We start from the raw sequence: 57,671 nt of genomic DNA on the forward strand, positions 1-57,671 counted from the left end.
ATGAGCCAGTTTTTTTACGTTCACCCAGAAAACCCACAGGCTCGCTTGATTAATCAAGCAGTAGCAATCATTCGTAACGGCGGCGTTGTGGTTTACCCTACTGATTCAGGGTACGCACTTGGCTGTCAGTTGGAGAACAAACAGGCACTGGAACGAATCTGTCAGATTCGTCGTCTGGATGATAAGCATAACTTTACTTTACTGTGTCGTGATTTGTCGGAGCTTTCTCTCTATGCGCGAGTGGATAACTCTGCATTCCGACTGCTGAAAAATAACACACCAGGTCCTTACACCTTCATCTTCAAAGGTACTAAAGAAGTACCGCGTCGTTTGATGAATGCAAAACGTAAGACCATCGGTATCCGTGTTCCAGACAATCAAATTGCCTTGGACTTGTTGGAAGCATTAGGTGAGCCGATGATGTCTACATCGTTGATTCTACCTGGCAGTGACGTAACAGAATCTGATCCAGAGGATATTCGCGATAAACTAGAACATGCGGTTGATGTGATTCTTAATGGCGGTTACTTAGGTGAACAACCTACGACTGTAATTGACTTTAGCGAAGGTGAACCTGTTGTGGTTCGTTTGGGATCTGGTGACCCTGCACCATTCGAATAGTAGACGCACACCACCGTCAAACAAAATAGGAGGCATCGCGCCTCCTATTTTAGTTGTCATATCGAATATCTCATTGAACTTAACTGATTGAGGTTAAGCGAAATCGAAAATGTCGATACCATTTTGTTCTGCATAGTTGATGTATGCAGAGCTCACACCGTTTAGTGTCACTTCAACATTGTATTCATCACTTGAGAATACTGCCCAGCCACATTCATTGTAAGATAAAGTCAGATCATCCGCTGAATCCAAGAACGTATCTCGAATGCCATCGTTATCAGTGTCTCGGCCCATATCAAAGACAAGTTTGTCATGGAAAATATTAAAATCGACAATGTCGGCTTTAACATCAATATCGTTGGAAGACACTGGCTGATCAGGTACACCAATAGCCAGGCGGTTTGTAAGCACGAAGGTGTCGTCTCCACAGCCACCGCTCAGTACTGATTCACCATCACCAACAACGAGCGTGTCGTTACCCCAGCCACCACTCAAGTAGTTGTTGCCTGAATAATCAAAAATTGTGTCGTCGCCACAGCCACCAAAGAGTTTGTCGTTTCCTAATCCGCCGGATAGGAAATCGTTTCCAAAACCGCCAGAAACAAAGTCGTTACCTCGGCCACCAAGCAAGGTATCATCTCCCCAGCCACCGAAGACAATATCATTACCTCCGTATCCTACAAACTTATCATCACCACAGAAGCCGAAGAAAATATCGGTTGTTTCAGAGCCTTTTGTGCCTGTCATATCGTCATCTTGAGATGTCCCAAAAATCCAATTTAGGTCGAGATTTAGCATAGACATTGTTCTATTCCTTTTTGTCTGATTTATGCCAATCGCCGAGAGTGCAGAGCGAACCGAGTGAGTCAGAGTACACGATAGCATTAGTGTTATTTTTGATGTGAACTAATGACTTAAAGACAATTTTTGTCTTGTTACCCACGACCTTGCTTTGCTATGAGCGCTCATTGTCTGCGGTGATTGGTATTACTTAGCAGCAAACAGGGACGGCTTATTCTTCGTTGCTTTCTAGCAATACGAACAGTAAACACACCCCAAGTGGTTATTGTTGTAACCCTGACAATTTTATCAGGTACCGCGTGGTTAAAGTGGTTCAGGAAGACCGATATTAGTGGGATTCTCGTTGAGCAATGCCTGCTTTAAGTAGTAAAAAAGTTGCAGAATAGGACAAATATTTCGGTCATTTTTGAAGTGAATTTTGGTGTGGAGAATGGCGCCGATTTAGCTTACATTAACTAAGAAAGTTACGTATAATGTCCGACCGAAAAATCCCACTGAAATGGGTAAATAGCAAAATACAGACCAATCCTGGTCTAGACGTCTGTGAAGACGACACATAGGTAGATAAATGAGCGAAAAGTTACAAAAAGTATTAGCACGTGCTGGTCACGGTTCTCGTCGTGAGATTGAATCGTTAATTAAATCTGGTCGCGTTAGCGTGAACGGTGTAGTCGCTAAGCTTGGTGAAAGACTTGAAGACGAGAGCAGCGTAGTTCGTATCGATGGTCACATTGTCTCTGCAAAGATTCAAGAAGAAGTGATTTGTCGTGTACTTGCGTACTACAAACCTGAGGGTGAACTGTGTACTCGTCACGATCCAGAAGGTCGTCGTACTGTTTTTGATCGTCTGCCAAAAATTCGTGGCTCTCGTTGGATTTCAGTTGGTCGTCTGGATGCGAACACTTCTGGTCTTCTACTTTTCACAACGGATGGTGAACTGGCGAACCGCTTAATGCACCCAAGCCGCCAAGTTGAACGTGAATACCTAGTACGTGTGTTCGGTGAAGTAACTGAACAGAAAGTTCGTAATCTAGTAAAAGGTGTTGAACTGGAAGACGGTTTAGCTCGCTTTGAAGATGTTGTTTACGCGGGTGGTGAAGGCATGAACCACACGTTTTACGTTGTTATCAACGAAGGTCGTAACCGCGAAGTTCGTCGACTATGGGAATCGCAAGAGTGTACCGTTAGTCGTCTGAAACGTGTTCGTTACGGCGACATCTTCTTAGACAAGAAACTGCCTCGTGGCGGTTGGATGGAGCTTGACCTGAAAGAAGTAAACTACTTGCGGGAGCTTGTAGAGCTTCGTCCAGAGAAAGAAACCATGCTTGATCTGAACAAAGACAACACGTCACGCAAACGTGAGCGTGCACGCAGCCAAAAAATTCGTCGCGCAGTTAAGCGCCATGAAGAGCGTGTTAACACGCCAAAAGGTCGCAGCAACAACCCTTCTCGTCGTAAGCCGAAGAAGACTGCTGGTGACCAAGGCGCACGCAACAAGCATCGTTAATCGATAGCAAAACATCAGAAAGGCTTGCCAATTCGGCAAGCCTTTTTCTTATCTGTTACATAACAAAAGGATCTAAAGCCTATATAGAGCAGGGTGCTTTGTATAAACAAATATCTCAGCTAGACGAAAACAACAGATAAAAAAATACCAGCACTAGGCTGGTATCTTTGTTCATGATGAAGAAACGTTAATCGCGTTTCCAAAGCATATGGCAGAACTTATGTTCAGGGTCTCGGCTGATTAGCATACGAGCAAATACGTCATCAAGAACGTCATTTTCCTCATTTACTAGGCCGATACGAACCTCTGCATATACTTCTTTGTCGATCTCGAAGCCAACATGTTCAACCCAGTCATCACCGGTTTCAACAAGTTCTGCGGCACCACGATCTTCAAATTGCGCAGTAAACAGAATCACGTCAGCAGGCTCTAGGTTATCTGGAGCCATCTCAAGGAAAATGTCGTACGCTGCGTCGATGACGTCGTCGTAAGAAATCAAATCAGACATGCTTATGCTCGGCTCATGTATTTACGTTCAGCTGTGTTAATGATAACTCGGTCACCAGTTGCAATGTACTCAGGAACCTGGATGACAAGACCTGAAGCGAAGCGTGCTGGTTTAGTACGAGCAGATGCAGAAGCACCTTTGATTGAAGGGTCAGTTTCTTCAATCACTAGCTCAACAGAAGATGGTAGTTCAATACCCACTGCAGCACCGTTAACAAGGATAATGTGGATACCTTGTGTATCTTCGTTGATGAACAGCATGTCGTCTTCAACTTCATTGTGCTTGAATGTGTATTGTGAGTAGTCTTCGTTATCCATGAAGATGTGCTCATCGCCGTCAGCGTATGAGTACACAACTGCACGTTTGTTCATTTCTACCGTTTCAACAACGTCATCAGACTTGTAACGCTCATCTACACGTGCGCCCGTGTTTAGATCTGTACAACGCATTTTGTAGATTTTAGCGCCGCCACGACCGCCAGGAGTCGTTACTTCGATGTCTTTAACTAGAAGAGTTTTACCATTAGACTCGATTGCGAAGCCTTTTTTGATTTCACTTGCCTTTGGCATTGTATATTCCTATTCATACTTATTAAGCAAAACTCGGTGATTATAGCGCTAAGTTAGCCGCCTAGCATTAAAATTCATTGCAGAAATTTGTTGTTACTCCCATGACTAAACACCTGAATGGACTTGATTCAGTGAGTCGGCTAAGAGAACATATAGTCCAACTTCTTGAACCATCTGAGAACACGTTTTAAGTCATGTCTCTGCCTGTTATCGATCCTAAACAACCATTTCAACCAGAGTTTGCGCCTTTAATTAGGGAAGTCACCGCTTGTCTCAAAGGTGGACTGGGGCAAAACTTACACAGCGTTTATGTATACGGTAGTGTTGCTCGTAAAACAGCGATCGCAGGAAGGTCGAACTTAGACCTGGTTGTCGTTACTCAATCATCCTTTGAGCACAATCGCGCGACTTTGCTCAACACAATTAAGTGGCGTGCGCAGCAGAGTTACTCTCAAGTTAATGGTGTATCGGTCCGTACAGCCTTAGTGAGCGAAGTGGCTAATTTAGATAGTATTTTTACTTGGGGCTTTATGCTTAAGCATTGCTGTGTCTGTGTTTACGGTGATGATCTAGCAGAATGCTTCGGTGATTACGTCCCAAGTTGGGAAATTGCTAAGCACTGGAATATGGATGTGGAAGATTGGATTACGGTGTATCGCAAAAAAATCGTACAAGCGAAGACGATAGAAGAGCAGGTGGCCGCCCAGCGCGTGATTGCAAAAAAGTTACTAAGAGCGTCATACTCTTTGGTGATGTATCGAGATAAACGTTGGTTTGATGACCCTATACAATGTGGCAAGGTATTCTTAACTTATCATCCTGAAAAGCAGCTTGAGATCGAGCGGCTAGAAATTTTACTTTCTGGCCGGGGTATTCCCAAGCGTTCTGTTATCGGGCTAATTGATGCGTTTGGTGATTGGTTAGTCAAACAGTACCAGAAAACAGAGTTTCGTATCGGCTAAAACAACCCCATTTGTGGCGCTGAAAGCCTGTCAAAGTCCGTCCCAATGAAAGGGAGAATCGCATCCGCAACGGGTTTGAGTTGTTTATCAATGTAATGTTGATAATCAATCGGGCTATTGAGGTACTCATAAGGTTCAGGGCCGTTCACGGTAATAATGTATTCAATTCGCCCTTTGTTTTGATACTGTAATGGGCGGCCAAGCTTGGCATTTATCTCATCGGCTAAACGAGCTGCACGCACTTGTGGCGGGACGTTCTTCTGATACTCATGCAGTTTTCTTCGCAGTCGCTTTTGATACACCAACTGTTCATCAAATTCACCGTTGTTAGTTTTCTCAACCATCTCTCGGACATAGTCGCTTGGATCTTCACCATGGAAAATCATGCTATAGAGTGTATTTTGAAATTTCTGTGCTAACGAGGTCCAGTCAGTACGGGCACTTTCTAACCCTTTAAATACAATCCGTTCTTGCTCTCCTTCACCGATTAAACCCGCGTAGCGCTTTTTCGAGCCAGTTTCTGCGCCACGAATCGTTGGCATAAGGAATCTGCGATAATGGGTTTCATACTCGATTTCCAACATAGATGTTAGGTTGTACTCAGAACGCAGGTGTTCTTGCCACCAAGAGTTGATGTAATCAACTAATTGATTTCCAACAGCGTCAGCTTCTACTTGACTGTATGGTCGATTCAACGACACGAATGTGGAATCCGTATCGCCGTAAATCACTTGATATCCTTGCTCCTCAATCAGCACCTTAGTTTTCTTCATGATTTCATGTCCGCGCATGGTAATACTAGAAGCTAACCGAGTATCAAAGAAACGACATCCCGATGAGCCCAGTACGCCATAAAAGGAGTTCATGATGATTTTGATTGCCTGAGAAAAAGCTTTTTCATTGTTCTTCTTTGCCACATCACGTGCTGCCCAAAGCTTTTCAATCATTTCTGGTAAAAAGTGTTTCGTACGATGGAACTGCCCACCGCGAAAGCCAGGTACAGCCTGATTTTCTTCTTTTCCAATATCGAGCAATAACCCCTCAACTAAACCCATAGGATCAATCAAGAAAGAGCGAATAATCGATGGATATAGACTCTTAAAATCCAATACTAAAACAGAATCATATAGGTTAGGGATGGAGTCCATCACGTAACCGCCGGGGCTGGCAATCCAATTTTCAGGGTGTAGGTTCGGAGCAACGTAGCCTGCTCGGTGTATCTGAGGCATGTATAGGTTTGTGAATGCTGCAACCGAACCGCCGACACGATCCAGTTCGACACCAGTGAGACGAGAGCGCTCTATTGCAAAGTCGAGCAGGTGAGTGTGATTGAAAATCTTATTCACTAACACGCAGTCTTGTAAATTATATTTAGCCAGCGATGGTTTGTCGGAGCGGTACATACGATTGATCTCATCCATGCGGTCATGAACGTTGTGGATTTCTTTCCCTTCCCCTAAGAGTTCTTGAGATACAGACTCTAATGACCAAGACCGAAAGTGATAAGTCGCCGTTTTTAACGTATCGATACCGTCCATTACAACTCGCCCTGGAATGGAAATAAACCCTTGTTGGCTTTGAGATGAACTTCTGAAAAAGCTGGCTTGGTCTGCTCTACCAAGCATTAGCTTCATGTTGTGCCATTCTGCTCGTTTGTGTAGTAGACGAAAGTCAAAATCAATGACGTTCCAACCGACAATGACATCGGGGTCGAATTGTTTAAACCAAACGATGAGTGCTTCTAGAAGCGCTTTTTCATCCTTAACCCATTGTATCGGTGTCTCCGAAGGTTCTGGTTCTCCGATCATGATAACGCGGGAATCCATGACGCTGTCTAATCCGATTGAGTAAAGAATGCCTTTCTCAGAGCATTCTAGATCTAGCGAGACAACGTTTAACTTCGGCTCATATTGCCCCGAACGGCATTTTGCGCTCTGGACGCGTTGGTAGCCATTGGTGCGAGTCACATTGCCTGTAAACTCGATACTGCCTTTGATAAAACGCTCCATTAGGTAGCGATCGGCGAGGCGAATATCACTTTCATACGTAGTGATATCTTTTTGAGCGAATGTGTCTTTGAGTGCGAGAGCGTCTCTGGTTACATTGGTATAGCAGGCAGCAAGAGGCGTATGTTCAAACGTTTTGAGATCCAAAAGGCGGATGTCGACGAATATGTTTTTTTCTCGTGCGAGTGTCTTTGCTTGCTCTGAGTGTTTCTGAGCGATGAAAAATACTGGCTTCTCACCATTAATAAGTAACTGAGTAGGACCTGCTTCTGTCGAAAGCCACAACTCGATTTGAGTTTGACCTTTGATGTCTCGTGCCTGTCGAGTAAGCAGAAAGCCTTGTTGGATATTCAAATGTGAGAAACCTTAGAAAACTTGAAGAACGTTAGTTTAACACTAAGAACTGTAAAAATAACCAGTAAAGAAAGCGTCTCAAATTTTTGCTGGAATTAGTGATTACAAGTTAGTCTTTGGTGCAAGAGGGACAGTGTCATTTTAAGTTATAGCGTGTTTCTCTGGGCAATATGAAACCTAGTTACTTGATTTATTGTACTTAATGTTGTTAATTGTCTTTTCTTAGATTTCGGTTCTGCTCATCACGCTCTAAAATAATAGAGTGGTTTATGAATAAGTTCTTGCTAAAGTTTGCGTTTCAGCACATATTCATAGAAAGCAATTTTTTGTCGATTACGTTAGTATATAGGCAGTCATACTGATATCCACATTTAACAAATAATGGTTATGTGGGTGCAGAACCAATACAAAGTGTGGAGATACAAGTTTGATAAATGTTTTCCTTGTAGATGATCACGAGCTGGTTCGCACAGGGATACGACGTATTATTGAAGACGTCCGTGGAATGAACGTAGCAGGAGAAGCTGACAGCGGTGAAGATGCAGTAAAATGGTGTCGCAGTAATCATGCTGACGTCGTTTTAATGGACATGAACATGCCAGGAATTGGCGGCTTGGAAGCCACTAAAAAAATTCTTCGCGTGAATCCTGATGTGAAAATCATCGTACTTACCGTTCATACAGAAAACCCGTTTCCAACCAAGGTGATGCAGGCAGGTGCGTCTGGTTATTTAACCAAAGGTGCTGGCCCTGACGAAATGGTGAATGCGATTCGTGTAGTTAATAGTGGGCAGCGTTACATCTCGCCAGAGATTGCGCAGCAGATGGCATTGAGTCAATTTTCTCCAGCCTCTGAGAACCCTTTTAAAGACTTATCCGAACGTGAATTGCAGATCATGCTTATGATCACCAAAGGCCAAAAGGTAACGGATATTTCTGAGCAACTTAATTTAAGTCCAAAGACAGTCAACAGCTATCGCTACCGACTCTTTAGTAAATTGGACATTAATGGTGACGTTGAGTTAACTCACTTAGCGATTCGCCACGGAATGCTGGACACCGAGACCCTTTAGCGTGAATCCTCCTTTCGATTCGGCTTCCTTTCTCAAGACAGTAACTCATCAGCCCGGCGTTTACAGAATGTACAACGCCGAAGCTGTTGTAATCTACGTAGGTAAAGCCAAAGACCTTAAAAAGCGCCTTTCAAGCTACTTTCGAAAAAAAGTAGACAGTGAGAAAACTCGCGCGCTTGTCAGTAATATCGCCAAAATAGACGTCACGGTGACTCACACTGAGACAGAAGCGCTGATCTTAGAGCATAACTACATCAAGCAGTATTTGCCGAAATACAATGTGTTGCTGCGAGATGATAAGTCTTACCCTTATATCTTTATTAGCGGTCATAAGCACCCACGGCTTTCTATCCACCGTGGCGCCAAGAAGCGCAAAGGTGAATATTTTGGCCCCTACCCAGATTCTGGTGCAGTAAGAGAAACATTGCATTTGCTGCAAAAGATATTTCCTGTGCGCCAGTGTGAAGACACTGTCTATTCCAACCGAACGCGCCCATGTTTGATGTACCAAATTGGTCGTTGTGCAGGACCATGCGTTAATACCATCATTTCTGATGAAGAATATGCAGAGTTGGTTGGCTTTGTGCGCATGTTTTTGCAAGGCAAAGATCAGCAAGTACTCAAACAGTTGATTGAGAAAATGGAAGTTGCCAGTCAGCAATTGCGCTTTGAAGATGCCGCTAAATTTCGCGATCAAATCCAAGCGATTAGGCGTGTTCAAGAGCAGCAGTACGTCTCAGAAGACAGCATGGATGATATGGATGTACTCGGGTTTGCTCAGGAGAATGGTATCGCGTGTATCCATATCCTGATGATACGCCAAGGCAAAGTGCTTGGTAGCCGTAGCCATTTTCCGAAAATCCCACAAAATACAAGCCAGCAGGAAGTGTTCGATAGTTTTCTGACTCAATACTATTTGAGCCATAACGAAGCACGTACAATTCCTTCTCGTATTATTTTGAATCAAGAGTTGGCAGAAGATATTGCGCCAATACAGAAAGCGTTAAGTGAAGTGGCAGGCCGTAAGGTTCATTTTCATACGTCGCCAACTGGCTCTCGAGCAAGGTATCTCAAGCTTTCGAACACGAATGCACTAACGGCGATTACCACCAAAATCAATCACAAGATGACGATTAATCAGCGTTTTCATGCGCTTCGCGAAACATTGAAGTTGGAGTCTATAGCTCGAATGGAATGTTTTGATATCTCCCATACGATGGGGGAAAGCACGATTGCGTCATGTGTGGTGTTCAACAACGAAGGCCCCGTAAAGCAAGAGTATCGTCGCTACAACATTACTGGGATTACCGGTGGTGATGATTACGCAGCAATGGGACAAGCGTTGGAGCGCCGTTATTCGAAGCAATTGGACGTAGAGAAAATTCCCGACATCATCTTTATCGATGGCGGTAAAGGTCAGTTAAATCGTGCGCATGACATCATTTCGCAATATTGGGGGGATTGGCCAAAGCGTCCCATCATGATTGGTATTGCAAAAGGCGTTACTCGCAAACCAGGTTTAGAAACGCTGATTACAGTCGATGGGGACGAGTTTCATTTACCAAGCGATGCTCCTGCGCTGCATCTTATTCAACATATTCGTGATGAAAGCCATAACCATGCTATAGCGGGGCACCGTGCTAAGCGAGGTAAAACCAGACGTACGAGTGCACTCGAAGGGATTGAGGGAATCGGCCCTAAACGACGTCAGGCGTTACTCAAGTACATGGGTGGGTTACAAGAACTTAAACGTGCAAGTGTCGAAGAAATCGCCAAAGTACCGGGAATAAGTCACTCTTTAGCAGAAATTATTTTCCAAGCATTGAAACAATAAGGAAAATCGCGCAACATTAAGCCGCAATGTGTAAGAGAATAATAAAATGCGTTTGAATATCCCGAACATTCTGTCTCTTCTTAGACTGTTCCTAATCCCTGTTTTTGTGGTTGTCTTTTATCTACCTTATTCATGGGCACCGTTTGCAGCAGCAATGGTGTTTTGGGTAGCGGGTTTTACTGACTGGCTTGACGGCATGTTGGCCCGTAAACTTGGCCAAACTTCTCGTTTTGGCGCGTTTATTGATCCTGTCGCTGATAAAGTGCTAGTGGCAACGGCATTGATTCTAATCACGGAACATTATCATTCAATTTGGGTGACCATTCCTGCGGTAACGATGATTGCGCGAGAAATCATTATCTCAGCATTGCGAGAATGGATGGCTGAAATCGGTAAGCGAGCGAGTGTTGCGGTATCTTGGGTTGGCAAAGTAAAAACTGTTTCGCAAATGTTCGCCTTATGGGTGTTGATATGGCGTTACGATGAATGGATGGTTTGGCTAGGCTTTGCGGCCTTGTATGTGGCAACTTTCTTGACATATTGGTCAATGATTCAATATTTGGCTGCTGCGAAAGACGATCTGTTGAATGAAGAGCACCATTAAATTCTGATGTTAGAAAGCAGGCTTAATAGCCTGCTTTTTTGTATCTAAGACAATCTACAGCATTTTTTGCTTCTCTCGCTTTTCAATGCTTGTTAACGGCCATGCTTGCAATTTGTATCTGGGGCTTTTGCTTCGATAGAGTTCCATTTGTGATCTAAGTCTTGTTTTTGTCCTTGGAGAGTCTTAGAGAGGCGAGTCTTCTGATTATTAATACTTCAATGCACGCAACGCACGGCCAGCAGTGTAAGGCGTAGCCAAAGTTTTATGATAAACAAGTGTATTTAAGCGATTTTTAGTATTAAAACTAAGCAATCCATCGTCTTTCGCACAAATTCTAGTCAAACGATTTAAAAAAATAAAAATAGTGTTGACTCGATCGCTCGAATCCGTAGAATGCATCCCGTACCCAAGAGAGCACGGCTCGAAAGGGTGGTGAAAAGCTTAGCTTTATTCACAAATTAGGCGCCTTGGCAGAGTGGCTATGCAGCGGATTGCAAATCCGTGGACCTCGGTTCGACTCCGGGAGGCGCCTCCATTATTCTTTTGAGAGCGAATGGCTTTCGAGAAAAAATGCGACACTAGCTCAGTTGGTAGAGCGCAACCTTGCCAAGGTTGAGGTCACGAGTTCGAACCTCGTGTGTCGCTCCAAATTTTATTGATATGGCATTTAGCGGTATCAGATGGTGTTTTACTTTTCTGTAAAGGCATCACAAAGAATATTTGTGTGCCCTGGTGGTGGAATTGGTAGACACAAGGGATTTAAAATCCCTCGACGTTCGCGTTGTGCCGGTTCAAGTCCGGCCCGGGGCACCATCTCATATTAAATGCGACACTAGCTCAGTTGGTAGAGCGCAACCTTGCCAAGGTTGAGGTCACGAGTTCGAACCTCGTGTGTCGCTCCAGATTTAAGGCCTAACATGAAAATGTTAGGCCTTTTTCGTATTTTTTGAAAATCTCAAACTTCTTTTCTGTCACAGACTTCGTTAAGTAACGAACCCTTTGTCTCATTGACTCAAGTGATTGTTCATTCTGCCACTGCAAAACATCTTAGCCATTCCTACTAGTCTATGTTTAAACCATCACTTGTGGAGAATAACCACTCTTGCTCCAGGCAAAGCTGTGACGAGAATGCTATCTTTTTAAATGTTTCGGATATAGAAAGGAATGTTTTACGATTAAGCAGCACAACCTTACATCATCTGTTTAGATGAGGTGATGATATCTCAAGAATATTTGTTTAAATAACAGGTGTTTGAGAGAAGCAGAAAAGCATAGATCATGAATATGAACATGCGAGTTGCGATGGGGTATGTTTTGTTGTGATTTACATCACTGTTACTAATATGAAAAATCGTTGCCAGAAGATTTTATTTTGTGATAAATTCGCGCGCAATCTCGGAGCGTAATTAACAACGTTTGATCTCTGGGGGATACGCGTAGTGACCATTCAAGCTGATTGTGACACTGCGTAGGGTAGGTATCGGCAAAGCCTTTTGTCGATAGACGGGATACTAATGCTGTAAACGCGGCATATTAATGGGAAACCCAACATTGAAACCTTTGAATAAACACACACTAATCAGCTTCATACTGCCGAAATGTCCTGTTTTACAAAACGGGTGCATTACAGAACCTTGATTAATCCCTTTTACATATAAAGTCGCGAGTATCGTGGCGGATGATCTGTATTTGTCATTTATGCACTGACAAATGCGGAGGGGTATTCACACCTCCTGTAATTTCATTCTAATGATTATTAATACAGGATACAGAATTATTATAATTCAAGGGATTATGTAGTATGAGCACTGCCTTTGAAGTCGATAGCAATATCGCAAACATTTTTTCGTCTCAGGTTCCTATCGTTGAGGGAACGTATGACTTAACGCCAGATCAAGTATTGATTGATCAGGCTGAGCATGAATCTGAAGTACGTTCTTATCCACGTCGTTTGCCGATCGCAATTAAACAAGCCTTTGGGTGCTTGGTTGAAGATACGCGTGGACAGATCTTTCTAGACTGCCTTGCGGGGGCAGGCACTCTAGCTTTGGGGTATAACCATCCTGAAATAAACCAAGCGCTGAAAGAGCAATTAGATTCAGGACTGCCATATCAGACGCTAGATATTGCAACATCAGCAAAAACGACGTTTATTCAATCCGTTAAATCTTTTCTTCCTCAAGAGTTAAGTGAGAACAGCGTTATCCAATTTTGTGGCCCGTCTGGAGCTGATGCGGTTGAAGCTGCTATCAAGCTCGCGAAACAGACTACTGGTCGCAACACTATGTTTGCCTTCCGTGGCGCATACCATGGTATGACTAATGGTACGATGGGGATGATGGGTAACTTAGGTACGAAAGCTCGTCGAACTGGTTTGATGTCGGATGTGCACTTTATGCCTTTCCCATACAACCTGCGTTGTCCTTTTGGGCTTGGCGGTGATGAAGGTGCGAAAGCAAGCATTCGCTATATCGATCGTCTTTTAAACGATGATGAGTCAGGCATTATGAAGCCTGCCGCGATTATCGTGGAGCCAGTGCAAGGTGAGGGTGGTGTTGTTCCTGCGCCAGCATTCTGGCTACGAGAGTTACGTCGTATTTGTGATGAACACGGTATCTTACTGATCTTCGATGAGATCCAGTGTGGTGTTGGTAAAACTGGCTACAATTTCGCGTTCGAAGAGTCGGGCATTGTTCCAGATATTCTGTGTTTATCAAAAGCAATTGGTGGTGGCTTACCAATGTCGCTATTGGTTATCAACAAGCAACATGATACATGGAAGCCGGGCGAGCACACAGGTACATTTCGTGGTAACCAGCTAGCTATGGTCTCTGGTGCGAAAGCATTAGAAATTATCCAGCGTGATAACCTTGTTGAGCATGCCAATATTGCGGGTCAGTACCTGCGCTACGGCCTTGAAAGTATTCAAAAGCGTGTGAACTGTATCGCAGAGGTTCGTGGCAAAGGTTTGATGCTAGGCGTGGAGATTAAAAATCCAAACGGTGAGCTCAATAAATTTGGTGAACCTCAAGCGGATAGTGAACTCACACTTTCTATTCAACGCGCAGCACTCGAGCGTGGCTTGATCGTTGAGAAAGGTGGACGCGAAGGCGCAGTAATTCGTTTCCTTCCTCCTCTTATCATCTCGTTTGAACAAATCGACTTTGCTTTACGTGTATTTGAAGACGCGATTTTAGCGGCTGGCGGTAGTCACATCGAAACTCAGCCACAAGATGAATGGAAGAAGCATTTCATCCACACTGGAGAGATGGGCAGCAATGAATTTGCTTCGGTGATGAATCACACTACTACGGCAATGAAGTCAGTGTTTGAACAAGTGACTGCACCGTATTCAGGTATGGATCCAAAAGCATTGGAAGCAGCGATTCACGACGTTGATCTTGATAATGGAAATGCGCCTCTTAAATCCGTTATCGACGATGCTGCTGAGCTGGTCGCGAAAAACGCAATTTTTACTCAACATCCAGATTGTATTGCTCACCTACATACTCCACCGTTGATGCCAGCGATTGCGGCAGAGGCAATGATTGCGGCTTTGAACCAGTCTATGGACTCATGGGATCAAGCTTCATCAGCGACTTATGTTGAACAGAAAGTTGTGAACTGGCTATGCGATAAATATGAGTTAGGTGAAAAAGCGGACGGTATCTTCACGAGCGGCGGCACGCAAAGTAATCAAATGGGTTTGATGCTTGCGCGAGATTGGATTGCTGACAAACTCAGTGCACACTCAATTCAAAAGCTTGGCCTTCCTGAATACGCAGACAAGCTACGTATTGTATGTTCGAAAAAATCCCACTTCACGGTTCAAAAATCAGCGTCTTGGATGGGATTGGGTGAAAAAGCGGTCATGACCGTCGATGCTAATGCCGATGGAACGATGGATGTCACTAAATTAGACGAAGTTCTCAATCAGGCCAAAGCAGAAGGTTTGATCCCATTTGCCATTGTTGGCACCGCGGGTACAACGGATCACGGTGCTATTGATGACTTAGACTTTATCGCCGATATCGCAGCGAAACATGACATGTGGATGCACGTCGACGGTGCATACGGTGGAGCTCTGATTCTAAGTAGCCAAAAAGCGCGTCTGAAAGGTTGTGAGCGTGCACATTCCATCAGCGTAGACTTCCATAAGCTGTTTTACCAAACCATCAGTTGTGGTGCGCTATTGGTAAATGACAAGTCTAACTTTAAATTCCTGCTTCACCATGCAGACTATTTGAACCGCGAACACGACGAACTACCGAACTTGGTGGATAAGTCTATTGCGACAACTAAGCGTTTTGATGCGCTCAAAGTGTTTATGACGATGCAAAGCGTAGGGCCAAAAGCCCTAGGCGATATGTATGATCATTTGCTTGAACAGACGCTTGAAGTGGCGGACATGATTCGAGATAACAAACACTTTGAGTTGTTGGCTGAACCATCACTATCTACGGTTCTGTTCCGAGCGACACATGAATCAGCGGATCTTGATGAACTGAACAAAACGTTGCGCTTAGAAGCGTTAACACGCGGTATCGCGGTATTGGGTGAAACCATTGTCGACGATAAAACTGCATTGAAATTTACGATTTTGAACCCGTGTCTGACGACAGCGGACTTTGAATCTTTGCTCTCGAAAATCAATACGCTAGCGGCAGAGCTAGTTTAACAAAGGTAACGGAAAACTATGGCAATTCTACAGATTGGTGCAGGCGGCGTTGGCTGGGTAGTTGCACATAAAGCAGCACAAAACAACGACGTTCTGGGTGATATCACAATCGCATCACGTACCGTAGGTAAGTGTGAGAAAATCATCGAATCGATTCAGAAGAAAAACAATCTGAAAGATTCAACTAAGAAATTAGAAGCGCGAGCGGTAAACGCGGACGACGTAGATTCTTTAGTTGCTTTAATTAAAGAAGTACAACCTGACTTAGTGATCAACGCAGGTCCTCCTTGGGTGAACATGTCTATTATGGAAGCATGTTACCAAGCTAAAGTGTCATACCTTGATACATCTGTTGCGGTTGACTTGTGCTCTGAAGGCCAACAAGTACCTCAAGCTTACGATTGGCAGTGGGGTTACCGTGAGAAGTTTGAAGAAGCGGGCATTACAGGTATTCTTGGTGCTGGTTTCGATCCGGGCGTAGTATCGGTGTTTGCCGCATACGCAGTGAAACATCTGTTCGATGAAATCGATACTATCGACGTAATGGATGTAAACGCAGGCGACCACGGCAAGAAGTTCGCAACTAACTTTGATCCAGAAACGAACATGCTTGAGATTCAAGGCGATTCGTTCTACTGGGAAAACGGCGAGTGGAAACAAGTACCTTGTCACTCACGTATGCTTGAGTTTGAATTCCCGAATTGTGGTTCACACAAAGTGTACTCAATGGCGCACGACGAAGTTCGATCTATGCAAGAGTTCATCCCTGCGAAACGCATCGAATTCTGGATGGGCTTTGGTGACCGTTACCTAAACTACTTCAATGTGATGCGCGACATCGGTCTACTCAGCCCAGATCCACTAACGCTTCATGACGGTACGGTTGTTCAACCTTTGCACGTGCTAAAAGCACTACTACCAGATCCAACATCACTCGCGCCAGGCTACACTGGCCTAACGTGTATCGGTACTTGGGTTCAAGGTAAGAAAGATGGTAAAGAGCGCAGTGTATTTATTTACAACAACGCTGATCACGAAGTCGCATACGAAGATGTTGAACACCAAGCTATCTCATACACCACTGGCGTACCAGCGATCACTGCGGCTTTGCAGTTCTTCCGTGGCAAATGGGCAGACAAAGGCGTGTTCAACATGGAGCAGCTAGATCCAGACCCATTCCTAGAAACCATGCCATCTATTGGTCTAGATTGGCATGTTCAAGAACTGGAGCCAGGACAACCTGTTATCCATAAATTGAAGTAAGAATTTAGCGACTCTTATTTGTACGTTTAAGCCGATGCACTTGCGTCGGCTTTGTTCGATTTTATAGTGTCTTTGCTAAGGCGAAGGGACGTAAGGTATCAAAATGCAACAAAACGAACTAAAAACGCCATACTTCATGATCAATGAAGACAAGCTGATTGAGAACCTAGAGAAAGCAAAACAGCTAAAAGACATCTCTGGTGTGAAGCTTGTATTAGCACTGAAGTGCTTCTCAACATGGGGTGTATTCGACATCATCAAGCCTTACCTAGACGGAACAACAAGTTCTGGCCCGTTTGAAGTGAAGCTTGGCTACGAAACGTTCGGTGGTGAGACACACGCATACAGTGTGGGTTACAGCGAAGATGACGTTCGCGATGTGGCGGACATCTGTGACAAGATGATCTTTAACTCTCAGTCACAGCTAGCGGCTTATCGTCATATTGTCGAAGGCAAAGCATCGATTGGCTTGCGCCTAAACCCAGGTGTGAGCTATGCAGGGCAAGACTTAGCAAACCCAGCGCGTCAATTCTCTCGTCTTGGTGTTCAGGCTGATCACATCAAACCGGAAATTTTTGATGGTATTGATGGCGTAATGTTCCACATGAACTGTGAGAACAAAGACGTGGATGCGTTTATCGGCTTACTCGATGCTATTTCAGATCAGTTTGGCGAGTACCTAGATAAGCTGGACTGGGTAAGCATGGGCGGCGGCGTGTTCTTCACATGGCCGGGGTACGATATCGAGAAGTTGGGGTTAGCACTTAAAGCGTTCTCAGAGAAACACGGCGTACAAATGTATTTAGAGCCGGGTGAAGCGATAATTACTAAGACAACTGATCTCGTTGTAACAGTGGTTGATATTGTAGAGAACGTAAAGAAGACGGCGATTGTCGATTCAGCCACAGAAGCTCACCGCTTAGATACGTTGATCTACAATGAGCCAGCGTCAATTCTTGAAGCATCTGAAAATGGTGAACATGAGTATGTGATCGGCTCGTGCTCTTGTTTGGCTGGTGACCAGTTCTGCGTGGCGAACTTCGAACAGCCTCTAGAGATAGGACAGCGTCTGCATATTCTAGATAGTGCCGGTTACACCATGGTGAAACTGAACTGGTTTAACGGTCTACGTATGCCGTCGGTCTACTGTGAACGCTCGAATGGTGACATTCAAAAACTGAATGAATTTGACTACTCTGATTTCAAACGTTCACTGTCTCAGTGGTCAGTGAAATAAAACGTATTGAGTATTAGAACGACAAAGAGCAGCTGAATTGCTGCTCTTTTTATTGGGGAAGCGTTAAAGGTATGCAGTTAGCTTTCTACAATTACACGAGTGTCTTCACTCAGAGATTCTAACTCATTGGCTATGTCTTCAATTTCTAGCTCGCTAGGTAGTTTTATCGCCATTTTAGCGCTGAATAAGCTAGAGCTTACCCCTCCGCCTCCAGCAATGAATACACGCTGACAATCCATATCTAAAATTGAGATACCTTGATTATCGAGAACGTGAGTAATTTCATTCACAATACCCGCTCTATCGTTGGCATCTAAACGAAGTTGGAAGATAGTGTCTTCACGATATGAATGAGGTTCAGAGTCGACGAACCTAACAACAAGAGTCTGACAAGAAGAGAACGCCTGTTTAACGATGTCGGCATTTTCTCTTGGAAGCTCTACTTTGATGACACCTGCAACTTGGTCTTCGATAAAGTTTACTTTGCTGATCAGCCATTTCCCGCCGTTTTCGTGTGTGATTGCAGCGAGCTCTTTAATCGTGGCGGGTGACGCTTGTCCGACAAAATTAACAATAAATACGGTGTTCATAATGTCCCCTCCTGGAATCAAGGTTTGGACGCAGTACGAATAAACGTGCTACTTAAGTTATTGGAATAAATCCTTTTATTTAGTGTAGGTGCTAAGGGCGGGTAATGTTTGATGAAAGTCAATTTTTAACACTAATTCGTGATGCAAATAATTAAAACAATGTTCAGAGCACAAAAAAACAGCCATCGTAAGGCTGCTTTTTACCGAGTATCAACTTAGGATTAGAAGGTTACTTTTAACTCGACACCATAAAATTGACTGTCATAGTTTGCGCCTGCGTCCATGGCGAATTTTGCAACATCTTGGTTTCCAAACCAAGGTGATGAATTGAATTGTAGTTCTGCACTACCGCCCCATGCATCAGTTACCCAATAATGAATATGTCCAACAGGGTTTAAGAAGAAGAGCGAAACATCACCTGCGGTTTCAGAGCCCATAACTTCGCCGCCGTTTGCAATAATGTCTTGCTCAGCCGTTAACATCATTTCACCAACAACAGCACCAAAGAATGGTGTGATAAAAATATCCTGCCAAGATGGTACTTCTGCGAACGCCTCCACGCCATACTCCCAAAAGAACGTCGACATAGTTGCGGAGTACAAAAACGACTGAAATTCATTATAGCCAGCGTGACGTGCTGCCGTGTAGTAAACGCCGCCAAAATATGGGTGCATGATGTAGTTGAGGACATGTTCATCGCGATCCCAAACGGGGCCGTCAGAGACATTATCTTTCCACTTTTGCCCCAACTTACTCATGTCTCGGTCTTCTTCGTCCCATTTGGTGATACTTTCTGGAAGAAAAGTCATCATGCCTACGGTCGCGATACTGAGACCTAGAATGGTGTAGGTTTGACCCATCAGGTAATCCCAGTCTTTATCTTGAGGGATGATGAGATGTTTAGGCTGAAGCCCTGCGTCAAGGTTTAGCGAATCATCATTATTCTGTTCATACATAACACCGCGATTTTGAGCCTCGAAGGTGTACAGAGTCGTCGTTTCGCAGTAACCTGACAAGCAATCAGGTGTGTAAGAAAACTCTGTATGACGGCTTAGGTCATAGTGACTTGCGTGCGCAAGCGCTGACGAAGCCAAGCAAAGGCCTGTTAGAGTCGTCTTGAACATGGATGATTTTGACACAAAGGTCTCCGAGTTAATGGTGTATGTTCGGGCTCGTAATTATCCCTCAAAACATCAATCATTTAAACACTTGACCCTTATTTAGTCCCAACAAACCTCGGCGAGATTTGTCCAAATAAAAAGAAAAATAAGCGCTATAACGAAAATAGGATTGTGCTTACGTTCAGGAGTCAGTTGTGAAAATAGCAATGCTTAGTACTGGTGAGGAAGTCCTCCACGGTGATATTGTTGATACTAATGCGGCATGGTTGTCTAGCCTGTTTTATCAACATGGATTTGGCTTAACAAAGCGCTCAACGGTTGGTGATAGCCTATCGAGTTTGGTTGAAGAGTTTTTAATGCTCAGCTTTAACAACGATGTGGTTATTGTTAATGGTGGTTTAGGCCCTACAACGGATGACATGAGTGCTGCCGCCGCCGCGAGAGCCGCCGATTGTAAACTGGTGCTATTCCAAGAGTGGTTGCAGCATCTAGAAAGTTTGTATGCTCGACGTGGCATCCCTATGCCGGACAGTAATTTAAAGCAAGCAATGCTGCCAGAAACGGCAGAGATATTGGACAACCCGATAGGCACTGCTTGCGGTTTCAAAATGCTGATTAATGATGCCATTTTTTATTTCACACCGGGTGTACCAAGTGAATTTAAGCTCATGGCAGAGACGCAAATTCTTCCCGATCTGAGAAGAGTGTTTCCCGATGTTCAAGGTTCATGTTGTAGTCGAATCTACACGTTTGGTCTATCTGAATCCGGTATTTCAGATAAGCTAGATCAGCTAAAACTTCCTCAAGGCTATGAGCTAGGGTATCGCTCTTACTTGCCTTTTATTGAAGTGAAACTTTTTGGTCCTTCAGATCAGCTTGAACAGCGTTTGAAACTCGTACAGATAATTAATAAACACCTTGAGAGTAATACCGTTAGTATTGATTTACCTATGGTTGAAAATGTCGGCCAGTTGTTGGTCGATAAAGGACTAACAGTGTCGACCTCCGAAAAAAGTAGCGGAGGATACTTAACGTACTGGCTAAACGGTGATGAAAACGCTGAAAAGCAACTAGGGCATGGTTGGATACTACCGAGCCTGACTCAAGCGATGGCCAACAGCGGAGATCCATTAGCAGAAACGTTTGCTCTGGCTGGTGCTACGCGAGAGAAGTGTGGGACGGATTTATCACTCGTTACTGGCCATATTGAAGAGGGGTTTTTTTCCGTCGCTTTATCGACACCGTCAGGCGAGTGGGGAGCGTTATATAAACTCTCGAAAAAGTATCAGCGCAGTGATCAAGTTAAAGTGATCAGCACGGCAGCTCTAGACTTGTTGCGTCGCTACCTAGAACGTAAACCGATGTTTGCGCATTATGCATTTTTAGAGAAAGTTAAAGAGATGCACCTCCCGAGCAGTGCTTTATAACCAAAGCTCTATACAGTAGTCTGAGAGACAAAACACAGAGACAAAAAAGCCAAGGTGATTGCCTTGGCTTTTGCATTTTATACCGTCGAGTCAACGTTATGCGCGCTGCTTTTCTTTCATCGCGTAGTTAACGCCGCTAAGTGACAAATCTGATTTTGCTTTACAGATACAAGGTAATATTTCATCACTTTGTGTGTAAGCCATGGCAAAACCAACATACTCCACTTCACCAGACTCCAATTTGCAGCGACAGGCGCCGCAGTGCCCATCACGGCAGTTGTATTCTGGTAATAGGCCAGCTTGCTCCATTGTTTCCAAAATCGTATTGGAAGGGTTGGATTCAATGCTGATCAGTTTGTTGATTTTGAGTGTTGCCATTACAGCTCGAATCCTTCGAAGTCATCTGCGCGAACTTCATTGTCAATTTGACCCACAAGGTAAGAAGAGATTTCTGCTTCTTGAGGCGCAACTTGAACGTTATCTGAAGACAACCAAGCGTTAATCCATGGAATTGGGTTGGTTGTTGCTTCTGGATACGCTGCTGGTAGACCTACCGCTTGCATACGAATATTTGTGATGTATTCAACGTATTGGCTTAGGATGTCTTTGTTTAGACCGATCATAGAGCCATCTTTGAATAGATACTCTGCCCACTCTTTTTCTTGCTCAGCCGCTTCTTTGAATAGGTCAAAACAGTCCTGTTTTGCCTCTTCTGCGATTTGCATGAAAGTGAAGTCATCTTGACCGTTACGTAGCAGGTTGATCATGTGCTGCGTGCCGTTTAAGTGAAGTGCTTCGTCACGAGCGATCAGCTTGATGATTTTCGCGTTACCTTCCATTAGTTCGCGTTCTGCGAAAGCGAAAGAACATGCGAAACTGACGTAAAAACGAATAGCTTCTAATGCGTTAACAGACATCAAACAGATGTACAGCTTCTTCTTAAGATCGTACAGACTAACCTTAACCGTTTCACCGTTAAGGACATGCTCACCTTCACCGTAGCGATGGTAATCATTCGTCGCTTGAATCAAATCGTCGTAGTAGTGCGCGATGTCTTTTGCACGCTTCAGAATGTGCTCGTTCTCAACGATATCATCAAACACTACAGCAGGATCGTTCACGATGTTACGAATAATGTGTGTGTAAGAACGAGAGTGAATCGTTTCAGAGAAAGACCAAGTCTCAATCCAAGTCTCTAGTTCTGGTAGAGACACAAGCGGCAGCAGTGCCACGTTAGGGCTGCGGCCTTGGATAGAGTCAAGAAGCGTTTGGTACTTCAAGTTAGAGATGAAGATGTGCTTCTCGTGATCTGGCAGTTTGTTGTAATCGATACGGTCGCTAGATACGTCTACTTCTTCTGGACGCCAGAAGAAAGAAAGTTGTTTCTCGATAAGTTTTTCGAAAATCTCAAACTTTTGTTGGTCGTAACGTGCAACGTTTACTGATTGACCTAGGAACATAGGTTCCTTCAATTGGTCATTCTTTTTTTGGTTAAAAGTACTGTAAGCCATAATGCCTCAATTCCTTTTAAACCTCCCCGTAAGGGGGAGGTTATCGATAGTCTGTCTTTACGGGTTCGCTAGGTACGGGAAGATTAAATCTTACAACCGCCGCCAGCACAATCGTCATCTTGTGGTTGAACAGCGTCTTTCTGTTCATCTTTCGCGCCATCACGAGTGTTGTGGTAGTAAAGCGTTTTCACACCAAACTTATACGCTGTTAGCAGGTCTTGAAGTAGTTTCTTCATTGGAACCTTGCCAGTCTCGTAACGTGACGGGTCGTAGTTAGTATTAGCAGAGATAGCTTGGTCAACAAACTTCTGCATAATACCCACAAGGTGTAGATAACCGTCGTTCGAACCGATATTCCAAAGCAGTTCATAGCTGTCTTTAAGTTCTGTGAACTCTGGTACAACTTGCTTCAGGATACCGTCTTTCGAAGCTTTTACTGAAACGTAACCACGTGGTGGCTCAATACCGTTAGTTGCGTTTGAAATCTGAGAAGAAGTCTCAGAAGGCATTAGTGCAGTCAGTGTTGAGTTACGTAGGCCGTGCTCCATAATTTCTTTACGTAGGCTGTCCCAGTCGTAGTGCAGCGCTTCGTCACAAATTAGATCGATATCTTTCTTATACGTATCAATCGGCAGTAAGCCTTTCGCGTAGTTCGTCTCGTCGAATGAAGGACACTTACCTTGCTCTTTCGCCAGTGCTACAGATGCTTTCAATAGGTAGTACTGCATTGCTTCGAACGTACGGTGAGTTAGGCCGTTCGCGCTACCGTCAGAGTATTTCACGCCATTCTTCGCTAAGTAGTAAGCAAAGTTAATCACACCAACACCTAGCGTACGACGGTTCATAGTCGATTTGTATGCCGCTGGTAGAGGGTAATCTTGGTAATCAAGCAGTGCATCTAACGCACGAACAACAAGATCGGATAGCTCTTCGAAATCATCTAGAGACTTGATAGCACCTAAGTTGAATGCAGAAAGCGTACACAGTGCGATCTCGCCTGAGTCATCTTCAACGTTAGTTAATGGTTTCGTTGGCAGTGCGATTTCTAAACATAGGTTCGACTGACGAACTGGAGCGACTTCAGAATCAAATGGGCTGTGAGTATTACAGTGGTCCACGTTCTGGATGTAGATACGACCCGTTGATGCACGCTCTTGCATTAGCAGAGTGAACATTTCAATCGCTTTAACCGTTTCTTTCTTGATTGAAGGATCGTTCTCGTACTTCACGTATAGACGCTCAAACTCTTCTTGGTTTTCGAAGAATGCGTCGTACAGACCAGGTACATCAGATGGTGAGAATAGCGTAATATTGCCGCCTTCAACTAAACGTTGGTACATCAGTTTGTTTAACTGAACACCGTAGTCCATGTGACGAACACGGTTTTCTTCAACACCACGGTTGTTCTTAAGTACCATTAGTGAGCGTGCTTCACCGTGCCACATTGGGTAGAACACAGTAGCTGCGCCACCACGTACACCACCTTGTGAACAACATTTTACTGCTGTTTGGAAGTACTTGTAGAACGGAATACAACCAGTGTGGAATGCTTCACCACCGCGAATCTCTGAGCCTAATGCACGGATACGACCTGCGTTGATACCAATACCAGCGCGCTGAGATACGTAACGAACAATTGAGCTTGCTGTTGCGTTAATAGAATCAAGACTGTCGCCACACTCGATCAGAACACATGAGCTGAACTGGCGAGTAGGGGTACGCACGCCAGACATAATTGGCGTAGGTAGAGAAATCTTAAATGTCGATGTCGCATCGTAGAAACGTTTGATGTAATCAAGACGTGTCGCTTTTGGATATTTCGCAAATAAGCACGCTGCTACAAGGATGTATAAGAACTGAGCACTTTCGTAAATTTGGCCCGTAACACGGTTCTGTACGAAGTACTTACCCTCTAGCTGCTTAACTGCCGCGTATGAGAAATTTAGGTCGCGTTTATGGTCGAGGTACGCATCAAGTTCGTCGAGTTCTGCTTTTGTGTAGTCTTCTAGAATATGTTGATCGTACTTACCCATATCGACGAGGCGAGACACGTGATCATAAAGCGTTGGTGGCTCGTATTGGCCATACGCTTTTTTACGCAGATGGAATACCGCTAGGCGAGCAGCTAGGTATTGGTAATCCGGAGTCTCTTCAGAGATCAGGTCTGCCGCAGACTTGATGATTGTCTCGTGAATATCTGTCGTTGTGATGCCGTCGTAAAACTGGATGTGAGCGCGAAGTTCTACTTGAGAAACCGAAACATTATCTAGACCTTCTGCAGCCCAAGTGATAACGCGGTGGATTTTATCCAGATCGATACTTTCTTTACGGCCATCACGCTTGGTGACGGTAAGTTGTTGGTTCATTCTGCTTTATTTCCCTAAGAAAACTGATAAAAGCCGTATTTTTGTTTGTTTATGTGCAATATGAGTAAAGCTTGCGGCGGCTTTGTGATCAAAGTCTATCTATATATTGTCGCTTAAACACAACATATAGGGGTTCATTTGTTTGCGGGTTACAAGATAGTGCTATTACACTGATTTATCAAGGTACAGATCGGGGATGACTTGTGGATAACTGACAAAATGAAAAAAATCAGTAAGTGAACACTAACCGATGAGAAAAGGGCAGACTTGAATGGTTAAAAGTACGGTTTCGAGATCGGTTTAGAAATAACCGCATGCAAAAATATTTTCCTTGATCTTTGGCCGTTTTTATCTACGAAAAATGGCTTGGTCAAAATGGAATCTAGAGCACGAATTTTAGCCATAAAAAGACAAAAAAAGCGGCAACTTTGTGCTACCGCTTCCGATTCATTTTCTTTAAAAAATGTCAATCACAAAACTCATTTTTTAACTTAATAGCGTTCAGTATTTTTTAGTATGAACGATGTAGTTTACATCTACATTACGACCGAGTTTGTAGCTATCATTTAGAGGGTTGTAATGAAGCCCAGTAATGCCCATTTCCGTCAGGTCAGTTTGGTCTATCATCTTCATCATTTCGGCTGGCTTGATAAACTTATCGTGCTCATGAGTGCCTTCAGGAACAATCTTAAGAAGCTTCTCAGCACCGACAATAGCAAATAAGTACGACTTAATGTTTCGGTTCAAAGTTGAGAAAAACACGTGACCACCGGGTTTGACTAGCGCAGCACAAGAGCGGATAACGGAGAGAGGATCTGGAACGTGTTCAAGCATCTCCATACAAGTCACGACATCGTAAGTTCCTGCGTTTTCTATAGCGTGGTCTTCTATTGTGCTCTGAATGTAGGTCAGTTGAGTGCCTGTTTCTAATGCATGTAGTCGCGCGACTTCTAATGGTTCTTTACCCATATCAAGCCCCGTCACAATAGCGCCTTCTTTTGCCATGCTTTCAGCAAGAATGCCACCACCACAGCCGACATCAAGTGTTCGCTTGCCAAACAAGCCATTTGCTTTTTCAAGTACATAGTTCAAACGAAGTGGGTTAATTTGATGAAGCGGCTTAAACTCGCCTTCTAAATCCCACCATCGAGAAGCCATGTCCTCGAATTTCTTAATTTCACTTGGGTCGACGTTTTGTGCTTTAGTCATAATTGGTTTTATTGCATTCAATCTGAGTCCTTTAGAGGGCGCCAGTATACTCCAACGTTTTACACCCAAACAACCTCGATGTGCTTAGTTAAGGGACAATGACAGAGTTCACTGGCGCGGCAATCGAGACAGGTGCCTGTAATTTGTAAAGCGCTAACTATTGTTTTTGGTTCATCCTTGAACTGGTGCCAGTGATAATAACTCTAAAACCTGCATTTTCGCGTTGTGTAGTTAAAGGAATTTACCTCGCTTTTCCGCGTAAAGGGTCCGATTTTGCTCAATATTGACCAAAATATAACCACTAATCAGAAAGATATGGGATGAGTGTGCAAATTCTCGACATTTGATTCATAACCAAGCTCACAACCTGATAAAAGGAGAGGGAAAGTGATGCCGAAGTGATGAATTGTGTGTTATATTTTTGCACCTTACACGTATCGTAATTACGATCAGATAATAGAGGGATAATGGCTCTATGAGCGATTTAGCTAAAGAGATCACGCCCGTAAACATTGAAGATGAGCTTAGAGGTTCATACCTAGACTATGCGATGTCAGTCATCGTGGGTCGTGCTCTTCCAGATGTGCGTGATGGCCTAAAACCAGTACACCGCCGCGTTTTATTCGCGATGAACGTACTAGGCAACGATTGGAACAAACCATATAAAAAATCAGCCCGTGTTGTCGGCGACGTAATCGGTAAATATCACCCACATGGTGATAGTGCTGTGTACGACACAATCGTACGTATGGCTCAGCCGTTCTCGCTTCGTTACATGCTGGTCGATGGTCAAGGTAACTTTGGCTCGATCGATGGCGACTCTGCTGCGGCAATGCGTTACACCGAAGTTCGAATGGCAAAAATTGCCCATGAACTATTGGCTGACCTAGACAAAGAAACCGTAGACTACGTACCAAACTACGACGGTACTGAGCAGATCCCAGCGGTTCTTCCAACTAAAATTCCAAACCTATTGGTTAACGGTGCTTCTGGTATCGCAGTAGGTATGGCAACCAACATCCCGCCTCATAACCTTGGCGAAGTGATTGATGGCTGTCTTGCATACATCAATAATGAAGAAATCACTATTGATGAACTAATGGATTACATTCCTGGTCCTGATTTCCCAACGGCGGCGCTTATCAGCGGTCGTAAAGGCATTGTAGACGCGTACAAAACAGGTCGTGGCAAAATCTACATGCGTTCGAAAGCGGACATCGAAGTGGAGAAGAATGGTAAAGAGACCATTATCGTCACTGAAATTCCTTACCAGGTAAACAAAGCTCGCTTGATCGAAAAGATCGCTGAGCTAGTTAAAGATAAGAAAGTAGAAGGCATCAGTGCACTGCGCGACGAGTCAGATAAAGACGGTATGCGCATTGTTATTGAGTGTAAGCGCGATGCTGTGGGCGAAGTAGTTCTAAACAACCTTTACGCTCAGACTCAGCTGCAAACCACTTTCGGTATCAACATGGTGGCCCTAAACAATGGCCAGCCACAGCTATTCAACCTAAAAGATATGTTGAAGTGCTTCGTTGATCACCGTCGTGAAGTTGTGACACGTCGTACTATCTTCGAACTGCGTAAAGCGCGTGAACGTGCTCATATCCTTGAAGGTTTAGCTCTAGCGCTTGCTAACATTGATGAAATCATTGAGCTTATCCGTAAGGCACCTACACCGGCTGAAGCAAAAGCGGGTCTTATCGCTCGTGGTTGGGATTTAGGCAACGTTTCAGCAATGCTAGAGCGTGCTGGTACAGATGCTGCGCGCCCTGAATGGCTAGAGCCTGAATATGGTATTCGTGATGGTCAGTACTTCCTGACTGAGCAACAAGCACAAGCTATCCTAGATCTACGTTTACATAAACTAACAGGTCTAGAACACGAGAAGATTCTAGGCGAATACAAAACACTTCTAGAAGAAATCGCTGAACTCATGCATATCCTTGCGAGCACTGAGCGTTTGATGGAAGTTATCCGTGAAGAACTTGAAGCGGTTCGTGACGGCTTTGGTGACGCTCGTCGTACAGAAATCACAGCTGCGAGCCATGATATTGACATGGAAGAGCTGATCGCACGTGAAGACGTTGTAGTTACTCTATCTCACGGTGGTTACGTTAAGTACCAAGTACTGAGCGACTACGAGTCACAGCGCCGTGGTGGTAAAGGTAAGAGTGCGACTAAGATGAAAGATGAAGACCATATCGAGCGTCTTCTAGTGGCGAATACCCACGATAACATCTTGTGTTTCTCTACTCGTGGTAAGACATACCGCCTGAAAGTTTACCAATTGCCTCTAGCGAGCCGTACTGCGCGTGGTAAGCCAATTGTGAACATCCTTCCACTCGAAGAAGGTGAGCGCATTACCGCGATTCTGCGTGTTGATGAATTCTCTGAAGACAAATTCATCTTCATGGCAACAGGTGACGGTACGGTTAAGAAAACGCCGTTGAACCAGTTTGCAAACGTACGTTCAAACGGCCTAATCGCTGTGAACCTACGTGAAGACGATTCGTTAATCGGTGTGGATATCACTAACGGCGAAAACGAAATCATGCTGTTCTCTAAAGCGGGTAAAGTGGTTCGCTTTAAAGAAGCAGAAGAGATTCCAGTACTTGATGAAAATGGTAAACCAGTTCTTGATGAGAATGGTCAGCCAGAGATCAAGTTTAAAGGTGTTCGTCCTATGGGTCGTACCGCCTCTGGTGTTCGTGGTATGAAACTGGCTGAAAATGACCAAGTTGTATCACTTATTGTTCCTTCGCACGAAGGCGATATCCTAACGGTTACAGAAAACGGTTATGGTAAACGTACAGCACTTAGCGAGTACCCGACAAAAGGTCGTGGCACTCAAGGTGTAGTTTCTATCAAAGTTTCTGAGCGAAATGGCCCGGTAGTTGGTGCTATCCAGGTTGTTGAAGGTGATGAAATGATGATGATCACCGACGCTGGCACGTTAGTACGTACTCGTGTGGGTGAAGTTAGCCAGGTTGGTCGTAACACACAAGGTGTAACGCTTATCCGTACTGCGGAAGATGAATCAGTTGTTGGTTTGCAACGTATTGAAGAAGTTGATGATGAAGAGCTGCCTACTGATGAAGATGCAGAAGCGTTAGAGTCAACAGGCGAAAATACGCAGCAAGACGCTTCAGAAGCTCCAGCTGCTGATGATGCAGAGGAAGGTAACGAAGAGTAATCTTACATCGTTATCCTGATATGAAAAGCCGAGCCTTAGTTGCTCGGCTTTTTTGTATCTGTATCAACGCATTTAAAGTAAGAAATGCGTACACTGACGTTATCTTTGTTTATGGGACGTGTTATGTCTGTTTGGTTTTTCGCTGCCATCACTCTGATGGGATTGTTTATCGTACTCTTATCACTGAGTGCATCAAAAGTTAAACCTGCTCAATGGTTTGGCTTTTGCCTGTTAGTACTTGTCGTGACGAGTGCCAGTTTCTTATTGCTGCATCAAACTCCGCCTAAACCAATACAAGCGGAAATGTCACGAATGATGACTGCTCGTGACATCATGAAAGAGATTCAAGACCAGTTGCGTGAAGATCCGAACAACGCTGAATTGTGGTTCCAACTCGGGCAGGGCTACCTGCTAGAGGGGGAATTTGATGGCGCGCTGATTTGTTTTGATTACGCGATCCAGCTGACTGAGCCAGTCAGTGCCACGCAACTTGCCGCAAAAGCGACGACCTTGTACTACATTCACCAGCAATCAATGACGCAAGAAGTTAGCTTGCTTTTGGAGCAAGCTTTGCAGATAGAACCGCACAATGAAGCCGCTTTGTCTTTGATCGCAAATGATCATTTTCTGTCATTCCGATTTCAGGAAGCGATTGATGCCTGGGTACTATTATTAGATTCTAATGATCCAAATTTAGATAGGGTGAAAATCATTAACTCTATTAACAAAGCAAAAGAGCTGTTGTAAGCGTACAATTTAACAAGCAATAGAGGGAAAGGTGGGCAACGAATGAAAAATAAAGCACTAAGCATATTGGTTTTGCTGTGCGGCTCTGTGCTGGCGGGTTGTAGCTCTTCCGATCATTCTGGCTCTTCCTCTACGGTTTATTATTCATCGGGTTACTACGACCCGTGGTGGTACGATCATGACGACTACTGGATTTATTACTATCCGGGCTGTTGCGATAACGACGATGAATACAAAGAGAAACTGGAAGAGTGGTGGAATGGTTTAGATGAAGACCAACAGCAATCCATCAAAGACAAAGTCGAAGATTGGAAAGACGACGATATGTCCGCCAATATCGATAACATGAAACGCCAGCTTGATGATCATTGGCAATCATTGCCTGACGAGCAAAAGCAAGAGATTCGAACCCAATGGGAGAATCGTCCGGAGCATATTGAACCAGCGACTTTACAAGGCAAGGCGGTGAAAGAAAAGGTTCAACAAAGAAAAGCATTACCGGAAACGAAGATCCAGCGTCCAGTTGCTCGTCCAAATGTGCAGATACCTAAAGCACGTCCAAATATTCAACCTAGACCTAGGCTTCCTCGTCGCTAGTACATTCGATTTTTGTCTCTCGATAGAATCAGGATGAAGAGATAAAGATAATAAAGAAAGAAAAGGGGCGTTCAGTACGCCCCTTGTTGTATCTATAAGTTAACCGTTGCCAGTTAGACTAATACGTGGCTTCGCGTTCAGCTGCTGCTTTATCCCACTCTGGCGCTACTGTTTCTAGGAAGTGTTTCTTGTCTGCGTTCATCTTATCCATATCCATGCCTAGTGCTTGTTGCGCTTTCGCTTTGGTCGAGATATCTGGAATTTGAACAGGGTCAGTAATGCCTTTGGTTGCCAGTAAACGAACCAATTTGGTACGGGCGTCAGCAGCGCGGTCAACTGCAGTACCTAGTACTTCAAGTGCTACCTCAGGAGCATGCATGTGAACACCGTGAGAAGCAATCGCGTAGTCCCAACGCCATTGTGCATGGCGAATATCTTGTAGGATAGGTTCCATCTCTGCTTCTGTTGCACCTGCTTTCCACGCTGCGCCTGCTTCAAAGTGTGCCGCTACGATTTGCTTCTCGGCGGTTAGCTTCATGTTCAGTACTTGCGCTTTGCGAGTCGAGACGATGCCTTGTAGCTGCTCTTTAGTTTGGGTATGGCATTGCGCACAGGTGTCTTCAAAACGATCAAATGGGTTACCCACTTTGTGGTCTGTGTAGACTGTACCGTCTTCTTTGGTCACTTTGGGCATGTGGCAGTCCACACACACCACTTTGTTTTTACCATGAATACCCGCTCTCCAAGTTTCGAAACCTGGATGTTGCGCTTTTAGCATCGGCGCTTTAGATACGGCATGCGTCCAATCTTTGAAATTCAACGCGTCGTAGTATTTCTCCATGTCATTAACGGTGGTGCCCATATCCCATGGGAATTTAACCGCTTTAGTTGGGCCGGTGAAGTAGTATTCAACGTGACATTGAGCGCAGACCGATGCTTGCTTATCTAGGCGAGACTGTTCATCAAAGTTTTTACCAATAGTATCAAAAGCACGCTCGACGTATGGGCGAGTCAGTGCTAGCGCAGGTTCGCCTTTCTTGAAGGCTTCAGAGCCTGTGTTGTGGCAATCGGAACAACCGATAGGGTTGACGATTTCTGAGCCTAAGCGTGCCCATTTACCTTCGAAATAACCGTCTTCACCACGTTCATCAATCACGCGAGCAACGTCTGGGCTTTTACAGCTCCAGCACGCCATCGGCATAGGGCCGGATTTTTCATCAGTCGGTGCACCGGTACGTAAGGTTTGGCGAACATCATCAAGTGCGTAAAAGTGACCGCGCGCTTTGTTGTAGTCTTTTGCGAAGCCGTAGCCAGCCCATAAGATCACCATGTTTGGGTCTTCACTTAGGGCATCTTCAATGTGTTCGCTTTCGGATGTTGCTTTCCAAGAATGGTATTGATCAGGGTGGTTCTGTTCAAAGACATCGTTACGAGGATCGATAAAATCCTTCTCTTCTGCCGCTAACGGAGCGTCAACCAAAAATAATTGGCTGGCGAATAAGGTCGCAACCGCAATAGGTGCGCTCATCCAGTGTTTTATGCTCACAGTGTTATCTCCATATTCGTTTTTATTAGCAGCGTTGTGAGGAGCTATTCCAAATAAGAACTGGAGATCTACGATTAATAATATTGCTTAATTGGATAGATGAAATAGTGAGTGAATCTTGTCTTGTTTTAGATCAATTTACACCAGTGATCTCAGTCATGTTTGAATTTATATACCCCTAAAGTGGTAGTTGTTAAGTCATTGTTCTGCAATGCTTTGGGTTTTTAACCTTTTTAAAAATAGGGTGATTTAGTTCGCTTTTTGAGCAGGCGTTTCTACCCCTTATGAATAATAGAGGTATTATAAATATAGGTTTAGCGTTGTGGCTTTCCGAAATAAGAATTGATGTCATTTGAAGATCTAAAAAATATCTTCAGAGGAAATTAATTGTCGCTCAAATAAATAATTGAGAATAGTTATCAATTATTATCGAGCTAAGGAAAGAACAATATGGGCAATATAAAATTGACCATAGAGACAATGCTGAAACTTCTCTTCGTCTTTGCCATCTATGGTTTCTCCATCGCCGCCCATGCGACTTCTTCAGAGCCGATTGAAGGTGCTCAAGCTGAGCGTCATCAAGTCGAGTTGATCCGTGACCGAGACTACAAGTGTCTGCAATGTCATAAGGATGCAAAAGAGACTCTGAATCTATCGCATGATTCGCAAGCGTTATTGAGTCAAGGTAAGCAGCTCAATTGCACTAACTGCCATAGCAACATCGGCCCTGATCACCGTGAAGGCGCGCCTGATGTGATTAAGTTTTCTGCCGCGCAATCGAAAGAGGTACACGACAAAGTGTTCCTTGATCCAAGCATGATTCTTAAAGCCAACAGCCGATGTGTGGATTGCCATGCACCGACACAACTGAGAGAAAGCCACTGGACGCACGATGTGCACGCCAAAAACCTCACTTGTTCAAATTGCCACGATGTACACGCAGCGAAAACCAAAGCGTTGTCGTACGACAGAAAACAACTGATCAAGCAGTGTGTGGATTGTCACTCTGAATTTGCCGTCGAACCTGAGCTTGCCAAAGAAGAGGAGAGATAGCATGAAATGTTCGAGAAGAAACTTTTTAGCCGGCAGCGGCGCGTTGATTTTAACTACAGGCGTTGCAGGCACTTCCGTTGTTAGCTCCTCTCTCTATGCCAGCAACAGTGAACAAGCGAAACGCATGGGTATGGTTCATGATGAAAATGCCTGTATTGGCTGTACCGCTTGTACCGATGCTTGTCGCGAAGTAAATAAAGTCCCTGAAGGCGTAACGCGACTTAAAATTCATCGCAGTGAACCGATTGGCGAATTTCCAGATGTGGAATACCAGTTTACTCGCGAATCCTGTCAGCACTGTGATAACCCACCATGTGTGTACGTTTGTCCAACAGGCGCTGCATACAAAGATGAAGCGACCGGCATCGTGGATGTGCACAAAGAGAAATGTGTCGGATGTGGTTATTGCCTTGCCGCTTGCCCTTACCAAGTGCGCTTCTTTAATCCAGTCGATCACTCTGCGGATAAATGTAACTTCTGCCGTGATACCAACCTAGCGCAAGGTAAGCAGCCAGCTTGCGTGGAATCTTGCCCAACAAAAGCACTCATCTTTGGTGATTTGAATGACCCAACTAGCGAGGTGAGCAAAGCTATCGAAAGCCATGTTGTCTATCGCGATAAATCGCATTTAGGTACGCAACCTAAACTGTACAAAATTCCGCATAGCAAAGGGGAGGTGTCATCATGAACGGCTTCGAAAGTGCATTCCACTTTGACTCGTTAGTCTGGGATTGGATCATCGCGATTTACTTATTCCTTGCTGGGATGTCAGCAGGTGCGGTGATGATTTCTATCTATTTAAAACGCAAAGTGATTGAAGGTGATCCCGCAAACAACGGCATCATGAAAGCGATGGCTTGGCTTGCGCCATTTGGCATCATTGCTGGGTTGGTAATTTTGATTTTCCATTTAACCAAGCCTTTAGAGTTTTGGAAGATCATGATCTACTACAACCCAACGTCTGTGATGTCGATGGGCGTGATCTTGTTCCAAGTGTACATGATCGTGTTGTTTGTTTGGATTGGCGTTATCTTCCGCCATCAAATCATCAGCTTCTGTGAAGGGAAGTTACCAAGCAAACTGCTGGATTTTGCCGATGGCATTTTGATTAAGGCGGGGAAAGCCAACAACGCAATTGAATTGTTCTTGGGCTTCTTAGCCATCGTGCTTGCAGCGTACACTGGCTTTCTATTGTCTGCGTTGAAGACTTACCCAATGCTAAACAATCCAGTACTGCCAATCTTGTTCCTGTTCTCTAGTTTGTCCTCGGGCGCAGCAGCATGCTTGATGTTCGGCATCTTGGTGTTTAAAGAGTCGACCTGCAGCCCAAGTGTGTCTTGGGTGCACGGATTTGAACGCCCAGTAGTGTTGTTTGAGTTGTTTGTCTTAGTGACATTCTTTGCTGGACTGATCTTCAGCGGTGGTCAGAACGAAGTCGCGGCTTGGAATGCTATTTCGAGTGGATTCTGGCCTCAATGGTTCTGGGTTGGCGTAGTGTTCATCGGCATGATAACGCCTTTGACTCTCAATTGGTTAACGCCTTCAGAAGTGCGCCACAAAGGCAGTTACGTTTTTGTGGTCACGACGTTGAGCTTGGTTGGCGTACTTATGCTGCGTACTTTCATTCTCTATGCCGGTCAAATGACCGTAGTGTAAGGGGGATAAATGGAAGCTGAGCTAGGGTTCTTCTTACTGATATTGGTGGCTGTAACATCGACTTGTGCATCGTTGCTGCATTGGCTACGTCGTGCTATGGGTAAGAAGGCGACATTGCCGCATCAAGTCGCGATGTCCCACATCATTAGCTTAGCTTCCATCATTTGTTTAGCACTTCTGATCGTCTGCTTCGTGCAAGACAACTTCGCGTTGGAATATGTTGTTACGCATTCCAACAGTCAACTTCCCGTAGCATTCAAGATTGCTGCCGCTTGGGGCGGGCACCAAGGCTCCATGTTGTTTTGGGTCGTCACCTTGAGTTTATGGGCGTCGTTTATTGCATTTAAGTCACCGCTCAACGCCCAATATACTTGTGACTGTTTAGGAATCATGAACGTTCTTATTGCGACATTTGCTTGGTTCACGTTAATGACCTCTAACCCGTTCGAGTATGCCCAAGTATTGGCGTCGGAAGGACGAGATCTAAACCCAATGTTGCAAGATGTTGGGCTTATCATTCATCCACCATTGCTTTATCTCGGTTATGTCGGTTACGCAGCAATATTAGCTTTTGCATTAGCTGCGCTATTGGGTAAACAACCGATGAGCGATTGGTATGTGGTTGCTCGAAGCGCAGCGTTTTTTGCTTGGGGAACGCTCACGTTGGGTATCTTGGTGGGATCATGGTGGGCGTACAATGAGCTAGGGTGGGGCGGCTGGTGGTTTTGGGACCCTGTGGAGAACGCTTCTCTACTGCCTTGGCTTACTGGTACTGCTTTGTTGCACAGCGGTGTTGTCGCAACACGTAACAGAGGCGCAATTTGGAGCACCTATGCACTGGCGTTTGCTACGTTCAGCCTAAGCATTTTAGGGACATTCGTGGTGCGCTCTGGCGTGCTGACTTCAGTGCACGCTTTTGCGGTGGACCCAACTAAAGGTTTGGTGCTGCTTGGTGTATTGAGCTTGCTTATCATCATCACTTTTGGCGTATTGATTTTGCGAGGAGAACAACTCCCTCGCTTCAAACTTCAATCTCTAGCGAGCCGAGCTTACACTGCTTACATCGCCAAAGGGCTGCTGGTTATTGCGACTGCTATCGTTTTTCTTGGCACTTTTTATCCGATGGTTTATCAACTGCTCGGTTTAGGGAACATTTCAGTTGGCGCACCTTATTTTAATAGTCTGATCTTCCCATTAAGCATACTGGCTCTGATTTCCTTAGCTTTCACGCCGCTGCTGAAATGGACAAAAGGCACAGTGCCGAGTGTAAGCGCTGATATTGCGATCAGTATTGCGTTATCTCTTGTCTCTGGGATCGGGTTTATCTTCTTAGTGCACGCACTGCATTTCGAAGTATTGCTAACCATAACGTTGGCTACTTGGGTGATTGCGGCGCATCTCGTTATGCTGTTTCGTTGTTCCAATAAGCGCAAACTCATGCCAATCGTGATGGCACATATCGGTTTTGCGCTGGCGGTGAGTGGAGCTGTATTCAACAGTCACTACTCATATGAACACAATTTACGTGTCGAACCCGGCAGTTCTCAACAAAGGGCGGGGATCACTATCGATTATCATGGTATCGAATGGCTGGTGGGGCCAAACTACACCGCTGAACAAGGACAGATCACCTTGCACTTGGAAGATGGCCGCATGCTCAATTTCAACCCGCAAAAGCGTCATTACCCTGTGCGAGTGATGAATATGACCGAGCCTGCGATTCGTTCACTATGGCATGGCGATTATTACGTGACATTGGGTGACAAAGTCGACACTCATGCTTATGCGATTAAAGTTCAGTACCGCGCAGGCATTTGGTGGATATGGTCTGGCGGGCTATTAGCTGTGTTTGGTGCGCTATTAACAGGCCTAAAGAAAAGGAGAGAGGCTATCAATGCGATCGAGAAATACGCTTAAACTCGCAGGTCTCGTTGTGGCTGTTGCCGTGTTTGCTGTAGTTACTGCGGTGGCCTTGTCTGAGCGACCACATGTCGAATTGTCCCCACAACGAAATTTAGAGACACCTAATTTTCGCTCTACTTCTCTGATCTCTGATGACATAGTTTCTGAGCAATTGTTCAAAAGCGACGGATATAAATTATTGAATGTTTGGGCATCTTGGTGCGGGGTATGCAAGCGAGAGCATGAAGAGTTATTGCAGTTAGCAGAACTCGGTGTGCCTATTATTGGGCTGAATTATAGAGATCAAAAACAAGCTGCCCGTGAATATTTGAGCTCTAAACGAAACCCATATATTGAAGTAATTAGTGACCCTAATGGAAAGCTCGCTGTGGAGCTAGGTGTTATAGGAACGCCGGAAACTTACTTGATTGATCAAAATGGTCGTATATTGATCAAATATCGTGGAGAGCTAACGGCAGATAAATGGAACGATATATTTTCAGGATACTTGAATGTTTCGATTTAATAATCTTCTCCTCACTTTAATCCTATTTATACTATTTTCTCCTTTCACGAGAAGTGCGGATTTAGAACAGAATGTTGATCTGTTTGATTTTCATTCTGTTGAAGTGCAACAGCGTGCAACCTCGCTAGCCAAGACATTACGCTGCCCGCAGTGTCAAAACCAAAACCTTGTCGAGTCTAATGCACAAGCGGCTAAAGACCTGAGGTTGAAAGTGTATACGATGGCCAATGAAGGCAGCTCAGATCAAGAAATAAAGGACTATCTAGTTGCTCGTTATGGGAATATTGTTCTGTACCAACCACCATTAAATTATTCCACGGCGCTGTTGTGGATCTTTCCTGTGCTATTTTTGATCTTTTTTGTCTTATATTCGATCCGAATGGTGAAGCGTAATTAATGTGACCGTTATTCCACTATTAAAAATAAATTGTGCACTTAACAAGCAGAATGTTATCATTTTTCCGAATTTATGAAGTTTCCAGTATAAAGAAAATAAAAATTTTGAGCTGGATAAGTAATAAAAGAACGAAATAGGTGCACGCAGTGGATTCAGTTATATTACAACTTAAAAAAGACTTCTATTCGCAGATTCGTGCATTGCAATCACCGAACCTGCCTCAAGTTACTTCAACGCTCGCCGTGTTGACCGACGAGGAAATCCAAGAACTCGAAGCAGTTTGGATTGAACTCGCCGTTTGGAAGCGCAGTCAGACCCATTAAAAGATAGACCAAACGACCTTCTTGAAACCCCAGACAAAATTTGTCTGGGGTTTTTTATTGTAGTTTTTTTAAATTGTTATAATATAACAATTGTTCAGTTGGAGAGTGTTTCTCTTTTGCTGTCTTGAGTGGATAACTGCCCTCAATTGTGATCTCTATATTGCAAAATGCGGTATCAGTCCCCATAGTTGAAGAGCAACGAGTAAATCCCATGAATGCAATAACGAAAACGCATCAAGCGCATCAAGCAATAAATCGAGTGAGTATAGATATGGCGGAAGTACGTGCCAGAGTAGATTTTAAAGTCGGGGCAAAAAGTAACATTGATGCCGAAATTCTGTCTTTCCATGGTCTGAAGACAGACAAAGAGCATGTTGCTATTATCTTTAAACAAGCGGACCAAACTCAGGACATGCCTTTAGTTCGTATGCACTCTGAGTGTTTGACAGGCGATGTGTTCCACTCTTCACGCTGTGACTGTGGTGAGCAACTAGAAGAGACGATCAATCGCATGGGCGAGTCCGGTGGTATCATCTTGTATCTCCGTCAGGAAGGTCGTGGTATTGGCTTGTACAATAAGATCGATGCATACCGCTTACAAAGCCAGGGCATGAACACGTACGAAGCTAACAACCATTTGGGCTTTGATGATGACCTGCGTGATTTCACAGAAGCAGCACAAATGCTAGAAGCTTTAGGCGTGAATAAGATCCGCCTCGTGACGAACAACCCTAAGAAAATCCGTGAGTTATCTGAGTACGGAATTGAAATTGGCGAGGTTGTCAATACCTCTGCACATATCAAAGATGGCAACGAAAATTATCTGAAGGCAAAAGTCTCTCACGGAAAACATGACCTAAAGGTTTAATCCTAAAGATAAAACTGACAATAAAGTCTGTGAAAAACCTCATTTTTATGAGGTTTTTTTGTATCTGGAGTTGCAAATAAATTGTAAATTTGTATTATCTCGAGACTAAAGTGCAAATAAGAATAATTAGCACTACCAATACGATAATTGAAAAGCTCAACAAGGATGCTTCAGATGAATGCAAAAAAAGTTTTAGTCCAATCTATTGCTGCATCACTCCTCATTGCCAGTGGTTCTACCGTTGCTGCCACAGTAACTAAACAACAAGTAGTCGAACATTACGCGGACGTTGCCCATGCTGTATTTGCTGATTCAGTAACAACAGCGAAAGCGCTTGATGTGAAAATCGACGAATTTCTACAATCACCATCAGCGAAAAAGCTTGAAGAAGTAAAACAAGCTTGGCTAGATTCTCGCGTGCCTTACCAACAGTCTGAAGTTTTCCGTTTTGGTAACGCGATTGTTGATGATTGGGAAGGTCAGCTGAACGCATGGCCACTTGATGAAGGTTTGATTGACTACGTAGCGGCTGATTACCAATACGAATTGGGTAACGAGGGCGCTGCTGCCAACATCATCGCGAACACAAGTCTGCAGATTGGTGCTTCTAAACTGGACGTTTCAAAAATCACTCCAGAATTGCTAGCGGATCTAAACGAAGTAGGCGGTTCTGAGGCAAACGTTGCATCAGGTTACCACGCGATTGAATTCTTGCTTTGGGGTCAAGACCTAAACGGCACTAACGCGGGTGCAGGTCAACGTGCTTACACTGATTTCGTCGTTGGCTCTGAGTGTACGAATGGTCATTGTGATCGTCGTGGTGAGTACCTAAAAGCGGCCGCTGATCTACTGGTTCAAGACCTAGAGTGGATGGAAAAGCAGTGGTCTGCAGAAGTGAAAGGCAACTACCGTGAAGAGCTATTGAACGAATCTGCTGACAATGGTCTTCGTAAGATGCTATTCGGCATGGGTTCTCTTTCTCTAGGTGAGCTAGCGGGTGAGCGCATGAAGGTGGCACTAGAGGCAAACTCGACTGAAGACGAACACGATTGTTTCTCAGACAACACGCACAACTCTCACTACTACAATGAGCAAGGCATCTACAACGTTTACACAGGTACATACAAAGGTGTAAACGGCAAAGAGCTATCTGGTCCAAGTATCGCTGACCTTGTTGCTCAAAAAGACAAGAAAGCCGCGACCGAAATTCAAAAGCAGTTTGATACAACACGTAGCCAAGTTGGTGAGCTAGTGACTTCTGCAGAGAAGAACAACCAGCACTTTGACCAACTTATTGCAGCGGGTAACGCACAGGGCAACGCGCTAGTAAACGACACCATCATGTCGTTGGTAGCACAAACCGGTGCGATTGAGCGCGCGGCAAGCATTGTCGGCATCGATAGCCTAAGCCCTGATACTGCTGACCACGAGTTTTAATAAGAAAACCATAATAAATAAGGGCTCTTTGTGAGCCCTTTTGCCGTTTGAGCTCGTTGTTATCACCCTTGTTGTCTATGTAGAGCAATGATATGAAGCCATACCTAATTTCTGCGCTAGCCGCGATCCTTTCTTCTTCTGCCATGGCTTACGATGTTAAGTCTGGTGGCAAAACCAGTGTTAAAAAAGACGGCGCGAATGCCTATTCTCTTCCTGCTGCTAACTTGCCAATGAGCAAACGCCTCGACTTTAGCGTAGGTAACAGCTTTTTCCGTAACCCTTGGGTACAAGCGCCAGCGTCAACGGACGCTCGTGATGGCTTAGGCCCGCTTTTTAACACCAATGGTTGTCAGAATTGTCACATCAAAGACGGTCGTGGTCATCCGCCAGAGAAAGATGATTTACATGCCGTGTCTATGTTAGTGCGCTTAAGCATTCCTGCGATGACGCCAGAACAAAAGAAAGCTTACATCAAAGATGGCGGCATACCTGAGCCGACTTATGGTGGCCAGCTTCAAGATTTCGCTCTGCAAGATCAAACGCCAGAAGGCAAAATCGAAATCACTTACACCGATGTCCCAGTGAAATTTAAAGACGGTACGACGGTGACGCTAAGAAAACCTCATTTGAACATTACCGATCTGGGTTACGGCGATATGCACCCAGATACCGAGTTCTCAGCACGCGTGGCACCACCAATGATCGGCCTTGGTTTGTTGGAGAGTATTCCCGACGAAACGCTACTTGCTTGGGCTGATGAACAAGATGCCGACAAAGACGGTATCTCAGGCAAAGTCAATAAGGTGTGGGATATTGAAAAGGACGACTTCTCGATTGGTCGTTTTGGCTGGAAAGCAGGACAACCGACGCTAATGCAGCAAAATGCAGCAGCATTTAATAGTGATGTGGGTCTTACGAGCCATTTATTCCCAAATGAAAACTGTACCTCGAAACAAAGCATTTGTGACGACATGCCAAATGGCGGCAAACCTGAAGTGAGTGAAAATATTCTCGACTTCGTAGAGTTTTACAGCCAACACTTAGCCGTACCTATTCGCCGTAACATCAATGAGCCTAGCGTGAAACTTGGTCAGCAAATCTTTGCTGCGTCTGGTTGTGAAAGCTGCCATAAAACCAGTGTTAAAACGGCGAAGCGACCAGAGTTACCAGCGCTTTCTGAGCAGCTTATCCATCCATACACCGACATGCTTCTGCACGACATGGGTGAAGGCTTAGCCGATAACCGTCCGGAATACTTAGCAAACGGCCGTGAATGGCGAACGGCACCGTTGTGGGGTATTGGTTATACCGAAGAAGTAAACGGACACACGTACTTTCTACATGATGGCCGCGCTCGTAACCTGATGGAAGCGGTGTTGTGGCACGGCGGCGAAGCTGAAACGGCGAAACAAAATGTTTTAGCTCTGAACAAAAAAGAACGTGATGCTCTCATTGCGTTTCTGAACTCTCTATAAGGAAGCAACCATGAAAAAAACACTGTTAGTGAGTGCGATTGCCGCAACGTTAAGTTTGGTTGGTTGCCAATCGACCATCGGTTCGAGCTCAGCCAAGCCTGAGAGTACAAGTCATATTTCTCAAAGCGTGTACGAGGTTGAGTTTCAATCAGCTCAGACGTTTTTAGCGCAAACCACAGAACTTGAACAGCGCTTCGCGGATTACTGCGCATCAGAGTCGAAAGATGATGCACAAGTAAAACAGCAATGGCATCAAACGATGCTTGCGTGGATGGCATTACAAGGTCAAGAACGTGGCCCTGCTACGGCGTTGGAGCAAAGCTGGAATGTTCAGTTTTGGCCAGATAAAAAGAACACCACTGGTCGTAAAATGTCTGTACTGACGAAATCTGATCAAGCTTGGAGTGCAGAAGGTATCTCCACCCAAAGTGTCACCGTGCAAGGTTTAGGTGCATTGGAATGGCTGCTTTACGATAAAGCGTCGACCTTATCTAGCAATAGCAATACCTGTGTGACAGGCGTAGCGATTGCAGAAAACCTCGATAACAAAGCGCAGATCATCGCGGATTCTTGGGCAGAGAACCCTTGGAAAGCGCTAGAGATGACGGAATGGGAATCTGAGTACATTTCACTGCTCTCGAATCAGCTTGAGTACAGCATGAAGAAGTTGAGCCGACCGCTAGCGAAGATTGGTAAGCCTCGCCCGTATTTTTCAGAATCGTGGCGTTCAGAGACCTCACTTTCAAACTTAAAAGCCAACCTTCAAGGGATGGAAGCGTTGTACTTTGCGAACGGAAATGGTCTAGATGCGCTACTAAGAGAGCAAGGCCATGCAGATCTCGCAGACCGTGTTGTTCATCAGTTTGAAATGGCGTTAGAAACTTGGCCAGAAGATAAGAGCTTGTTTGCTGCACTACAAACAAAAGAAGGCTATCGCATGGTGCTTGCTCAATACAATAAGCTAGAGCAATTGAAGTACCTGATTCACGAAGAAGTGGCAATCGAGCTTGGCGTAGTTATAGGATTTAATGCAACCGATGGTGACTGATCAAACCCGCCGAACTTTGCTGAAAGCCGCTCTATTCGGGGCGGCTACACCTATGATGCCATTTGGTTGTTCTTCAACAAGCTCACGTGAGCCTGCGTTGATCGGCTGCTCTATCATTGGCCGAGATAAATATGCAGCGGTGGTGGCGGATGAGCATGGTATGCCGCTATCTTCATTGCCGATTCCTGAGCGTGGTCACGGTGTGGCAACCAACCAACAAGGCCACGCCGTAGTTTTTGGTCGTCGACCTGGTACTTTCTTCATGGTGTTTGATTATCGCTCAGAGCAGATGATCAAACTGCAACTAGCAACGCCAAATCGCCATTTTTACGGACATGGTGTTTACTCCCATGACGGCACGTTGCTATTTGCCACAGAAGGGGAAAGGGGGACAAGCCGCGGGATCATTGGTGTTTATGATGTACAGAAGCAATATCAAAAGATCGATGAGTTAACAGGCTTTGGCCTTGGCCCTCATGAAGTGATCATGATGCCTGATGGCGCATTGGCGATTGGCGTTGGTGGCGTACACACTAATGGCCGTGAACCTCTCAATCTTGATAGCATGAGACCGAGTCTGAGTTACCTTTCACAAGAAGGGGAGCTATTGGATCAAGTGTCTTTACCGGATCATAAGTTGAGTATTCGCCATTTAGCTCATGATGGTGCGGAAACCGTGCTTTGTGGGCAACAATATCGTGGTGAGCCGGACGAGTATCCAGCCTTGATCGCCATGCACACGCGTGGTGGTGAGATGCAGGATCTACAAGCTGATCCTGAAGAGTGGGCGCGTTTCAATCACTACGTTGCGAGTATTGCAGCAACCGATGAATGGATCTTAGCCACTTCGCCTCCGGGCAGTTGTTATGGTATATGGTCTAAATCTACGGGCAAATTGGTCGAGCTAAGTGCGTTACCAGATGCCTCTGGTGTTGTGGTCTATGGCGATGAGTTCCGAGTCAGTTCTGGGGCGGGAAAAGTGGTAGAGCAAAGACCTGAGGAGTCAAAAAGTACCTTCGCAAGCGGAGTGCAATGGGACAACCATTGGTCGAGAATTATCTAGAAAGATCATTGAGTAATTACTTATAGAGAGTTTTGTTGTCGTTTTCGGCATCAGATTCTTAATTTTAAACCTGCAAGCTGTGAGATATTTGCCATACTTTTTATTATGGCAAGTAGCGCAAGGATCATTTCAGTGTTTGCTAGGGTTTTAATCATGACGGCACTTCTGGTGCCGTTTTGCAGCTTTTCCACCGTCGTTTCTCTCGAAGCTTCAGCGCAAGTCGAGCAAGAGGGAGCGGTACAAAAGCTGTCTGTAGAAAAAATGATCCATTATCCAGAGGTGATTGATCAACTGTATCAAAGCACCAATTACCGTTTGAACTGGGAAAATGAAAGTGATATTGAGCAGTTTCTTTTTCAAGTAAACCTGGTTGCACTTGCGGATGTCACCGATGAATTCGAAAATCAACTTCACCGGATAAACCAAGTAAGGTGGCAGGGAGATAATCTCGACTTCGATTTAGTGATGACAGACTCACTCTTGATGTACCTTAGTTATCTTGAGCAACTCCCCGAAGAAGGGATTAATTGGCTATTTACAGACAAAGCCCATGTTACGTTACCCGCTCCTAGCATCGATACTTTATCGGTTCTGAGTAATGAGATTACGGTTGGCAAACTTGGTCAGTTTTTGGCAAGTCTCCGGTCTCCATTACAAACAGATGATGCTTTCTACTCCGCCTATTCTTCGCTATCGGAACATTCTCAGTACCAATATCCTGCCTATCAACAAACTGGGCTAGCACGTGTTGGCGATATATTAGAAAACAGACCCCTATTGATTGAGCGAATGGAGATCGTAGGCGTAGATGTTTCTTACTTGGATTTAGTCACTGAAGAATATGACGAACAATTAGAGCTTGCGATAAAAGAGTTCCAGCGTATTCATGGTTTGAAAGAAGATGGCGTTATCGGCCCGAATACCATTCGATGGATCAACTTTTCTCCTCAAGAGAGATTGCATCTGCTGGCGTTGAATTCTGAGCGTTCAAGAATTTGGTCGAAAGAAAGGGATAATGTTGTCTTTGTTAACGTGCCTGGATACGAAGTCACGTATTGGCATGACGGTCAACCCTTGTTTGAGTCTAAAGTCGTGGTAGGGAGAGCATCAAGAAAAACGCCCATCATGTCGGTAGCACTGGATTCAGTTATTCTCAACCCAACTTGGAACGTGCCTTGGACTATCATGGTTAAAGACATTATTCCTAAAGTAAAACGTAATCCGATGTATTTGATTAACCATAACATTCAAATCATTCGGTCTTGGACTTCGAACGAAATTATTGACCCTACAACCATCAATTGGGCAACGGTGAATCCGAGAACATTTCCTTATCGTATGCGACAGGCGTCGGGCTTACAAAATGCACTGGGATTGTACAAGTTCAATATGCCTAACCCACAAGCTATTTATTTGCATGACACGCCAAGTAAGAACTTGTTTGAACAGGACAGACGCGCATTCAGCTCAGGATGTGTCCGTGTCGAACATGCAGACCAGTTAGCAGAACTTCTGTTCAAAACTCAGGGGTTGGAAGAACGTTTAGCGAAAAAGCGAGAAAGTTCTCGTCGGTCTAACACGTCAGTTCCTTTGGGAGAGCGCATTCAAGTACACATCATTTATCAAACAGCATGGTTGGAAGAGGGAACGCTTTACTACCGTGATGATATCTATAAGTACGATCACCGCAGTTGAAATTTTTAAGGAAAATTTACAAAACGAAGAATTCTCTTTTCGTTCAATAATTAAGCAATAATTACTGCATCTGAAAATCAAGATGGAGCGTTTTATGCATTTGACGTGACAAATGTGTTTGGTTAATGTCCACGACTTGTCTAGTTGTTGAGCACTGTATTTTGAAATGGTAAGTCGTAACTTTTCCCGCCGAGATTTCCTTAAAATGACCGCTGGTGGTGTGGTGTTGGCGTCTGCCCTGCCATCATTTTCTTGGGCTTCACTCCCTGACGAGCCACGTGCGCTGGCGATGAACAACCTTAATACTGGAGAGATCCTCGAAACATGCTATTTCGATGGAAAACGATACATTAATGATGAACTGCAAAGGCTGAATGAGTTTTGTCGAGACCATCGACGAAATGAGGTTCATCCCATGGATAGACGCTTGTTCGATCAAATAAGTCAAATTCAAAAGTTAATTGGTACAGAAGCAGAGGTGATCGTCATTTCAGGTTACCGTTCTCCTGCCACTAACGCCTCGCTGCGCAACGGGTCTTCTCGTGTAGCGAAAAAGAGCATGCACATGGAAGGAAAGGCCATTGATTTCCGTTTAGACGGTGTGAAGCTTTCAACAGTTCGTGATGCTGCCTTAAGCCTAAAAGCCGGTGGCGTGGGTTATTATCCAGGCAGTAACTTTGTTCATATCGATACGGGTGCTGTTCGTTCCTGGTAGTGCCAGTTGAGACAAGGTTTCTAGTCTCAGAACGTCGTCGATTACCCACAGTTCAAAGCTTGAAGTCGATAGGCCTTAGTGTCATAGTTGCGGCAGTTTTCACGCAAATTTATTCGGTATAGGTTATCTATGGCTCTGAAATACCAAGTTGTTCCAGTAACATCTTTCTCTCAAAACTGTTCTATTGTCTGGTGTGACGAAACCATGAAAGGCATTGTGGTTGACCCAGGCGGCGATGAAAAGCAGCTCGCTATGCTTATCAAAGAGCTGGGTGTTGACGTGGTAAACCTAGTGCTAACACACGGTCACTTGGACCACGTAGGTGGCACGGAGCCGCTGTCTGCACTGCTTGGCGGTACAGAGATTGTTGGTCCTCACAAGGCAGATAACTTCTGGTTGCAAGGTTTGGAAGGTCAGAGCCAAATGTTTGGTTTCCCGCTGACAGAAGCGTTTGAACCGCACCAATGGCTAAATGAGGGTGACACTGTCACTTTCGGTAATCAAGTGCTGAATGTATTCCATACACCTGGTCATACACCTGGTCACGTTGTGCTTTACAGCGAAGAAGCGCGTTTAGCGTTTGTGGGTGACGTTTTGTTTAACGGTAGCATTGGTCGAACTGACTTCCCACAAGGCGATTTCAATACGTTGATTAGCTCTATCAAAGAGAAATTGTGGCCTTTAGGCAATGATGTCACGTTTGTCCCTGGTCACGGCCCTCAATCGACTTTCGGTCACGAGCGTAAAACTAACCCGTTCGTTGCTGACGAGATGCCGCTTTACTAAAAGTGCGTGTACTAAGCATTATTCTGGCTCGGCGGCAGCTAAGTATCGCCGAGTCAGTCCCACAAAGTCCTCAGCCTCACGATCTAGATCACTTGCTGATATAAATAGATCGTAGCCGTAGAAACCTCTCTGATACTTCATCCGGTTGGCGAGCATCGCTAACAAACCTTTGTACTCAATCCCATCTCTGTTTATATATGGTTTAGGGTCAAGCACCATATCCTCAAACTTATCTTCACACTGATTTTGTTTCGCGCCTAAGTAAAGCAGTGCTCGCTGGCTGAGGAGAATTTCAGTCGCTATACGAGGGCAGATTGAATTTAAGTAGGGTGAGTAGTGTTTTAGACGAATACCGATCCAAGGTAGCGGTTGGTGCCAGCCTTCCTGTTGGTAGCTACAAATACCGATTGACTCAATATTTCGCCATCTGACGACCCAACCTCCTTTAAAAAGGTGTTGCTGAAAGTGAGAAGCTGTCAGCGTAAAAGTGACTTGGCTTTTCTTAATCATCAAGATGGCGAAACCAACGATTGCAGACATCAAGATGACCGACAACATGGCTTGCTTCCATCCCGGAGAAATGGCAACCAAAAACAAAGTGATGAGTGCAACAAGCAACAAAAGTATTCTGTTGATAGGGGAGTCGGGTTTGAAATGTGAATTTGTTAGGTGCAGCGTTTCCATGCTTATAACCTCATCGAATACTTGTCCAAAAATGAGTGGGCAGCTTTATGTGCATTGATTTGCATTTAAAATAAAACAAACCTCTGTTTTTATACCCAGTATTCAATAAATCCGTTCATAAAATATCTGATTAAATAGTAGACGTTCTATGCTTTGAGCGCATTTTTCATCGCGTTTCGCCGCTAAAACCTACAAATTGCTTGTGAATTTTGGTATAAAACGCGCTTCAAATTTTCATCCCTGCTGAGATGCAGTGAACTGGAGAAATATTCAATGAGACTTGCTCATAAGCGTAAAGTGCAGATGAAACTGCAAAAACGCATTAAAGCGACAGTAGCAAACTTAGCTGCAGCACCTAAAGCAGTGAAGCCTGTTGCGGAAAAAGCAGTAGCACCTTCTGTTGCTGAAAAAGCTGTTGCGGAGAAAGTAGTAGCTGATAAAAAAGTAGCTGCAGTGAAAACAGTTGATGTTGCCCTTACTCCTAAGCAACAACAAGTATTAGACATCGTTATTGCGAATGCTGAAGGTATTAACCCTAAAGGCATCGGTCTAGCTGCAGGTCAAGAAGATACTAAAGCGGCATCATGGGCTACTGGCGCACTAAAGAAGCTTCTTGAAGAAAACCTAGTTCAAAAAGAGCAGTTAGCAGGTAACAAAGTTATCTACAAAGCAGTTTAATTACCGCTACCGTTCTAGATTGAATACCTCGGCTGATGCCGAGGTATTTTTTTATCTTGGTATTGGAAATAATGCATTAAGTACTGACTTTAACACTACCAATAAGTGGTTTGTCACATTTTCTTAAATACTATGTAAATTTTTTGGCAGAAAAATACGTAAGTATTGTCTTTTATTTTTATTCATAGATAAAAATATAATTTATTGATTTTGCTATTATTAGTCTTTTGTCATGACGGTTTTCCTACGTACTTGTACGTAATACCTTAGGCTAATGCCTTATTGATGAATTACTCGCTTCCGTGTTCATGCCCATTTCGCATTAGACAACATTGTTACATCTTTTATACCGAATACAGCCAATCCTAATGAAATGGATGACAACAATAACCTTGGTGATAAAGGACGTGAACGATGAGTCTAATCCAAAAATCTTTAAAACGAGTGCTCAAAACAACCGCTGTCGCTGCCGCGATGGCACTCGCAGCGACTTCTGTAAACGCTGCTGAAAAAGTCTATCGTTTAAAGCTTGCTGAAACTTGGGGGCCTAATTTCCCAATTTTTGGTGATACCACAAAAAACATGGCCAAAATGGCGGAAGAGATGTCCAACGGACGTTTGCAAATCCGCATTGATTCCGCAAACAAGCATAAAGCGCCTTTTGGGGTGTTTGATATGGTTAAGTCGGGGCAGTATGACATGGGTCACTCAGCGTCTTATTACTGGAAGGGTAAGGTTCCAAACACACTTTACTTCACTTCTATGCCCTTCGGTATGCTGCCAACTGAGCAGTATGCATGGTTTTACTACGGCGGTGGTATGGAGCTGATGGAAAAAGTGTACTCTCCACATAACTTGATGTCTTTCCCTGGCGGTAATACCGATACTCAGATGGGCGGGTGGTTCCAAAAAGAGATCAAGTCCGTCGAGGACTTACAGGGTTTGAAAATGCGTATCCCAGGGTTTGCTGGTGAGATTTTGGCTGAGTTAGGTGCCAAGCCAACGAATATCGCCCCTGGTGAGCTATATACTTCTCTAGAGCGTCGCACAATTGATGCCTTGGAATGGGTTGGTCCATCGCTGGATCTACGTATGGGCTTCCACAAAATCGCGCCTTACTACTACACAGGTTGGCATGAGCCAGCGACTGAGCTTCAGTTCCTCGTTAACAAGCGTACCTGGAATCGTCTACCTGATGATCTAAAAGCGATTTTGCAAGTAGCCATGAAAACGGCCGCTTACGATATGTACACGCAATCGAAACACGAAAGCGGCAAAAACTGGGCATCTATTAAGTCTGAATACCCAAATGTTGAAGTAAAAGATTTCCCACCTGAAGTCGTAGCTGCGTTGCGAGAAGCAAACGATCGTTTGTTGAAAGAACATGCAGAAAAAGATGCTTTGGCGAAAGAGATTCAAGAGTCGCAAGCGAACTATATGAATCAAGTTCGACCATGGTCAGATATTTCGCACCGAGCGTACTTAAACAGTCAAGCTCAACAATAACGTTGTGAAGCAGGCGATGCCAAGAGGTTTAGCCTGCTATCGAAGCCCAAGAAAACTTCATAATGAATGCTCCGCACCATAGCGGAGCGCATCTAAACGTTCCACGGAGTTCGGAATGAGAAGTCTTATTTATATTGAGCGATTATTTAACCGCTTTAGCGATTTTCTCGGATGGTTATCCAGCATCCTGTTTATTTTGTTGTTAGCAAACGTTGTGTACGACGTTGTCATGCGTTACGTGTTTAATGATGTGTCTATCGCATTCCAAGAAATGGAATGGCATCTATTCTCTGCCGTATTCTTGCTTGGTGTGCCTTACGCAATTAAGTCCGGTGGCCATGTCCGAGTCGACATTTTTTATGAACGCTTATCTTACAAAGCACAATCCATCATCGACATCATAGGCACACTATTTTTCTTATTCCCTTTTTGCCTACTGGTCGCTTGGTTTGGTATTGATTTCGCCAAGGAAAGTTACGCGTTAGGCGAGACGTCTGGTGACCCAGGTGGGTTACCATATCGTTGGATTATCAAAGCGATGATTCCGCTGTCATTTTTCTTTATGGCGGTGAGTGGTATTGGATTGTTACTTCATTCAATCAACAAAATTGTCAACCCTCATCTCATCTATGCCGGTAATAACGGTAAGTCGTAAAAGGAAGTCATTATGATCGGTATAGTGATGTTTTTTGTTGCGCTCTTTGCGCTTCTATTGGGATTTCCCGTTGCCTTTACTTTTGGTGGTATCGCGCTGATTTTTGGTGTTTGGGCTGAAGGCATCGAGATGTTTGCTTTTATGCCATATCGAATTCAGTCCATTATGGAAAATACGGTGCTAATGGCCGTACCGCTGTTCGTTTTTATGGGGCTAGTGCTACAGAAAACGAAGCTTGCTGAACAGCTACTAGAATCAATGGGGCGTTTGTTCGGTGGCGTTCGCGGTGGTATCGCTATTTCTACCGTGTTAGTTGGAGCATTGCTTGCAGCTTCAACGGGTGTGGTAGGCGCATCAGTTGTTGCGATGGGCTTAATATCTCTTCCTGTGATGCTCAAGTACAATTACGACAAAGGTTTAGCGTGTGGGACTATTTGTGCGTCTGGCACGTTGGGCCAAATTATCCCACCTTCTATCGTGTTGATCTTGTTGGGTGATGTACTTGGCGTACCGGTAGGGGACCTATTTCAAGCTGCGATCTGGCCCGGTATTACACTTGTTGGCGCCTATGTGATCTATATTCTCATCTACGCGAAGTTGAACCCTCAAGCCGCACAGGCGATAGAGCGCGATGAGTCGATCAGTCGTAAACAAGAAGTGCTCACCGCACTGAAAGCTGTATTGCCACCTTTAGCATTGATCATCGTGGTATTGGGCTCCATCTTTGCAGGGATTGCAACACCAACAGAGTCAGCGGCACTGGGCGGTGCAGGTGCGATAATTTTATCGCTATTGTATAAACAGTTTAGTTGGTCGATGATTTATGATGCATCAAAAGAGACAGTTAAAGTAACCGCAATGGTCTTTGCGATCTTACTTGGTGCGACCGCCTTCTCAATGGCATTTACCTACACTGGTGGTGATTATTTAGTTGAAGAGTGGATGTTAGAACTGCCGGGTGAAAAGTGGGGATTCCTTATTATTACCATGGTGGTGATTCTGATTTTAGGTTTCTTTATCGACTTCGTTGAAATCTGTTTTATCATCGTGCCAATTATTGCGCCAGTCGCTGAATTGATGGGCATTAATATGACGTGGTTTGCGATTCTTATTGCGATGAACTTGCAGACGTCGTTCCTCACACCGCCATTTGGCTTTAGTTTGTTTTATCTAAAAGGTGTCGCTCCAGCAGGGGTTACTACGCGTGATATCTACAAAGGTGTGATGCCATTCATCGCGATTCAGATTGTTGTGTTGGCGTCTTTGCTGTTTTTCCCAGGTTTTTACGGTATGAGTTAATCACTCGATAATAAAGAGATTTTGTGAACTGAGAGTTTTTACCTTTTGAGACAAGTTGTTAAGCTGTTAATTATGTCTATGCAGACACAATCGATTAGTTTGTACTGCTAAGATAGTAAGCTGTAAAGGCAGCGTTTCATGGAGGGAAGGGATGCCTCTCAAAGCAAAGTTAATTCTGCTGACACTGATACCCGTGGTATTGGTGTCAGCGAGTATCAGCTGGATCTCTATCTATCAAACCAAGACCCTTGGCAAAAGGGAGGTAGAGATCTTTCATCAAAACCTGATCCAATCAAAAGAAGCGGCGCTGAAAGATACGGTCGACGTCGCTTTTGACTCCATTTCTTACATCTACAACGATCCGACATTAGAAGAGAGTGTTGCCAAAACGCGTGTGAAAGCGATTTTAAATCGTTTGAGTTATGGGTCTGACGGCTATTTTTTTGCTTATGATAAAAATGGTACCAACCTTGTACACCCAGTTCTTCCAGAGCTTGTCGGGGAAAACTTACTCTATCTTGAAGACGAAAATGGCGATCGCTTAATCGAAGCTTTATTGTATCAAGCGCAATCAGGTGGCGGATTTCATCAGTACCTGTGGCAAAAGCCATCTACAGGTGAAGTCGTCCCTAAGCTTAGTTACGCTGCATGGCTCGATAAGTGGGAATGGATGATAGGGACTGGGCTGTATATTGAGGATGTCAGCCGAGAAGTCGCCAATATGCGCGCGGCAGTGAACAAAAATATCGAAACGACATTTTTCTCAGTCGTCGTGATCTTAGCGGTGACCGTTGCTGTAATCATTGTTCTCACTTTGGCGATCAATCTGCACGAGCATCGCCTCGCTGATAAGAACCTGAAAGAATTGGCACATAAAACCGTGATGTTCCAAGAAGATGAGAAAAAGCATTTAGCGCGAGAACTGCACGATGGAATCAATCAGTTGTTAGTCTCCAGTAAATGTCATTTAGACTTAATGAGTCATAGACTTGAAGACGAAAAACTCAAATCCCACTTAGATAAATCACAACGATCGCTCGTCACCGCGATAAATGAGGTGCGGCATATTTCTCATCAGCTCCGTCCAAGCGCCCTCGATGATATCGGTTTAGAAGCAGCACTGACGACCTTGCTACAGGATTTTCATTCCCATTCCGGGATTGATATCGAGAGCAATTTCGATACTCAGCAGCACAAACTGACTTCGGAAGTCGCAACGACGCTATATCGCGTCGCTCAGGAGTCTTTGAATAACATTGAAAAACATGCGCGAGCGAAAAAAGTAACGGTTACTTTGCAAAAAATGGGCAATATGCTGCAATTACTCATACGTGATGATGGCGTTGGATTTGTGGTTAACCAAGCAGTGCACCAACAAGGGATTGGGTTAAGGAACATGCAAGAGCGTGTAGAGTTCATCGGTGGTGAATTTGAGCTAATGAGTGAGCTTGGCTTGGGAACAGAGATTACTGTGCTGCTTAATTTGGATGAAATAGTTTATGGATAAACCGATTAGTGTAGTGATTGTCGATGATCATCAAGTGGTATTGGATGGCTTCATGGCTCGTTTGGAGTTAGAGCCTGACATCGAAGTGGTGGGTACAGCAAGCAATGGCTTGGAAGCGATAGAGGTCGCAAAGCACTTGCAACCGGACGTCATATTGATGGATATCAGCATGCCAATAATGAACGGTATTGAAGCGACTGGTGTGATTAAAGAAGCTCGCCCAGAGAGCAAAATACTTATGTTGACCATGCACGATAATCGCGAGTACATCATGAAGGTCATGCAAGCTGGTGCCGTAGGATATATGCTCAAGGAAATCTCGGCCGAGAAAATGGTGCAAGCAATAAAAACGGTTAACCAAGGCTCGACGTATTTCTGTGAATCCGTCACACAAACACTCTTTACCCAAGAAGTGGTGCCTGCCACGCAAAAAACGAATCCTCTCAGCCGCAGGGAAGAAGCGGTACTTAAATTAGTTGCTCAAGGAAACAGCAGCAAGAAAATCGCCACTTTACTCAATATTAGTTATCGAACGGTAGAGACGCATCGCCATAACATTAAGCACAAGTTGGACTTACATTCGACGGCAGAGTTAGCAAAATATGCGTTTGAAACTGGGTTGACTGAGTAGGAGAGTAGTGCCCGCAAAAAGCGAGCACGTGGGAGCGAAACTAATCGGCTTTGGTAATGCTACCAAGCTCTAGCATTGGAGCAACATCGATGTCCTCTGCATTCATCATCGTCGAGATGCGTTGAACGGAAGATAGTAGAAGGGATTGCTCCCATTCTTCCAATTTTTGGAATCGATTAATGAAGTGCTCTTGCAGCGGCGTTGGTGCTTGTTTTAAGGCTTCTTGGCCCTTGCTCGTAAGTACAGCATGCACTTTACGCTTGTCTTGAACACTGCGCTGACGCTCAACAAACTGGCCTCGTTCTAGTCTATCTAGAATGGTCGTTGCGGTCGCTTGGCTCATGTTAGTGTGGCTAGACAACTGTTTAATCGTCACGTTATCTAAGTCATTGATAGCGCGCATCAAAATCAACTGTGGAGCAGTCAATCCAGACTCTTTGCTCAGCTTTTTAGAATGTAAATCAATAGCGCGGATGATCTGACGAATCGAGACCAATACTTCTTCGTACTTTTCCAATTTATTCATCCAGTCTGTAGGGAACATTTATCGAGGCGACACTAACTTAAATGCGCCCTTATTTAAAGGGGGGAAATCAAAAATTACCTCTACAATTTTACGCCGTGTCCTCAATACCATTTTGTCGCGCCTTTTCGACAAAATAAGAAGAGCTAAAATTATTATAGCAATAAATGTTTGTGGTCTAACTATTGTGGTAGTGATTTGTTCTATCAAAGGCCGTAACCACACAGTGAAAAGTAAGTTATTGGATTTTTTAATAGCAAAAAGATAGACAAAAACGTGTCAAATGATAGGATCTTGCGCCTTCACGGAATGCAAAACGTATCGTGTTCGAAAGATTTTTTTGTTTGGTACGTAAAAACACTACAAAAATAGAGAGGAACGATGACAAAGGGTATAGATAAGTACAGTATCGATAGTACCGACTATACGGTAGGTCAGGACAACGTTCAAAAATGGGGTTTTGATGTTCATAACCCAGTTTTTGGTATTAGTGCAGGTTTAATTGCGCTGTTTCTTGTCGCTGCATTAGTTCTAGATGCACATACCGCAAAGACGGCACTTGATGGGCTGAAGTGGAAAATTATTGGTTCATTCGATTGGTTGTTCATTATTGCAGGTAATATTTTCGTTATTTTCTGTTTGGCGCTTATCGTCTCACCAATGGGTAAGATCCGACTAGGTGGTAAAGACGCTGTTGCCGATTACTCTTTTATGTCATGGCTTGCAATGTTATTTGCAGCTGGTATGGGTATCGGTTTAATGTTCTGGAGTGTTGCAGAACCTGTCGCTTACTTCACCGGTTGGTATGAAACGCCACTTGGTGTTGAGGCAAATACACCAGAAGCCGCGAGATTGGCACTGGGTGCAACGATGTTCCACTGGGGCCTTCACCCATGGGCAATTTACGGTGTTGTAGCACTTTCTTTAGCATTCTTTGCCTACAACAAAGGTTTACCGCTATCTATGCGTTCGATCTTCTACCCACTTCTGGGTGATCGTGCATGGGGTTGGGCTGGCCACATTGTGGACATTCTGGCTGTGCTTGCGACTTTATTTGGTCTTGCTACATCCCTAGGTCTAGGTGCGCAGCAAGCAGCAAGTGGTATTCATCACGTATTTGGTGTTGAGCCAGGCCTAGGTCTGCAAATCGTCGTTATTACCGTGGTGACTTTACTTGCTGTTGTTTCAGTCGTACGCGGCATCGATGGTGGTGTTAAAGTCATTAGTAACATCAACATGGTTGTGGCGTTCTTGCTACTTCTCCTTGTTGGTCTTATCGGTTGGGCGGCGAGCCTAGGTTCGATTCCAACCACACTTATGGCATATGTAGAGAATATCATCCCACTAAGTAACCCGTTTGGTCGTACGGACGAAGCTTGGTTCCAAGGCTGGACAGTGTTCTACTGGGCTTGGTGGATTTCATGGTCGCCATTCGTAGGCATGTTCATCGCGCGTGTTTCTCGTGGCCGTACCGTTCGCGAGTTCATCACAGCAGTTCTACTGGTTCCAACTGCGGTTACCGTTGTTTGGATGTCTGTATTTGGTGGCCTGGCGATCGAGCAAGTTGTTGATAAAGTAGGTGAGCTGGGCACAAATGGCTTGACTGACGTATCTCTCGCTATGTTCCAAATGTTTGATGTTCTTCCATTTGGTAGCATGCTTTCTATCATCGCTGTTGTGTTGGTACTTGTGTTCTTCATTACGTCTTCTGACTCTGGTTCACTTGTTATCGACAGTATCACGGCAGGTGGTAAAGTTGATGCACCTGTACTTCAACGTGTCTTCTGGGCATTCATGGAAGGTGCAATTGCGGTTGCTCTGCTATGGATTGGTGGCTCCGAGGCGGTTCAAGCTCTTCAGGCTGGTGCCATTTCTACAGCACTGCCATTTACCTTCATTCTGCTTGCAATGTGTGTGAGCTTATTGATGGGTATGAGAACAGAGCGTCAGTAATTCGGCATTTTATAAAACCGTTTGACTAACAATCAATCAAAAGGCCAGCAATTTGCTGGCTTTTTTTGTGCGGTTTTTATGACGCTCGAGACAAAAAAATGACACATGAAAGTTCATATTTTACAAAGAGTTAATGTGCTATTTTGTTTTTTAAAAATTAGTGAATAGTCGTAAAAAAGTGTGTAATATTCATGCACCTTAACTGTTCTCCCAACTCAAAAAACTATAAATATGAAATTATCATTAAAACAAAAGCTTATAGGCGCAAGCCTTTCTGCTGTTGTTGTGATGGCAACAGCACTTACTTGGTTGTCGGCTGGTCAATTATTTGATCAGACTCGTTCAGGTGTCTATTCACGTGCGCAAAGTCTTAGTACTACTGCGTCAGAGGGAATTTCTGATTGGGTCAATATCCGTAAAGATATTGCCACTGCGTTCAACGACTACTCGACCGAGCAAGACGTTGTTCCTTTCCTACAACAAGCTCGCAAGGCTGGTGGCTTCGATGACATCTTCCTTGGTACACCAAACGGTGATATGTACCGCTCTCATCCGGAGCGTAACCGTGCTGATTATGACCCTCGCACACGTCCTTGGTACAAGGATGCTGATGCAGCGGGTAAGCAAATCATCACAGCCGCATATCAAGACGCAATCACGAATGCACTACTTGTGACCATTGCTGAGCCAGTAATGAAAAATGGTCAGTTTGTTGGTGTTGTTGGTGCGGATGTACTGATCGATCAGCTTATCAGCGATGTGATTAACTTAGATGCAGGTGAAAACGCGCATGCGATGCTAATCGACATGAATGAAGGCACCTTTTTAGCGCATCCAGATAAAAGCTTGACGCTTAAGCCTATCACCAGTGTTCTAAAAGATTTTTCAGAAGAGGCAATTGAGCGTGCCGCCGATGAAGGTCGTATCGAAGATACGGTAATCAAAGGAAAAGAGAAGCTTTACTA

Annotated in this window: 49 protein-coding genes and 4 tRNA genes (1 of these 53 running past the window's edge); 40 read left to right on the forward strand and 13 right to left on the reverse strand. The window is 44.5% G+C overall.

The window, feature by feature from the left end:
* On the forward strand, window positions 1-621 hold a 621-nt coding region (locus R7E00_RS15980), incomplete at its 5' end, for an L-threonylcarbamoyladenylate synthase (RefSeq protein WP_005376791.1).
* A 93-nt stretch (window positions 622-714) separates the two neighbouring features.
* Here R7E00_RS15980 and R7E00_RS15985 read toward each other — a convergent pair.
* Complete coding sequence (locus R7E00_RS15985) at window positions 715-1,425, reverse strand: calcium-binding protein (RefSeq protein WP_005376796.1); 711 nt, start codon at window positions 1,423-1,425, stop codon at window positions 715-717.
* A gap of 565 nt (window positions 1,426-1,990) precedes the next feature.
* Between R7E00_RS15985 and rluB the strand changes: the two genes are divergently transcribed.
* Entirely contained in the window at window positions 1,991-2,929 is a 939-nt protein-coding gene (gene rluB / locus R7E00_RS15990; RefSeq protein WP_005376798.1) for a 23S rRNA pseudouridine(2605) synthase RluB, read from the forward strand.
* 187 nt (window positions 2,930-3,116) lie between these two features.
* On the opposite strand, the gene R7E00_RS15995 is transcribed toward rluB, so the two are convergent.
* Both R7E00_RS15995 and yeiP read right to left on the reverse strand, forming a co-directional pair.
* Window positions 3,117-3,437, reverse strand: coding sequence for an HI1450 family dsDNA-mimic protein (locus tag R7E00_RS15995; protein WP_005376800.1), 321 nt, complete (start codon window positions 3,435-3,437; stop codon window positions 3,117-3,119).
* Between the two features lie 2 nt (window positions 3,438-3,439).
* Entirely contained in the window at window positions 3,440-4,006 is a 567-nt protein-coding gene (gene yeiP, locus R7E00_RS16000; protein WP_005376801.1) for an elongation factor P-like protein YeiP, read from the reverse strand.
* Between the two features lie 194 nt (window positions 4,007-4,200).
* Between yeiP and R7E00_RS16005 the strand changes: the two genes are divergently transcribed.
* Window positions 4,201-4,968, forward strand: a complete 768-nt coding sequence (locus R7E00_RS16005; RefSeq protein ID WP_170890390.1) for a nucleotidyltransferase domain-containing protein — start codon at window positions 4,201-4,203, stop codon at window positions 4,966-4,968.
* On the opposite strand, the gene R7E00_RS16010 is transcribed toward R7E00_RS16005, so the two are convergent.
* Complete coding sequence (locus R7E00_RS16010) at window positions 4,965-7,328, reverse strand: DNA polymerase II (protein WP_262606221.1); 2,364 nt, start codon at window positions 7,326-7,328, stop codon at window positions 4,965-4,967. The genes R7E00_RS16005 and R7E00_RS16010 overlap by 4 nt on opposite strands.
* A gap of 427 nt (window positions 7,329-7,755) precedes the next feature.
* Here R7E00_RS16010 and uvrY point away from each other — a divergent pair, with 427 nt between their 5' ends.
* From uvrY to nspC, 10 genes are all read left to right on the forward strand, one after another.
* Window positions 7,756-8,400 (forward strand): UvrY/SirA/GacA family response regulator transcription factor, encoded by a 645-nt coding sequence (gene uvrY / locus R7E00_RS16015; RefSeq protein WP_005386783.1) that lies wholly within the window; start codon window positions 7,756-7,758, stop codon window positions 8,398-8,400.
* A 1-nt stretch (window position 8,401) separates the two neighbouring features.
* On the forward strand, window positions 8,402-10,234 hold the full coding sequence (uvrC, locus tag R7E00_RS16020; protein ID WP_080773718.1) for an excinuclease ABC subunit UvrC: 1,833 nt from the start codon (window positions 8,402-8,404) through the stop codon (window positions 10,232-10,234).
* A gap of 46 nt (window positions 10,235-10,280) precedes the next feature.
* A complete protein-coding gene (gene pgsA / locus R7E00_RS16025) occupies window positions 10,281-10,838 on the forward strand; it encodes a CDP-diacylglycerol--glycerol-3-phosphate 3-phosphatidyltransferase (RefSeq protein ID WP_005394805.1) in 558 nt (185 codons plus the stop codon).
* Window positions 10,839-11,299: 461 nt separating this feature from the next.
* Window positions 11,300-11,373, forward strand: a tRNA-Cys gene (locus R7E00_RS16030).
* Window positions 11,374-11,410: 37 nt separating this feature from the next.
* A tRNA-Gly gene (locus tag R7E00_RS16035) sits at window positions 11,411-11,486 on the forward strand.
* A gap of 78 nt (window positions 11,487-11,564) precedes the next feature.
* Window positions 11,565-11,651 (forward strand) — tRNA-Leu (locus R7E00_RS16040).
* Window positions 11,652-11,664: 13 nt separating this feature from the next.
* Window positions 11,665-11,740, forward strand: a tRNA-Gly gene (locus R7E00_RS16045).
* An 899-nt stretch (window positions 11,741-12,639) separates the two neighbouring features.
* The gene (locus R7E00_RS16050) at window positions 12,640-15,516 is read left to right on the forward strand and encodes a pyridoxal phosphate-dependent class III aminotransferase (RefSeq protein ID WP_262606222.1); all 2,877 of its coding nucleotides are present in this window, start codon (window positions 12,640-12,642) and stop codon (window positions 15,514-15,516) included.
* A gap of 18 nt (window positions 15,517-15,534) precedes the next feature.
* On the forward strand, window positions 15,535-16,779 hold the full coding sequence (locus R7E00_RS16055) for a carboxynorspermidine synthase (RefSeq protein WP_012841628.1): 1,245 nt from the start codon (window positions 15,535-15,537) through the stop codon (window positions 16,777-16,779).
* A 103-nt stretch (window positions 16,780-16,882) separates the two neighbouring features.
* Complete coding sequence (gene nspC / locus R7E00_RS16060; protein WP_025767273.1) at window positions 16,883-18,016, forward strand: carboxynorspermidine decarboxylase; 1,134 nt, start codon at window positions 16,883-16,885, stop codon at window positions 18,014-18,016.
* A gap of 77 nt (window positions 18,017-18,093) precedes the next feature.
* Here nspC and R7E00_RS16065 read toward each other — a convergent pair whose 3' ends face one another.
* Both R7E00_RS16065 and R7E00_RS16070 read right to left on the reverse strand, forming a co-directional pair.
* Window positions 18,094-18,606, reverse strand: coding sequence for a glycine cleavage system protein R (locus R7E00_RS16065; RefSeq protein WP_005376814.1), 513 nt, complete (start codon window positions 18,604-18,606; stop codon window positions 18,094-18,096).
* Window positions 18,607-18,827: 221 nt separating this feature from the next.
* Window positions 18,828-19,730 carry a DUF3943 domain-containing protein gene (locus R7E00_RS16070; RefSeq protein ID WP_005376815.1) on the reverse strand — a complete coding sequence of 301 codons (903 nt, stop codon included), beginning with the start codon at window positions 19,728-19,730 and terminating at the stop codon, window positions 18,828-18,830.
* 191 nt (window positions 19,731-19,921) lie between these two features.
* Here R7E00_RS16070 and R7E00_RS16075 point away from each other — a divergent pair, with 191 nt between their 5' ends.
* The gene (locus tag R7E00_RS16075; protein WP_151514966.1) at window positions 19,922-21,154 is read left to right on the forward strand and encodes a CinA family nicotinamide mononucleotide deamidase-related protein; all 1,233 of its coding nucleotides are present in this window, start codon (window positions 19,922-19,924) and stop codon (window positions 21,152-21,154) included.
* A 96-nt stretch (window positions 21,155-21,250) separates the two neighbouring features.
* On the opposite strand, the gene yfaE is transcribed toward R7E00_RS16075, so the two are convergent.
* The 4 genes from yfaE to ubiG all read right to left on the reverse strand — a co-directional run bounded on the left by yfaE (window position 21,251) and on the right by ubiG (window position 26,240).
* Entirely contained in the window at window positions 21,251-21,532 is a 282-nt protein-coding gene (gene yfaE / locus R7E00_RS16080) for a class I ribonucleotide reductase maintenance protein YfaE (RefSeq protein ID WP_005376817.1), read from the reverse strand.
* On the reverse strand, window positions 21,532-22,665 hold the full coding sequence (nrdB, locus tag R7E00_RS16085; protein WP_005376818.1) for a class Ia ribonucleoside-diphosphate reductase subunit beta: 1,134 nt from the start codon (window positions 22,663-22,665) through the stop codon (window positions 21,532-21,534). Before nrdB ends, yfaE begins: the two co-directional genes overlap by 1 nt.
* Before the next feature lie 83 nt (window positions 22,666-22,748).
* Window positions 22,749-25,031, reverse strand: a complete 2,283-nt coding sequence (nrdA, locus tag R7E00_RS16090) for a class 1a ribonucleoside-diphosphate reductase subunit alpha (protein WP_005376819.1) — start codon at window positions 25,029-25,031, stop codon at window positions 22,749-22,751.
* 501 nt (window positions 25,032-25,532) lie between these two features.
* Window positions 25,533-26,240 carry a bifunctional 2-polyprenyl-6-hydroxyphenol methylase/3-demethylubiquinol 3-O-methyltransferase UbiG gene (ubiG, locus tag R7E00_RS16095; RefSeq protein WP_017636129.1) on the reverse strand — a complete coding sequence of 236 codons (708 nt, stop codon included), beginning with the start codon at window positions 26,238-26,240 and terminating at the stop codon, window positions 25,533-25,535.
* Window positions 26,241-26,715: 475 nt separating this feature from the next.
* Between ubiG and gyrA the strand changes: the two genes are divergently transcribed.
* From gyrA to R7E00_RS16110, 3 genes are all read left to right on the forward strand, one after another.
* Window positions 26,716-29,436, forward strand: coding sequence for a DNA topoisomerase (ATP-hydrolyzing) subunit A (gyrA, locus tag R7E00_RS16100; RefSeq protein WP_042522797.1), 2,721 nt, complete (start codon window positions 26,716-26,718; stop codon window positions 29,434-29,436).
* A 123-nt stretch (window positions 29,437-29,559) separates the two neighbouring features.
* Window positions 29,560-30,183: a tetratricopeptide repeat protein gene (locus tag R7E00_RS16105; protein ID WP_042522844.1), complete on the forward strand. Its 624-nt coding sequence runs from the start codon at window positions 29,560-29,562 to the stop codon at window positions 30,181-30,183.
* A gap of 42 nt (window positions 30,184-30,225) precedes the next feature.
* On the forward strand, window positions 30,226-30,780 hold the full coding sequence (locus R7E00_RS16110; protein WP_005376825.1) for a hypothetical protein: 555 nt from the start codon (window positions 30,226-30,228) through the stop codon (window positions 30,778-30,780).
* Between the two features lie 118 nt (window positions 30,781-30,898).
* Here the strand turns inward: R7E00_RS16110 and nrfA are convergent, their stop codons facing one another.
* Window positions 30,899-32,326, reverse strand: coding sequence for an ammonia-forming nitrite reductase cytochrome c552 subunit (nrfA, locus tag R7E00_RS16115; RefSeq protein ID WP_025998734.1), 1,428 nt, complete (start codon window positions 32,324-32,326; stop codon window positions 30,899-30,901).
* A 450-nt stretch (window positions 32,327-32,776) separates the two neighbouring features.
* On the opposite strand from nrfA, the gene nrfB reads away from it, so the two are divergent.
* The 15 genes from nrfB (at window position 32,777) to R7E00_RS16190 (ending at window position 47,270) form a co-directional block, all read left to right on the forward strand.
* Window positions 32,777-33,379 (forward strand): cytochrome c nitrite reductase pentaheme subunit, encoded by a 603-nt coding sequence (gene nrfB, locus R7E00_RS16120; RefSeq protein WP_025767278.1) that lies wholly within the window; start codon window positions 32,777-32,779, stop codon window positions 33,377-33,379.
* Window position 33,380: 1 nt separating this feature from the next.
* Window positions 33,381-34,067 (forward strand): cytochrome c nitrite reductase Fe-S protein, encoded by a 687-nt coding sequence (nrfC, locus tag R7E00_RS16125; protein WP_017636123.1) that lies wholly within the window; start codon window positions 33,381-33,383, stop codon window positions 34,065-34,067.
* Window positions 34,064-35,035: a cytochrome c nitrite reductase subunit NrfD gene (nrfD, locus tag R7E00_RS16130; RefSeq protein WP_258481851.1), complete on the forward strand. Its 972-nt coding sequence runs from the start codon at window positions 34,064-34,066 to the stop codon at window positions 35,033-35,035. Before nrfC ends, nrfD begins: the two co-directional genes overlap by 4 nt.
* Before the next feature lie 9 nt (window positions 35,036-35,044).
* On the forward strand, window positions 35,045-36,952 hold the full coding sequence (locus tag R7E00_RS16135; protein ID WP_104975450.1) for a heme lyase CcmF/NrfE family subunit: 1,908 nt from the start codon (window positions 35,045-35,047) through the stop codon (window positions 36,950-36,952).
* Window positions 36,930-37,463, forward strand: coding sequence for a DsbE family thiol:disulfide interchange protein (locus tag R7E00_RS16140; RefSeq protein WP_054577026.1), 534 nt, complete (start codon window positions 36,930-36,932; stop codon window positions 37,461-37,463). Before R7E00_RS16135 ends, R7E00_RS16140 begins: the two co-directional genes overlap by 23 nt.
* Window positions 37,450-37,860: a heme lyase NrfEFG subunit NrfF gene (gene nrfF, locus R7E00_RS16145; RefSeq protein WP_085569796.1), complete on the forward strand. Its 411-nt coding sequence runs from the start codon at window positions 37,450-37,452 to the stop codon at window positions 37,858-37,860. Before R7E00_RS16140 ends, nrfF begins: the two co-directional genes overlap by 14 nt.
* Before the next feature lie 146 nt (window positions 37,861-38,006).
* A complete protein-coding gene (locus R7E00_RS16150; RefSeq protein WP_020480909.1) occupies window positions 38,007-38,183 on the forward strand; it encodes a hypothetical protein in 177 nt (58 codons plus the stop codon).
* Window positions 38,184-38,454: 271 nt separating this feature from the next.
* A complete protein-coding gene (locus R7E00_RS16155; protein ID WP_025767283.1) occupies window positions 38,455-39,051 on the forward strand; it encodes a GTP cyclohydrolase II in 597 nt (198 codons plus the stop codon).
* Window positions 39,052-39,225: 174 nt separating this feature from the next.
* Window positions 39,226-40,488, forward strand: a complete 1,263-nt coding sequence (locus R7E00_RS16160) for an imelysin family protein (protein WP_053304295.1) — start codon at window positions 39,226-39,228, stop codon at window positions 40,486-40,488.
* Between the two features lie 92 nt (window positions 40,489-40,580).
* Window positions 40,581-41,963 carry a di-heme oxidoredictase family protein gene (locus tag R7E00_RS16165; protein ID WP_262606223.1) on the forward strand — a complete coding sequence of 461 codons (1,383 nt, stop codon included), beginning with the start codon at window positions 40,581-40,583 and terminating at the stop codon, window positions 41,961-41,963.
* A gap of 10 nt (window positions 41,964-41,973) precedes the next feature.
* Window positions 41,974-43,011, forward strand: coding sequence for an imelysin family protein (locus R7E00_RS16170; protein WP_005376849.1), 1,038 nt, complete (start codon window positions 41,974-41,976; stop codon window positions 43,009-43,011).
* On the forward strand, window positions 42,992-44,074 hold the full coding sequence (locus R7E00_RS16175) for a DUF1513 domain-containing protein (RefSeq protein ID WP_005376850.1): 1,083 nt from the start codon (window positions 42,992-42,994) through the stop codon (window positions 44,072-44,074). The genes R7E00_RS16170 and R7E00_RS16175 overlap by 20 nt, the downstream gene beginning before the upstream one ends.
* A gap of 153 nt (window positions 44,075-44,227) precedes the next feature.
* Entirely contained in the window at window positions 44,228-45,769 is a 1,542-nt protein-coding gene (locus tag R7E00_RS16180) for a L,D-transpeptidase family protein (RefSeq protein WP_005376852.1), read from the forward strand.
* A 166-nt stretch (window positions 45,770-45,935) separates the two neighbouring features.
* Complete coding sequence (locus R7E00_RS16185) at window positions 45,936-46,484, forward strand: DUF882 domain-containing protein (protein WP_031778936.1); 549 nt, start codon at window positions 45,936-45,938, stop codon at window positions 46,482-46,484.
* 129 nt (window positions 46,485-46,613) lie between these two features.
* The gene (locus tag R7E00_RS16190) at window positions 46,614-47,270 is read left to right on the forward strand and encodes an MBL fold metallo-hydrolase (RefSeq protein ID WP_005376855.1); all 657 of its coding nucleotides are present in this window, start codon (window positions 46,614-46,616) and stop codon (window positions 47,268-47,270) included.
* Window positions 47,271-47,288: 18 nt separating this feature from the next.
* On the opposite strand, the gene R7E00_RS16195 is transcribed toward R7E00_RS16190, so the two are convergent.
* Window positions 47,289-47,954, reverse strand: a complete 666-nt coding sequence (locus R7E00_RS16195) for a DUF2982 domain-containing protein (RefSeq protein WP_005376857.1) — start codon at window positions 47,952-47,954, stop codon at window positions 47,289-47,291.
* A 273-nt stretch (window positions 47,955-48,227) separates the two neighbouring features.
* On the opposite strand from R7E00_RS16195, the gene R7E00_RS16200 reads away from it, so the two are divergent.
* The 6 genes from R7E00_RS16200 (at window position 48,228) to R7E00_RS16225 (ending at window position 54,230) form a co-directional block, all read left to right on the forward strand.
* Window positions 48,228-48,632 (forward strand): hypothetical protein, encoded by a 405-nt coding sequence (locus R7E00_RS16200; RefSeq protein WP_047103233.1) that lies wholly within the window; start codon window positions 48,228-48,230, stop codon window positions 48,630-48,632.
* Window positions 48,633-49,046: 414 nt separating this feature from the next.
* Entirely contained in the window at window positions 49,047-50,138 is a 1,092-nt protein-coding gene (locus tag R7E00_RS16205) for a TRAP transporter substrate-binding protein (RefSeq protein ID WP_017636112.1), read from the forward strand.
* A 115-nt stretch (window positions 50,139-50,253) separates the two neighbouring features.
* On the forward strand, window positions 50,254-50,793 hold the full coding sequence (locus tag R7E00_RS16210; RefSeq protein ID WP_005376869.1) for a TRAP transporter small permease subunit: 540 nt from the start codon (window positions 50,254-50,256) through the stop codon (window positions 50,791-50,793).
* A 12-nt stretch (window positions 50,794-50,805) separates the two neighbouring features.
* Window positions 50,806-52,092, forward strand: a complete 1,287-nt coding sequence (locus R7E00_RS16215; RefSeq protein ID WP_005376871.1) for a TRAP transporter large permease — start codon at window positions 50,806-50,808, stop codon at window positions 52,090-52,092.
* Between the two features lie 151 nt (window positions 52,093-52,243).
* Complete coding sequence (locus R7E00_RS16220; RefSeq protein WP_169628543.1) at window positions 52,244-53,599, forward strand: cache domain-containing protein; 1,356 nt, start codon at window positions 52,244-52,246, stop codon at window positions 53,597-53,599.
* Window positions 53,592-54,230 carry a response regulator gene (locus tag R7E00_RS16225; RefSeq protein ID WP_005376875.1) on the forward strand — a complete coding sequence of 213 codons (639 nt, stop codon included), beginning with the start codon at window positions 53,592-53,594 and terminating at the stop codon, window positions 54,228-54,230. Before R7E00_RS16220 ends, R7E00_RS16225 begins: the two co-directional genes overlap by 8 nt.
* A 40-nt stretch (window positions 54,231-54,270) precedes the next feature.
* Here R7E00_RS16225 and R7E00_RS16230 read toward each other — a convergent pair whose 3' ends face one another.
* Window positions 54,271-54,747: a MarR family winged helix-turn-helix transcriptional regulator gene (locus R7E00_RS16230; RefSeq protein ID WP_005376877.1), complete on the reverse strand. Its 477-nt coding sequence runs from the start codon at window positions 54,745-54,747 to the stop codon at window positions 54,271-54,273.
* 387 nt (window positions 54,748-55,134) lie between these two features.
* On the opposite strand from R7E00_RS16230, the gene R7E00_RS16235 reads away from it, so the two are divergent.
* Both R7E00_RS16235 and R7E00_RS16240 read left to right on the forward strand, forming a co-directional pair.
* A complete protein-coding gene (locus tag R7E00_RS16235; protein ID WP_005376879.1) occupies window positions 55,135-56,706 on the forward strand; it encodes a BCCT family transporter in 1,572 nt (523 codons plus the stop codon).
* A gap of 231 nt (window positions 56,707-56,937) precedes the next feature.
* A protein-coding gene (locus R7E00_RS16240) for a methyl-accepting chemotaxis protein (protein WP_005376880.1) crosses the window boundary here: on the forward strand, window positions 56,938-57,671 show its 5' portion. It continues 1,150 nt past the right edge of the window; the window shows 734 of its 1,884 coding nt (coding positions 1-734); it begins with the start codon at window positions 56,938-56,940; its stop codon lies off the right edge, out of view.

Source organism: Vibrio sp. Vb1755 (assembly GCF_033338635.1).
GTDB classification, from domain to species: Bacteria; Pseudomonadota; Gammaproteobacteria; order Enterobacterales; family Vibrionaceae; genus Vibrio; species Vibrio alginolyticus.

Coding starts and splice junctions, on each gene's coding strand:
- R7E00_RS15985 (WP_005376796.1), bottom strand. CDS start 1,425: ATGTCTATGCTAAATCTCGACCTAAATTGGATTTTTGGGACATCTCAA.
- rluB (WP_005376798.1), top strand. CDS start 1,991: ATGAGCGAAAAGTTACAAAAAGTATTAGCACGTGCTGGTCACGGTTCT.
- R7E00_RS15995 (WP_005376800.1), bottom strand. CDS start 3,437: ATGTCTGATTTGATTTCTTACGACGACGTCATCGACGCAGCGTACGAC.
- yeiP (WP_005376801.1), bottom strand. CDS start 4,006: ATGCCAAAGGCAAGTGAAATCAAAAAAGGCTTCGCAATCGAGTCTAAT.
- R7E00_RS16005 (WP_170890390.1), top strand. CDS start 4,201: ATGTCTCTGCCTGTTATCGATCCTAAACAACCATTTCAACCAGAGTTT.
- pgsA (WP_005394805.1), top strand. CDS start 10,281: ATGCGTTTGAATATCCCGAACATTCTGTCTCTTCTTAGACTGTTCCTA.
- R7E00_RS16050 (WP_262606222.1), top strand. CDS start 12,640: ATGAGCACTGCCTTTGAAGTCGATAGCAATATCGCAAACATTTTTTCG.
- R7E00_RS16055 (WP_012841628.1), top strand. CDS start 15,535: ATGGCAATTCTACAGATTGGTGCAGGCGGCGTTGGCTGGGTAGTTGCA.
- nspC (WP_025767273.1), top strand. CDS start 16,883: ATGCAACAAAACGAACTAAAAACGCCATACTTCATGATCAATGAAGAC.
- R7E00_RS16065 (WP_005376814.1), bottom strand. CDS start 18,606: ATGAACACCGTATTTATTGTTAATTTTGTCGGACAAGCGTCACCCGCC.
- R7E00_RS16070 (WP_005376815.1), bottom strand. CDS start 19,730: ATGTTCAAGACGACTCTAACAGGCCTTTGCTTGGCTTCGTCAGCGCTT.
- yfaE (WP_005376817.1), bottom strand. CDS start 21,532: ATGGCAACACTCAAAATCAACAAACTGATCAGCATTGAATCCAACCCT.
- nrdB (WP_005376818.1), bottom strand. CDS start 22,665: ATGGCTTACAGTACTTTTAACCAAAAAAAGAATGACCAATTGAAGGAA.
- nrdA (WP_005376819.1), bottom strand. CDS start 25,031: ATGAACCAACAACTTACCGTCACCAAGCGTGATGGCCGTAAAGAAAGT.
- ubiG (WP_017636129.1), bottom strand. CDS start 26,240: ATGACTAAAGCACAAAACGTCGACCCAAGTGAAATTAAGAAATTCGAG.
- gyrA (WP_042522797.1), top strand. CDS start 26,716: ATGAGCGATTTAGCTAAAGAGATCACGCCCGTAAACATTGAAGATGAG.
- R7E00_RS16105 (WP_042522844.1), top strand. CDS start 29,560: ATGTCTGTTTGGTTTTTCGCTGCCATCACTCTGATGGGATTGTTTATC.
- R7E00_RS16110 (WP_005376825.1), top strand. CDS start 30,226: ATGAAAAATAAAGCACTAAGCATATTGGTTTTGCTGTGCGGCTCTGTG.
- nrfB (WP_025767278.1), top strand. CDS start 32,777: ATGGGCAATATAAAATTGACCATAGAGACAATGCTGAAACTTCTCTTC.
- nrfC (WP_017636123.1), top strand. CDS start 33,381: ATGAAATGTTCGAGAAGAAACTTTTTAGCCGGCAGCGGCGCGTTGATT.
- nrfD (WP_258481851.1), top strand. CDS start 34,064: ATGAACGGCTTCGAAAGTGCATTCCACTTTGACTCGTTAGTCTGGGAT.
- R7E00_RS16135 (WP_104975450.1), top strand. CDS start 35,045: ATGGAAGCTGAGCTAGGGTTCTTCTTACTGATATTGGTGGCTGTAACA.
- R7E00_RS16140 (WP_054577026.1), top strand. CDS start 36,930: ATGCGATCGAGAAATACGCTTAAACTCGCAGGTCTCGTTGTGGCTGTT.
- nrfF (WP_085569796.1), top strand. CDS start 37,450: ATGTTTCGATTTAATAATCTTCTCCTCACTTTAATCCTATTTATACTA.
- R7E00_RS16155 (WP_025767283.1), top strand. CDS start 38,455: ATGGCGGAAGTACGTGCCAGAGTAGATTTTAAAGTCGGGGCAAAAAGT.
- R7E00_RS16160 (WP_053304295.1), top strand. CDS start 39,226: ATGAATGCAAAAAAAGTTTTAGTCCAATCTATTGCTGCATCACTCCTC.
- R7E00_RS16165 (WP_262606223.1), top strand. CDS start 40,581: ATGAAGCCATACCTAATTTCTGCGCTAGCCGCGATCCTTTCTTCTTCT.
- R7E00_RS16170 (WP_005376849.1), top strand. CDS start 41,974: ATGAAAAAAACACTGTTAGTGAGTGCGATTGCCGCAACGTTAAGTTTG.
- R7E00_RS16175 (WP_005376850.1), top strand. CDS start 42,992: ATGCAACCGATGGTGACTGATCAAACCCGCCGAACTTTGCTGAAAGCC.
- R7E00_RS16180 (WP_005376852.1), top strand. CDS start 44,228: ATGACGGCACTTCTGGTGCCGTTTTGCAGCTTTTCCACCGTCGTTTCT.
- R7E00_RS16185 (WP_031778936.1), top strand. CDS start 45,936: ATGGTAAGTCGTAACTTTTCCCGCCGAGATTTCCTTAAAATGACCGCT.
- R7E00_RS16190 (WP_005376855.1), top strand. CDS start 46,614: ATGGCTCTGAAATACCAAGTTGTTCCAGTAACATCTTTCTCTCAAAAC.
- R7E00_RS16195 (WP_005376857.1), bottom strand. CDS start 47,954: ATGGAAACGCTGCACCTAACAAATTCACATTTCAAACCCGACTCCCCT.
- R7E00_RS16200 (WP_047103233.1), top strand. CDS start 48,228: ATGAGACTTGCTCATAAGCGTAAAGTGCAGATGAAACTGCAAAAACGC.
- R7E00_RS16205 (WP_017636112.1), top strand. CDS start 49,047: ATGAGTCTAATCCAAAAATCTTTAAAACGAGTGCTCAAAACAACCGCT.
- R7E00_RS16210 (WP_005376869.1), top strand. CDS start 50,254: ATGAGAAGTCTTATTTATATTGAGCGATTATTTAACCGCTTTAGCGAT.
- R7E00_RS16215 (WP_005376871.1), top strand. CDS start 50,806: ATGATCGGTATAGTGATGTTTTTTGTTGCGCTCTTTGCGCTTCTATTG.
- R7E00_RS16220 (WP_169628543.1), top strand. CDS start 52,244: ATGCCTCTCAAAGCAAAGTTAATTCTGCTGACACTGATACCCGTGGTA.
- R7E00_RS16225 (WP_005376875.1), top strand. CDS start 53,592: ATGGATAAACCGATTAGTGTAGTGATTGTCGATGATCATCAAGTGGTA.
- R7E00_RS16235 (WP_005376879.1), top strand. CDS start 55,135: ATGACAAAGGGTATAGATAAGTACAGTATCGATAGTACCGACTATACG.